Origin of the sequence: Janthinobacterium sp. BJB301 (genome assembly GCF_002735685.1) — a bacterium.
GTDB lineage: Bacteria > Pseudomonadota > Gammaproteobacteria > Burkholderiales > Burkholderiaceae_D > Janthinobacterium > Janthinobacterium lividum.
This window is the reverse complement of record NZ_PDZJ01000001.1, coordinates 2,002,829-2,060,222: the sequence shown is the minus strand read 5'-3', so window position 1 is coordinate 2,060,222 and position 57,394 is coordinate 2,002,829. Positions and strand designations below refer to the sequence as shown.

The 57,394-nt window shown below is 64.4% G+C and carries 48 protein-coding genes and 1 riboswitch (2 of these 49 cut by a window edge); of the genes, 32 read left to right on the top strand and 16 right to left on the bottom strand.

What is annotated here, in order from left to right; all coding sequences use genetic code 11:
• The 4 genes from CSQ91_RS09025 to CSQ91_RS09010 all read right to left on the bottom strand — a co-directional run.
• Nucleotides 1–1,899 carry the 5' portion of a S53 family peptidase gene (locus tag CSQ91_RS09025; RefSeq protein ID WP_099388628.1) on the bottom strand. The gene continues 720 nt to the left of window position 1, outside the view, so 1,899 of the gene's 2,619 nt are visible here — the first part of the coding sequence; it begins with the start codon at nucleotides 1,897–1,899; its stop codon lies beyond the left edge, outside the window.
• An 83-nt stretch (nucleotides 1,900–1,982) separates the two neighbouring features.
• Nucleotides 1,983–2,069: riboswitch (cyclic di-GMP riboswitch) on the bottom strand.
• A 275-nt stretch (nucleotides 2,070–2,344) separates the two neighbouring features.
• Complete coding sequence (fos, locus tag CSQ91_RS09020; protein ID WP_099388034.1) at nucleotides 2,345–2,758, bottom strand: fosfomycin resistance glutathione transferase; 414 nt, start codon at nucleotides 2,756–2,758, stop codon at nucleotides 2,345–2,347.
• 229 nt (nucleotides 2,759–2,987) lie between these two features.
• Entirely contained in the window at nucleotides 2,988–4,688 is a 1,701-nt protein-coding gene (recJ, locus tag CSQ91_RS09015; RefSeq protein WP_092605370.1) for a single-stranded-DNA-specific exonuclease RecJ, read from the bottom strand.
• Entirely contained in the window at nucleotides 4,685–5,737 is a 1,053-nt protein-coding gene (locus tag CSQ91_RS09010) for a hypothetical protein (protein ID WP_099388627.1), read from the bottom strand. Before CSQ91_RS09010 ends, recJ begins: the two co-directional genes overlap by 4 nt.
• Before the next feature lie 392 nt (nucleotides 5,738–6,129).
• Here CSQ91_RS09010 and CSQ91_RS09005 point away from each other — a divergent pair, with 392 nt between their 5' ends.
• The 12 genes from CSQ91_RS09005 (at nucleotide 6,130) to CSQ91_RS08955 (ending at nucleotide 21,425) form a co-directional block, all read left to right on the top strand.
• Nucleotides 6,130–9,642, top strand: a complete 3,513-nt coding sequence (locus CSQ91_RS09005; protein WP_180278379.1) for an SdrD B-like domain-containing protein — start codon at nucleotides 6,130–6,132, stop codon at nucleotides 9,640–9,642.
• Nucleotides 9,643–9,754: 112 nt separating this feature from the next.
• Nucleotides 9,755–10,420, top strand: coding sequence for a PEP-CTERM sorting domain-containing protein (locus tag CSQ91_RS09000; RefSeq protein ID WP_099388032.1), 666 nt, complete (start codon nucleotides 9,755–9,757; stop codon nucleotides 10,418–10,420).
• Between the two features lie 201 nt (nucleotides 10,421–10,621).
• The gene (locus tag CSQ91_RS08995) at nucleotides 10,622–12,787 is read left to right on the top strand and encodes a type I secretion system permease/ATPase (protein ID WP_257217268.1); all 2,166 of its coding nucleotides are present in this window, start codon (nucleotides 10,622–10,624) and stop codon (nucleotides 12,785–12,787) included.
• Nucleotides 12,784–14,097 (top strand): HlyD family type I secretion periplasmic adaptor subunit, encoded by a 1,314-nt coding sequence (locus tag CSQ91_RS08990; protein WP_099388030.1) that lies wholly within the window; start codon nucleotides 12,784–12,786, stop codon nucleotides 14,095–14,097. The genes CSQ91_RS08995 and CSQ91_RS08990 overlap by 4 nt, the downstream gene beginning before the upstream one ends.
• On the top strand, nucleotides 14,097–15,389 hold the full coding sequence (locus CSQ91_RS08985) for a TolC family protein (protein ID WP_257217267.1): 1,293 nt from the start codon (nucleotides 14,097–14,099) through the stop codon (nucleotides 15,387–15,389). Before CSQ91_RS08990 ends, CSQ91_RS08985 begins: the two co-directional genes overlap by 1 nt.
• A gap of 94 nt (nucleotides 15,390–15,483) precedes the next feature.
• The gene (locus CSQ91_RS08980) at nucleotides 15,484–16,761 is read left to right on the top strand and encodes a lipoprotein-releasing ABC transporter permease subunit (protein ID WP_034788543.1); all 1,278 of its coding nucleotides are present in this window, start codon (nucleotides 15,484–15,486) and stop codon (nucleotides 16,759–16,761) included.
• 32 nt (nucleotides 16,762–16,793) lie between these two features.
• Entirely contained in the window at nucleotides 16,794–18,059 is a 1,266-nt protein-coding gene (locus CSQ91_RS08975; protein WP_034788539.1) for a lipoprotein-releasing ABC transporter permease subunit, read from the top strand.
• A 16-nt stretch (nucleotides 18,060–18,075) separates the two neighbouring features.
• Nucleotides 18,076–18,801, top strand: a complete 726-nt coding sequence (lolD, locus tag CSQ91_RS08970; protein WP_034788536.1) for a lipoprotein-releasing ABC transporter ATP-binding protein LolD — start codon at nucleotides 18,076–18,078, stop codon at nucleotides 18,799–18,801.
• Between the two features lie 12 nt (nucleotides 18,802–18,813).
• On the top strand, nucleotides 18,814–19,611 hold the full coding sequence (locus tag CSQ91_RS08965; RefSeq protein WP_099388626.1) for a TatD family hydrolase: 798 nt from the start codon (nucleotides 18,814–18,816) through the stop codon (nucleotides 19,609–19,611).
• Nucleotides 19,612–19,615: 4 nt separating this feature from the next.
• Nucleotides 19,616–20,857, top strand: coding sequence for a PQQ-dependent sugar dehydrogenase (locus CSQ91_RS08960; protein WP_099388029.1), 1,242 nt, complete (start codon nucleotides 19,616–19,618; stop codon nucleotides 20,855–20,857).
• Between the two features lie 10 nt (nucleotides 20,858–20,867).
• Complete coding sequence (locus CSQ91_RS28890) at nucleotides 20,868–21,038, top strand: hypothetical protein (protein ID WP_180278378.1); 171 nt, start codon at nucleotides 20,868–20,870, stop codon at nucleotides 21,036–21,038.
• Between the two features lie 6 nt (nucleotides 21,039–21,044).
• Entirely contained in the window at nucleotides 21,045–21,425 is a 381-nt protein-coding gene (locus CSQ91_RS08955; protein WP_099388028.1) for a T6SS effector amidase Tae4 family protein, read from the top strand.
• Nucleotides 21,426–21,428: 3 nt separating this feature from the next.
• Here the strand turns inward: CSQ91_RS08955 and CSQ91_RS08950 are convergent, their stop codons facing one another.
• The gene (locus tag CSQ91_RS08950; protein ID WP_099388027.1) at nucleotides 21,429–23,414 is read right to left on the bottom strand and encodes a helicase-related protein; all 1,986 of its coding nucleotides are present in this window, start codon (nucleotides 23,412–23,414) and stop codon (nucleotides 21,429–21,431) included.
• Between the two features lie 1,205 nt (nucleotides 23,415–24,619).
• Nucleotides 24,620–25,453, bottom strand: coding sequence for a class I SAM-dependent methyltransferase (locus CSQ91_RS08945; RefSeq protein ID WP_099388026.1), 834 nt, complete (start codon nucleotides 25,451–25,453; stop codon nucleotides 24,620–24,622).
• 184 nt (nucleotides 25,454–25,637) lie between these two features.
• On the opposite strand from CSQ91_RS08945, the gene CSQ91_RS08940 reads away from it, so the two are divergent.
• On the top strand, nucleotides 25,638–28,073 hold the full coding sequence (locus CSQ91_RS08940) for a DNA internalization-related competence protein ComEC/Rec2 (protein ID WP_099388025.1): 2,436 nt from the start codon (nucleotides 25,638–25,640) through the stop codon (nucleotides 28,071–28,073).
• A gap of 44 nt (nucleotides 28,074–28,117) precedes the next feature.
• On the top strand, nucleotides 28,118–28,639 hold the full coding sequence (locus CSQ91_RS08935; RefSeq protein WP_099388024.1) for an N-acetyltransferase: 522 nt from the start codon (nucleotides 28,118–28,120) through the stop codon (nucleotides 28,637–28,639).
• Nucleotides 28,640–28,642: 3 nt separating this feature from the next.
• Here CSQ91_RS08935 and CSQ91_RS08930 read toward each other — a convergent pair whose 3' ends face one another.
• Nucleotides 28,643–29,566, bottom strand: a complete 924-nt coding sequence (locus tag CSQ91_RS08930) for a LysR family transcriptional regulator (RefSeq protein WP_099388023.1) — start codon at nucleotides 29,564–29,566, stop codon at nucleotides 28,643–28,645.
• Nucleotides 29,567–29,717: 151 nt separating this feature from the next.
• Here CSQ91_RS08930 and CSQ91_RS08925 point away from each other — a divergent pair, with 151 nt between their 5' ends.
• From CSQ91_RS08925 to CSQ91_RS08905, 5 genes are all read left to right on the top strand, one after another.
• A complete protein-coding gene (locus CSQ91_RS08925; RefSeq protein WP_034784407.1) occupies nucleotides 29,718–30,479 on the top strand; it encodes a sulfite exporter TauE/SafE family protein in 762 nt (253 codons plus the stop codon).
• A gap of 21 nt (nucleotides 30,480–30,500) precedes the next feature.
• Complete coding sequence (locus CSQ91_RS08920) at nucleotides 30,501–31,196, top strand: HAD family hydrolase (RefSeq protein WP_099388022.1); 696 nt, start codon at nucleotides 30,501–30,503, stop codon at nucleotides 31,194–31,196.
• A gap of 58 nt (nucleotides 31,197–31,254) precedes the next feature.
• Complete coding sequence (locus tag CSQ91_RS08915; protein ID WP_034784409.1) at nucleotides 31,255–32,055, top strand: alpha/beta fold hydrolase; 801 nt, start codon at nucleotides 31,255–31,257, stop codon at nucleotides 32,053–32,055.
• 133 nt (nucleotides 32,056–32,188) lie between these two features.
• On the top strand, nucleotides 32,189–32,758 hold the full coding sequence (dcd, locus tag CSQ91_RS08910; RefSeq protein WP_034755486.1) for a dCTP deaminase: 570 nt from the start codon (nucleotides 32,189–32,191) through the stop codon (nucleotides 32,756–32,758).
• A gap of 112 nt (nucleotides 32,759–32,870) precedes the next feature.
• Entirely contained in the window at nucleotides 32,871–33,212 is a 342-nt protein-coding gene (locus CSQ91_RS08905) for a FlxA-like family protein (RefSeq protein WP_070280766.1), read from the top strand.
• 42 nt (nucleotides 33,213–33,254) lie between these two features.
• Here the strand turns inward: CSQ91_RS08905 and CSQ91_RS08900 are convergent, their stop codons facing one another.
• The gene (locus CSQ91_RS08900) at nucleotides 33,255–34,754 is read right to left on the bottom strand and encodes a sensor histidine kinase (RefSeq protein ID WP_099388021.1); all 1,500 of its coding nucleotides are present in this window, start codon (nucleotides 34,752–34,754) and stop codon (nucleotides 33,255–33,257) included.
• 2 nt (nucleotides 34,755–34,756) lie between these two features.
• On the bottom strand, nucleotides 34,757–35,446 hold the full coding sequence (locus CSQ91_RS08895; RefSeq protein ID WP_034784412.1) for a response regulator transcription factor: 690 nt from the start codon (nucleotides 35,444–35,446) through the stop codon (nucleotides 34,757–34,759).
• 192 nt (nucleotides 35,447–35,638) lie between these two features.
• On the opposite strand from CSQ91_RS08895, the gene CSQ91_RS08890 reads away from it, so the two are divergent.
• Nucleotides 35,639–36,133: a Spy/CpxP family protein refolding chaperone gene (locus CSQ91_RS08890; RefSeq protein WP_099388020.1), complete on the top strand. Its 495-nt coding sequence runs from the start codon at nucleotides 35,639–35,641 to the stop codon at nucleotides 36,131–36,133.
• A gap of 154 nt (nucleotides 36,134–36,287) precedes the next feature.
• Nucleotides 36,288–37,142, top strand: a complete 855-nt coding sequence (locus tag CSQ91_RS08885) for a dioxygenase family protein (protein WP_099388019.1) — start codon at nucleotides 36,288–36,290, stop codon at nucleotides 37,140–37,142.
• On the opposite strand, the gene CSQ91_RS08880 is transcribed toward CSQ91_RS08885, so the two are convergent.
• From CSQ91_RS08880 to CSQ91_RS28885, 3 genes are all read right to left on the bottom strand, one after another.
• Entirely contained in the window at nucleotides 37,139–38,578 is a 1,440-nt protein-coding gene (locus tag CSQ91_RS08880; RefSeq protein ID WP_099388018.1) for a DUF1501 domain-containing protein, read from the bottom strand. The two genes, CSQ91_RS08885 and CSQ91_RS08880, sit on opposite strands and share 4 nt — an antisense overlap.
• A 10-nt stretch (nucleotides 38,579–38,588) precedes the next feature.
• Complete coding sequence (locus CSQ91_RS08875) at nucleotides 38,589–40,400, bottom strand: DUF1800 domain-containing protein (RefSeq protein ID WP_099388017.1); 1,812 nt, start codon at nucleotides 40,398–40,400, stop codon at nucleotides 38,589–38,591.
• 189 nt (nucleotides 40,401–40,589) lie between these two features.
• Nucleotides 40,590–40,769: a hypothetical protein gene (locus tag CSQ91_RS28885; protein WP_180278377.1), complete on the bottom strand. Its 180-nt coding sequence runs from the start codon at nucleotides 40,767–40,769 to the stop codon at nucleotides 40,590–40,592.
• 55 nt (nucleotides 40,770–40,824) lie between these two features.
• Here CSQ91_RS28885 and CSQ91_RS08865 point away from each other — a divergent pair, with 55 nt between their 5' ends.
• From CSQ91_RS08865 to CSQ91_RS08830, 8 genes are all read left to right on the top strand, one after another.
• Nucleotides 40,825–41,391, top strand: a complete 567-nt coding sequence (locus CSQ91_RS08865; RefSeq protein ID WP_099393913.1) for a hypothetical protein — start codon at nucleotides 40,825–40,827, stop codon at nucleotides 41,389–41,391.
• A gap of 62 nt (nucleotides 41,392–41,453) precedes the next feature.
• Nucleotides 41,454–42,182, top strand: a complete 729-nt coding sequence (locus tag CSQ91_RS08860) for a hypothetical protein (protein WP_052140300.1) — start codon at nucleotides 41,454–41,456, stop codon at nucleotides 42,180–42,182.
• Nucleotides 42,183–42,186: 4 nt separating this feature from the next.
• Entirely contained in the window at nucleotides 42,187–43,542 is a 1,356-nt protein-coding gene (locus tag CSQ91_RS08855) for a hypothetical protein (protein WP_099388015.1), read from the top strand.
• Between the two features lie 10 nt (nucleotides 43,543–43,552).
• Complete coding sequence (locus tag CSQ91_RS08850; RefSeq protein ID WP_099388014.1) at nucleotides 43,553–45,727, top strand: 8-amino-7-oxononanoate synthase; 2,175 nt, start codon at nucleotides 43,553–43,555, stop codon at nucleotides 45,725–45,727.
• A 20-nt stretch (nucleotides 45,728–45,747) separates the two neighbouring features.
• Entirely contained in the window at nucleotides 45,748–46,794 is a 1,047-nt protein-coding gene (locus CSQ91_RS08845) for an aminotransferase class I/II-fold pyridoxal phosphate-dependent enzyme (protein ID WP_099388013.1), read from the top strand.
• Entirely contained in the window at nucleotides 46,778–47,599 is an 822-nt protein-coding gene (locus CSQ91_RS08840; protein WP_143450986.1) for a GIY-YIG nuclease family protein, read from the top strand. The genes CSQ91_RS08845 and CSQ91_RS08840 overlap by 17 nt, the downstream gene beginning before the upstream one ends.
• Nucleotides 47,600–47,633: 34 nt before the next feature.
• Nucleotides 47,634–48,284 carry a hypothetical protein gene (locus CSQ91_RS08835; RefSeq protein WP_052140303.1) on the top strand — a complete coding sequence of 217 codons (651 nt, stop codon included), beginning with the start codon at nucleotides 47,634–47,636 and terminating at the stop codon, nucleotides 48,282–48,284.
• A 9-nt stretch (nucleotides 48,285–48,293) separates the two neighbouring features.
• Nucleotides 48,294–49,022 (top strand): amidohydrolase family protein, encoded by a 729-nt coding sequence (locus CSQ91_RS08830; protein WP_099388011.1) that lies wholly within the window; start codon nucleotides 48,294–48,296, stop codon nucleotides 49,020–49,022.
• 6 nt (nucleotides 49,023–49,028) lie between these two features.
• Here the strand turns inward: CSQ91_RS08830 and CSQ91_RS08825 are convergent, their stop codons facing one another.
• From CSQ91_RS08825 to CSQ91_RS08810, 4 genes are all read right to left on the bottom strand, one after another.
• A complete protein-coding gene (locus tag CSQ91_RS08825) occupies nucleotides 49,029–50,405 on the bottom strand; it encodes a sigma-54-dependent transcriptional regulator (protein WP_099388010.1) in 1,377 nt (458 codons plus the stop codon).
• A gap of 291 nt (nucleotides 50,406–50,696) precedes the next feature.
• Nucleotides 50,697–52,955: an arginine/lysine/ornithine decarboxylase gene (locus CSQ91_RS08820; RefSeq protein ID WP_034784421.1), complete on the bottom strand. Its 2,259-nt coding sequence runs from the start codon at nucleotides 52,953–52,955 to the stop codon at nucleotides 50,697–50,699.
• Between the two features lie 238 nt (nucleotides 52,956–53,193).
• Complete coding sequence (locus CSQ91_RS08815; protein WP_099388009.1) at nucleotides 53,194–53,679, bottom strand: dihydrofolate reductase; 486 nt, start codon at nucleotides 53,677–53,679, stop codon at nucleotides 53,194–53,196.
• Nucleotides 53,676–54,446, bottom strand: coding sequence for an alpha/beta fold hydrolase (locus CSQ91_RS08810; RefSeq protein ID WP_099388625.1), 771 nt, complete (start codon nucleotides 54,444–54,446; stop codon nucleotides 53,676–53,678). The genes CSQ91_RS08815 and CSQ91_RS08810 overlap by 4 nt, the downstream gene beginning before the upstream one ends.
• A gap of 222 nt (nucleotides 54,447–54,668) precedes the next feature.
• Between CSQ91_RS08810 and CSQ91_RS08805 the strand changes: the two genes are divergently transcribed.
• From CSQ91_RS08805 to CSQ91_RS08795, 3 genes are all read left to right on the top strand, one after another.
• Nucleotides 54,669–55,244: a TerD family protein gene (locus tag CSQ91_RS08805; RefSeq protein WP_034784423.1), complete on the top strand. Its 576-nt coding sequence runs from the start codon at nucleotides 54,669–54,671 to the stop codon at nucleotides 55,242–55,244.
• A 243-nt stretch (nucleotides 55,245–55,487) separates the two neighbouring features.
• Nucleotides 55,488–56,741: a TerD family protein gene (locus CSQ91_RS08800; RefSeq protein WP_099388008.1), complete on the top strand. Its 1,254-nt coding sequence runs from the start codon at nucleotides 55,488–55,490 to the stop codon at nucleotides 56,739–56,741.
• A 9-nt stretch (nucleotides 56,742–56,750) separates the two neighbouring features.
• Nucleotides 56,751–57,394, top strand: the 5' end (the start) of a protein-coding gene (locus CSQ91_RS08795) for a VWA domain-containing protein (RefSeq protein ID WP_099388007.1). 700 nt of this gene lie beyond the right edge of the window; 644 of the gene's 1,344 nt are visible here — the first part of the coding sequence; its start codon is at nucleotides 56,751–56,753; the stop codon falls past the right edge of the window.

Sequence of the window (57,394 nt, the reverse complement as noted above, 5' to 3'; positions counted from 1 at the left end):
CGCCAGGGCCGTGCCAACCTTGCCCGTGATGGCGCCGGCGCCCACGACGGGCGGCGCGACGGGGGTAATGACGATGGTGTACACGCCCTGGCCACTGAGGCCGCTGACTGTATCCTTGGCCACCATGGTCACGGCATACGTGCCCGCGACGGGGGCGGCCCAGCTGACCACGCCCGTGGCGGCGATGCTCATGCCGGCCGGCGCGCCCAGCATGGTGTAGCTGAGTGGATTCGAAGCGCTGGCCGAGACGGTGAACGACAGCGGCTTGCCGGCCGCGCCGCTGATGCTGGCCGGCGCCACCACGGGCGCGGCCGGTGCGGTCTGCGTGCCCGACAGGCCGGCCAGCAGGCTTTTCACGTTCGGCGTGCCCAGGCCGCCCAGCGGGTCATAGCCGACCCTGGCCGTGCACACGCTGCACGTGCCGTTGCTGCCGCGCGTGATGTCGGCAAAGCTGCTGGCAAAGGTGCCGGGCACGCTGGCGATCTGGCCGTACAAGATGCTGTGCGGCAAGCCGAGCGCCGTCTTCGCCTGCAGCGCGCGGCTGGCGTTGGCGATGGCGACCAGGCCGGCCCATTGCGGCGTGGACAGGCTGGTGCCGCCGATGCTGAGCCAGCTGGCGGTGCTGCTGCCGGGTGTTATCACGGCCGTGTACTGGCCCGTGGCGGGGTCGGCATTGAAGGCCACGTCGGCCACGTTGCGGCGCAGCAAGTTGGTCAGGCCGGGCACGCTGGCCGTCTGGTAGGTGGGCAGTGCCGTATAGGCGCTGATGCCGCCGCCCGTGCCGGACCAGGCCGTTTCGCTGCGCACGCCGCTGCCGCTGTAGCTGAGCGTGGTGCCGCCCACGGCCAGCACGTTGGACGACACGGAAGGCCAGGACACGCCGCTGCCCGAATCGCCCGTGGCGGCCAGGTAGCTCATGTTCTTGCCCGTGAAGGCGCTGTCGACGGAAGCTGTCCAGTTGCCTTCGGCGGCGCCAAAGCTCATCGACACGACGCCAGGCCCCATCAGGTTGGCCAGGCGCACGGCGCCCAGCAGGCTGTTGATGGAAGCGTCGGGCGCCTCGATCAGCACGATGCGCGCCAGCGGCGCCGTGGCATGCGCCCACTGCACGTCGAGCGCGATTTCCATGGCCCAGCCCGAGTTATAGGCGGGCGCAGTGGCCGTCATGGTGCTCGATGGCGTGTTGTAGACAACAGAAAATTCACAGCCGCTGGCCGGGGCGGGCGGCAGGGGCAGGGTGGCATTCGTGGCGATAGCCTTGGTGGTGCAGCCGGGCAAGCCGAATTTCTGGTTGAAGATGGCCAGTTCGGCCGCCGCGTTCGGGTTGTGCATGGCGTCGACGATGTAGATCGTCTGTCCCGCGCCCAGTTGGGCCGCCTGGGCTGGCGTCAGCGCCGTGCCGGCCGCCGGCAGGGCGGGCAAGTCGTAGGCGGCGCGGATTTGCGCGGGAGAATAGGTCGCCACCACGCTGCTGCCGGCCATGGGTGCGGCGATGTCGCTGGCGCCGCCGTCCAGCAAGGGGGCGATATCCTGTGCCGCCTGTTCCGATGCGGCGATTTTTTGCGCCGTCAGGCGGCGCGTGGTCATTTCCCGCATGGCGCCGGGCACGTTTTGCAAGTGCGGCCGCCAGTGGGCCGAGCCGCTGCTGTTGGCGCTGTCGCGCCCGTCAGGCGCATCGAGCAGGGCCGGGGCCGCATGGAACATCGGTTGCACCACCAGCGCGCCGACGGCGGGAGGGATGACGGGCACCTCGACAGTGAACTGTGTCGCGGCCGTGGCGATGGCGGCAGGCGGTGTCGATGTTTCCTGGCCGGGACCGCAAGCGGCCAGCAGGAGGGCGGCTGTGGCGCCCAGCAGCAGGCGCCCGTGACGGTGATGCGGGGGAATGTTTTTTTTCATGGCGAAACTCTCCGAGTTGGGCGAGGGCCACATCTCGACAATGCTTCCAGGCAGGCGCCGCGCGCTGACGGTCCCGGCCCTGCATTGGCAGCCCCGCTGCCGTGGCGCTTGCGCGCGGTAGGCCGGTGGCTTTGCGTCCCCGCCTTTCGACGGGTTTGCCCTCAAAACTGATCATGCATCATTGGGAATTTCCTGATGCGTCATCAATTTTAGTGAATTTGCCAAATAAATGTTAACTATTTTCAATCAATATTTTTATTTATGCAATAAAATGTGGCAAATTTGCCTAGGGATGGATGGAACCTTGTCAGCTTGATTAAGTCTTAAAAGCAAGGTTATCAGAGCTGTATCGAGGCGTGACAGTGTTTTTTCATAGCAACGGCGCTTGCATTTTTTGTTTTATAATGAATTTAACGAATTTACTGAATATGCGATCTTGCCGCTCTCAATCCTCGAACACCATGCCCTGATACGGCGCTGCGCGGCAGGCCGCCAGCCGCTGCGCAAGGTTGCCAGCATGGGCTTCCAGCCGGTGGCCGTCCGGGTCGAGAAAATACAGGGATTCGCCGGCGCTGCGGTTTTGCTGCCATTCGGGCACGCCGGCGGCGCGCAGGCGGGCGGCAAACGGAGCGAAGTCGGTGGGCTCGATGGAAAACGCATAGTGCGTATAGGCCGGGCTGGCCAGCGCGGCCGTGTCCTGTCCATCCAGCGACAGGCACAGCCACAAATCCCCGGCCGACAGATACGCGCCCCTGTCCCAGCGCGCATGCAGGCGCAGGCCCAAGGTGTCGCGGTAAAAGACGATGCTGCGCGCCAGGTCGTGCACGGACAGGGTGAGGTGGTTCAGGCCGGTCAACATGGGGCTGCTTTCAGGTGGAGTGGAGGCCGGTTCCAGCTTCCGCAGTGGTTTGATGCGACATTGCTCCAGGTAAGCATGAGACACGGCAATAAGGCCGCAAACCTCACGGCACCTGACCAAACCGTAGCGAGCGGCAGTGATTTGTGGCCGAGAAGCGCAACCGTACTTCCAGTACGGTGAGCATCGCCGGCCGCAAAGCGCGACGCGCAGTAGGTTTGGGCCGGTGCCATCAGACAGGCTCGGCGTGCTCCACCATAAGTTGTACTTTGGTCGTGCCATTGTATTCATTCGCATCGAGCCTGAACGCGACCCGCGTGCGTTCGCCCAGTGCGTCCGTATGCCCGAACCAGATGGCATCAAAACGCACGCCGTTCTTTTCCAGCAGCAGTTTCAAATGGCGCTCTTTCAAGATGCGCTGGCTGACGACGCGGAATTCATCGCAAAAGACGGGCGGGGCGAAGCCCTGGCCCCACACCTGGCCATCCATCAGCTCGATGAAGGCTGTCGTGTAGTAGGCGTCTTCCAGCGGGCCGTCCGTTTCCACAACCCGCTCCAGCTGTTGCTGGCTGAGCCAGGCCTGGCCGACGGCTTCGAAAGCCTGGGAAAAGGCGTCGAAGGCGTCGGCGCGGATAGTGAGTCCAGCCGCCATGGCGTGGCCGCCGAACTTGTCGATCAGGCTGGGCGCCCGTTTCGACACGAGGTCGAGCGCGTCGCGCAAGTGGAAGCCGGGGATCGAGCGGCCCGAACCCTTGATCCAGCCGTCCGCACCGGGCGCAAACGTGATCGTCGGGCGGTAGAATTTTTCCTTCAGGCGCGAGGCGACGATGCCGATCACGCCCTGGTGCCAGGATTCGTCGAAGACGCTGATGGTGCTGCTGTTGGCCGGTTCGAAAGCATCGAGGTGCAGCAGGGCCGTATCCTGCATTTCCGCCTCGATTTCACGGCGTTTCAGGTTGATGTCGTTGAGTTGCTGGGCCAGCGCCCAGGCGCGGCCTTCGTCGTCCGTGACCAGGCATTCGATGCCCAGGGACATGTCCTGCAGGCGGCCGGCCGCATTCAGGCGCGGTCCCAGGGCAAAACCGAGGTCGAACGGCGTGGCGCTGCGCGCTTCGCGGCCCGCCACGCGAAAGAGCGCCGCCACGCCCGCGTGCATATTGCCTTTGCGCATGCGTTTGAGACCTTGCGCGACGAGGATGCGGTTGTTCGTATCGAGGCGCACCACGTCGGCCACCGTGCCCAGCGCCACCAGGTCGAGCAGGTTGTCGAGCTTGGGTTGCGTTTGCGCATCGAAGATGCCGCGCCGGCGCATTTCCGCGCGCAGGGCCAGCAAGACGTAGAACACGACGCCCACGCCCGCCAGGTGTTTCGACGGAAAACCGCAGGCGGGCTGGTTCGGGTTGACGATGACGGCCGCGTCGGGCAGGGTGTCGGCCGGCAGATGGTGGTCGGTGACGACCACCTGGATGCCGCGCCGGTTGGCCTCGGCCACGCCGTCGATGCTGGCGATGCCGTTATCGACGGTGATGATGATGTCGGGCGACTTTTCGCGGGCGGTGAGCTCGACGATTTCCGGCGTCAGGCCATAGCCGTACTCAAAACGGTTGGGCACGATGAAATCGACGTCGGCGCCCATGGCGCGCAAGCCGCGGATGGCCACGGCGCAGGCGGTGGCGCCGTCGCAATCGTAATCGGCCACGATGACCATGCGTTTCTTGGCAGCAATTGCGTCGGCCAGGAAGACGCCGGCCGCGCCGATGTGCAGCAAGCCGGACGGCGGTATCAAGTCCTTTGCCTCAATCGACAGTTCTTTTGCGTCGGACAGGCCGCGCGACGCGTACAAGCGGGCCAGCACGGGGTGGATGCCGCCCTGGCGCAGCAATTCGGATTCGCGGTAGGGGCAGGGACGGGTGGCGATGCGGGTACGGGTCATGATGCTTTCAACTTGTTCAGGGTAATCGCGCGCCAGAATTTGCGCTGCGCATGCTTGCTGGTGGTGCAGGCTAGCCAGGCGTCGCGGTGGCTCAGCACTAGGCGCAGCTGGCCCAGGCGGCCATCCTTGAGGGCCGCCAGCAGGGGCACGAACCAGTCCGCTTCCAGCGCTTGCAACTGCTGCAGCCACATGCCCCATTCCTGCGCCTGCGCCGCTTCGGTCAATCCCCCCAGCACGACAATCGCATCCTGTTGGCTTGCCAGCACACTGTTTGGACTGGCATCGCGCTGCGCCGGTTCCGCCAGCGCGGCCAGCCAGCCCGGCGCGTCCTTCGTATGCAGGCTGGCCGCGCAGCGCGCAGGTGCAGGTGCAGCCAGGCTGCCGCCCCAGATCCAGAACGAGTTGATGGCTTTCAAGCCCCGTTCTTCGCGCGTCGCGTTGACCGGATGTTCATGCCACAGCATCTGCACTTCATTCTGCAGGCGCCGCGCCGCACGCGCATGCTCGCCTTCCGGCATCCACACGGACAGGTCTTGCGTGGTGGCGGCATCCGGCGTGGCGCACTGCAAATCGTTCCAGCCATCGGCGCGCATGAACCAGGTGCCCGCGTCGCCATAGGACAGAGGCTGGCCGATTTCGTCGAAATACGGACGCGCCGTGTCGAACAAGGTGCGGCCATCGGCCTCGCTCAGCTTGAGCTGGCGCAAGTCTTCCAGGCTGATATGGCTGCGGGCGATGGCCAGGTGGGCCGGATGCAGCAGGAAGTAGCGCGCGCCCGGTTCCGGCACGAGGCCGTAGCCGCGCATGGCCTGGGCCGCAAAGGCCGCTTGCGCCGCTTCGCCATTGGGCGCGGGCGACAGGGCCAAGGCATGCGCCAGCCACGCTTCGTGCGGCAGCAGGCGGTTGGCATTGTCAAAGGTTTCTAAATTGCAATCGGAGGTGCGTGACAGCAGCGCCGCCAGCGCGGGCGCCTGCAAGACCTTGAGCAGGTCGGCAGCCAGTTCGGCATTGGGCAAGGCGAAGGGCAAGACGAGGGTAAGTTGATTCATCCCGAGATTGTAGGCGATTGTGGTGCGGGCCGAGAAGGCGTATGTATTTTCAGGCCCGCGCCGGCAGCGGCGGCGGCGCTGGAAATGCACAAAAATTATAAAAATTTTATTAGCATTGATGGAAATCAATTTGCTTTTGAAAATATATTGGATATAATTGCGACAACTTAAATATCAGAAATACAATCACCCCCTGCTGCGTGGTTGCGTCGTCTGGCTCCTGTGTCCCTCGAAACTGTATACAAGATCTGCCGGCTTCATTTTTTAAACAAGTTCTTTCTTGGAAGCCCACCTATGTATACATTCGCCGCTTTGCGCGGCCAGGCTGATTACGCCCTGGCCCCCCGTATTTCCGCTCCTGCCGCCGCCGTGGCATGCCGTCAGGAGGCCGCATGACTACGTACAACCTGTCGACCACGGTCCACGTCTGCGAAGACATCAACAAGAATTTCGATATCCGCGACCTGCTGATCCAGGCCGGCTACTCGGTGCAAGGCGAACTGAATATTAAGAATTTTACGGTTTTGTTGCCGGACGATACGGAATCGACGGAGAACACGCCGCTGTTCGGCATGCTCGACGCGGACACCGTGTACGTGCGCCCCGGCGACTGGGCCGCCAACTACAACGGCAGCTTCTCGACCATCCAGGTAACGATCGACAAGGGCAATGGCGACATCGTCCAGCTGAGCCTGCAAGTCATCATCGATCCCGTCAATGACGCGCCCGATGCGGCCGACAAGACCTTCACCCTGGTCGACGGCGCCAGCGTCGTGCTGAGCGAAAGCGATTTCGGCTTCCACGACGACGTCGAGAACAACGGTTTCAAGTCCGTCGTCATCACCAATACCACCACGGCGGGCCAGGTCTTGCTGAACGGCGTGGCCGTCGCGGTGGGCACGGAAATTTCCATCGACGATATCCGCGCGGGCCACCTGGTCTTCGTGCCGAGCCAGACCGTCGCCGGCGACTTCGACCTCGGTTTCAAGGTACGCGATGATGGCGGCACGGAAGGCTGCAATGCGCAAGACCTGAGCCTGGCGCCCCATTACCTGACCTTCAAGGTGCCGATGGCCCACCTGGGCGATTTCGTGTGGGAAGACAAGAATGCCAACGGCGTGCAGGATGCGGGCGAGGCGGGCATCGCCAATGTTGTCGTGCAACTCAAGGATACGGCCGGCAATGTGGTGGCCTCCACCACGACGGACGCGACCGGCGGCTACCACTTCGACGTCAATCCGGGAACCTATTCGGTGACCGTGGTGGCGCCCGCCGGCTATGTGCCGACGGCAGCGAACCAGGGCGGCGATACGGGCAAGGACAGCAATATCGATGCCAGCGGCAAGATGGCGCCCGTCACCCTGGCGCCGGGCGAGACCAACCTGACCCTCGATGCGGGCCTGTACCGCACGGCCGAGCTGGGCGACCGGGTCTGGTTCGATATCAACAAGAATGGCGTGCAGGATGCGGGTGAAGCGGGCGCCGCAGGTGTGAAAGTAACCTTGCTCGATGCGTCGGGCAACGCCGTCGGCAGCCCGCTCGTCACGGATGCGAATGGCAACTATTTGTTCACGAATCTGAAGCCGGGCGCCTACAGCGTGCAGTTCGACAAAACCACCTTGCCAGCCGGCTACGCTTTTACGGGCCAGGACCAGGGCGGCGACGACCAGCGCGATTCCGATGCCAGCGCCATCGATGGCAAAACGGCGCAAGTGCTGCTTGCTTCCGGTGACAGCAACCATAGCCTGGATGCGGGCATCGTTGCGCTGCCGGCGTCCCTGGGCGACCGCGTCTGGCATGATGCCAACTTGAACGGCGTGCAGGATGCGGGCGAAGCCGGCATCGGCGGCGTCACGGTGCAGCTGAAAAACGCGGCCGGCAGCGTGATCGGCTCGACCTTGACGGACGCCACCGGCTATTACAACTTCAATGTCGATCCGGGTACGTATTCGATCGCCGTCGTCGCGCCGCCAGGCTATTTGACCACGGTCAAGGATGCGGGCGGCAATGATGCGCTCGACAGCGACATCAATGCCGCAGGCCAGAGCGGCCTGGTGACGGTCGCCGCCGGCCAGAACTACAAGGACCTGGATGCGGGCTTGTACAAAACGGCTGCCATTGGCGACCGCGTGTGGTTTGACGCCAACGGCAACGGCACGCAGGATGCGGGCGAAGCGGGTGTCGGCGGCGTGAAAGTCAATCTGTACAACGCCTCGGGTGCCGTGGTGGCCAGCGCCACCACGGATGCCAGCGGCAACTACCTGTTCAGCAATCTGGTCCCCGGCAATTACTATCTGGGCTTCGTGCCACCGGCCGGCTATACCTTCACCAAGGCGGATGTGGGCGGCTACGCCACCGATTCGGATGTCAATCCGGCCACCGGCCTCACGACTACCTGGATCGCGCTGAAATCGGGCGACGTCCAGCTGGAGTGGGATGCCGGCCTGGTCAAATGCGCGCCTGTCACCGGCAGCATCGGCGACCGCGTGTGGGAAGACAATAACTACAACGGCGTGCAGGATGCGGGCGAACTGGGCGTGGCGGGCGTGAAGGTCAACCTGCTCAATGCCAGTAACCAGATCATCGCCACGACAACGACGAATGCCAGTGGCAATTATCTGTTCGATAAGCTGGTCGCCGGCGGCTACAAGGTGGAAGTCGTCCGTCCATCGGGTTTCTATTACACCAAGGCCAATGTGGGCAGCGACACGGCCGATTCCGACGTCGATACGAGCACGGGGCGTTCCGGCCTGATCAACCTGGCCGCCGGCCAGAACGACATGAGCTGGGATGCGGGCATTTACCGCAAGGCCAGCCTGGGCGACAAGGTATGGCGCGACGCCGACCATGATGGCGTGCAGGACTACAACGAGGCAGGCATCGCCAACATCAAGGTGCAGTTGTACTCCGGCAGCGGCGCTTTGCTGGCTACCACCTACACGAATGCCAGCGGCAACTATCTGTTCAGCAACCTCGATCCGGGCAGCTATTCGCTCAAATTCGACAAGAGCAATGTGATGCATGCCGGTTACGCCATGAACAGCTGGCGCTGGGGCGCCAAGAACGTGGGCAGCAATGACAACATCGATTCGGACGTCAACAGCAACGGCACGACGGCCAACGTGGTCTACACGGATATCCTGAAGCTGGCGTCGGGCCAGAACGACATGAGCTGGGATGCGGCCATCACGCCCATCGTCATCGACCTCAACGGTGACGGCGTGCACACGATCGCCCGCGCCGACTTCCACGGCAGCTTCGACTTGCTGGGCACGGGCAGCGCCATCCAGACGGGCTGGGTCTCGGCCCAGGACGGCTTGCTGGCCATCGACAGCAATGGCAATGGCAAGATCGACAATATCTCGGAACTGTTCGGCGGCAACGAGAAGGGCACGGGCTTTGCCAAGCTGTCCAGCTATGACTCGAACGGCGACGGCGTGGTCGATGCGCACGATGACAAGTTTGCCGAATTGCGCATCTGGCGCGACGCCAACAGCAATGGCGTGACGGACGATGGCGAGCTGATGTCGCTGCACGACGCCGGCGTGGCCAGCCTGACGGTGAGCTACACGGAACTGCCGTTCCTCGACGCCAACAGTAATCTGCACCTCGAGCGCAGCAGCGCCACCCTGGCCGACGGCAAGACGGTCGACATGACTGACGTGTATTTCAACGTCGACGCCAAGGATGCGGCCAAGGCCGGCATCACCTTGCCGAGCATGGCCGACCTGCTGCGCGACGACAGCACGCTCGACGTGGTGCTGGGCCAGGACGGCACGGTCAACACGGTCGCTGCCGCCCCGGCGGCTCCGGCCGCCGAAGCCCAGGCCCAGTGCGAGATGGCCGAAGCCTTGCGCCGCGCCATGGCCCATGCGAATGCCCAGCCCCAGGAAATGGCTGCCTGATGTCCCTTGCCGGGCCGTAATCCTGCCCGGCAATGCCGTACCGGCGCACCCGTCACGGGGCGCCGGCGCTTTCCACACTTACATCTTACATAACAGAAATAGGGAAACCACCATGAAACAATCCATGCACCTGCTCGTTCGCGGCGCCATCGCCGCAGCTACGTTCGCCCTCGCCAGCGGCAGCGCCCTGGCCGCCTCCAATCTGCAAGTCGTCGATTCGCACAGCGTCAGCCTGTTTACGGCTGCCGGCGGCGCCTTCGGCTCGGGTAACGCCATCTCGCCGACCTTGTGGGAAGTCAAATACGACAGCAACACTTTCCTGGCGTTTTGCCTCGATCCCCATGTCGCAGTGAGCAATAGTTCGAACAGCTACAGCAGCGGCGCCTTTGCCGCCAGCGATTCCGTCAAGCGCCTGTATGAAGGGTATTACGCCTCGTCCATCGCGAATGTGTCGACCAGCGCCAACAGCGCCGCCGCCTTCCAGCTGGCCCTGTGGGAATTGAATAACGACAACACGAACCTGCTGACGGGCGACCTGCGCTTCAAAAACCTGAGCAATGCCGTCGTCAGCCAGGCCAACACCATGCTGGGCGTGGCCACGGGCAATGGCGCCATCCAGAACCTGTACAGCTACACGAGCTTGACGAGCGTCAACCCGGCTTCGCAAACCTTGCTCAGCGTGTCGCCGGTGCCGGAAGCGCAAACCTGGGCCATGCTGGTCGCAGGCCTGGGCCTGCTGGGCTTCATGGCGCGCCGTCGCAAGGCTGGCGCAGTATAAATCGGCAGCAGTGGTATTGACTTGGTAGTTTCTGCTGCGGTGCGTCCGTCAAGACGCACCGCAGTTTTTATTTTTTCACAACATCATTCTGAATAGCTGTTATTACTATGGCACAATGTTTCTGCAAACCACCACTGCGCGACCTTGACAATAGTTCCTCACTGTTCATTGCAACTGTCTGAGATCGGATTTGAGCTCATCATGACGCCACCTTCTGCCGCGCACGCCGCCGTCGACGCTTCCCCATCCACCGCCTGCGCTGACACGCTTGCCGACGCCATCGTCTTCCTGGCCTGCCTTCTTGGCACCGGCGTGCAAGCCGAGCGTCTGCGCGCCAGCGTGACCGCGCATGGCGACCCGGCCGCCGCCGATTTTCTCGACCAGGCGCTCAGCCATGCCAGCCTGGCCGGCACCGCGCTGCCCATGGACAAGCCGCGCCGTCCGACGGAAATGCCGGCCTTGCTGCTCAATGGGGAAGGGCAGGCGCTGGTGGTGCTGAGCATTGCCGATGGTAAATATGAATGTCACGTGCCCGGCATCGCCGGCACCTCCTGGCTCGATGCGGCCGCGCTGGCCCTGGAAGTGCCTGCCGGGCGCTGGGTGGCCGTGCGGCCCGTGATGTTCTTCGACCAGCGCAGCTTGCTCTACAGCATCCCCGTGGCGGGACGCTGGTTCTGGGATGTCTTCAACCGCAACCGCTGGGTATTTCGCTGGGCCCTGCTGGGCACGCTGGTGCTGAACGTCATCGGCGCGCTGGTGCCATTCTATGCGATGGCCGTGTATGACCGCGTGATCCCGAACAATGCCACGTCCAGCCTGTGGGTGCTGACCATTGCCGTGGTGGTGCTGACGGGCTTCGAACTGGCTCTGCGCCTGCTGCGCGGCGAACTGGTGGAAACGGCGTCGCGCCGCATGGACGTGGCGCTGTCGTCGAACATCTTCGCCCAGTGTCTGCGCCTGCGCGCGGCCAGCCGTCCCGCTTCCGGGGGGACTTTGGCCAATACCGTGCGCGATTTCGAATCCGTGCGCGAATTCTTTGCCTCGACCACCCTGACGACCCTGGGCGATTTGCCGTTCCTGCTGCTGTTCCTGCTGGTAATCGCCTTTGTCGGCGGCTGGCTGGTGCTCGTGCCGCTGGCCGTCATTCCGATCCTGCTGCTGGTGGCCTTTGCCTCGCGCGCCGCCCTGGCGCGCCACGTGGCCGCCTCGATGCAGGAAAGCGCGCAGCGCACGGCACACCTGTTTGAAACCATGAATGGCCTCGACACCATCAAGGCGCTGGGCGCCGAAGCGTGGAGCCGGCGCAAATGGGAAAGCCTGACGGTGGCCATCGCCGCCAACAGCGTCGAGACGCGCGAAATCGTCAGTCGCGTCAACTACATCAACACGGCCGTGCTGGCCCTGTCCGGCGTGGCCGTGGTGGCCACGGGCGCCTTGCTGATGGGCGAACACCTGCTGACCCTGGGCCAGATCATCGCCGTGAGCATGCTGACGGGACGCGCCCTGGCGCCCGTGAGCCAGATCGCGGGTCTGATCATCCGCTGGGAACAGACCAAGCTGTCCTATCACGCGCTGAACAAGATCATGGAAGCGCCGACCGATGACGACGTGGCCAGCCTGCAGGCGCCCCCGCTGTCCGGGCGCATCGAGTTCCGCGACGTGGGCTTTGCCTACCCGAATTCGCCGCCGCTGCTGGATAAACTGAACCTGCACATCCGTCCCGGCGAACGGGTCGGCGTGATCGGCAAGCTCGGTTCCGGCAAGAGCACCCTGCTGCGTTTGCTGCTGAACCAGTATGGTCCGCAAAGCGGCAGCGTACTGTTCGACGACCTGTCCAGCACCCAGCTGGAGCCTTTGAGCCTGCGCCGCCAGATCGGCTACGTGCCGCAGGACGTGACCCTGTTCCACGGCACCCTGCGCGAAAACATCGAACTGGGACGCAGCCAGCCCGACGATGCGGCCCTGCTCGATGCCATCCGACTGGCCTGCCTCGACGACATCATCACCCAGCTGCCCAACGGCGTGGCGACGGAAGTGGGCGAACGGGGCGAACGCCTGTCCGGCGGCCAGCGCCAAGCCGTGGCCATGGCCCGCGCCTTGCTCGTGAAACCGCCCATGCTGCTGCTCGATGAGCCGAGCAGCATGTTCGACCCGGCCACCGAGCAGCGCCTGATCGCCCGCCTGCGTACATTAAAGGATACGACCATCGTGCTCGTCACGCACCGCATGGCCATGCTGGCGCTGGTGGACCGCCTGATCGTCTTCGACAAGGGGCGCATCGTGGCCGACGGCCCGCGCGATGAGGTCATGCGCGTGCTCAATAGCCAGGCAGCCAAGCCTGCGGTGGAACAGGGAGCCACGGCATGAGCGCCCTGAACGCCCGTCCGCTGCCGGCGGCCCACCCGGACCCGGAACGCGAACCGCAGCGCATCGTCATGGGCATGCTGGCGCTGATCGCCGTATTGCTGGTGCTGGTGCTGGCCTGGGCCACCTTCGCCCAGCTCGACGTGTCCGTGAATGGACGCGGCGCCATCACGCCGCCGTCGCACCTGCAGGAAGTGCAAAGCCTGGAAGGGGGCATCGTGCGCGAAATGCTGGTGAAACCGGGCCAGCGCGTGCGCCGCGGCGACTTGCTGCTGCGCCTGGACACGGCCCAGTACGAGGCCAACCTGGGCGCCAGCGTGCAGAATCGCCTGGCCGCGCTGGCGGGCAGGGCGCGCCTCGATGCGCTGCTGTCCGGTGGTACTCCCCGGTTTGCGCCGGAATGGCAGAAAGAGGCGCCCGAGCTGATCGCCAAGGAAACGCAGTTGTGGCGCGATGGCCAGCGCGAGTTTGCGTCGGCCACGGCGGCCGCGCGCGAAGGCGTGACGCGGCGGCGCGGCGAGCTGGCCGAGGCGCACAGCCGCATCGCGCAACTCGATACGGGCTTGAAGATCGCGCTGGAAAGCCTGTCGATCGAGGAACGCCTGTTCAAGGAGGGCGCCGGTTCGCGCGGCGACTACCTGAATGCGCAGCAGCGCGTGCAGCAGCAGCGCACGGAACTCGACAGCCTGCGCGCTTCCGTGCCGCGCCTGGCGGCCACCCTGGCCGAGGCGCAGGCGCAGGCCGGCGAAGTGGAAGCGCGCATGCGCGGCCAGTGGGGCGCCCAGCGCAGCGAATATGAAACCAAGGCGGGAGCCCTGGCCAGCACCGTGAAAGGCCAGCAGGACCAGGTGAGCCGGCGCGATGTGACGGCGCCCGTCGACGGTGTCGTCAACCGCGTGCTGGTGGCGACGGTCGGCGGCGTGGCGCAGCCGGGCAAACCTATCCTGGAAATCGTGCCCGCCGATTCGGAAATGCTGATTTCCGTGCGCGTGAAACCGTCGGACATCGGTTTTATCCACGTGGGGCAGCGCGCTTCGGCCAATGTGCTGGCGTATGACGCCACCACCTATGGACGCATGCAGGCGCAGGTGGTGCGCGTGGGCGCCGATGCGATTCCCGATGAACGCAACGAGCCGTATTTCGAGGTGCAGCTGAGTACCGACCGCAGCCAGTTGACGGCGCACGGCAAGGTGCTGCCGATTACGCCTGGCATGCCCGTCGACGTGGGCATCCTGACGGGGCGCCGCTCGGTGCTGCAATATGTGTTCAAGCCCGTGCTGCGCGGCTTGCAGTCTTCCCTGCAGGAGCGGTGATGCGTGCTTTTTTACTTTGCATGGCATTCGCCTGCGCAAACGCGGTGGCCCAACCGGCACCGCCGGCCACTTTCCAGGCGCAGTCCACGCGCGGCTTGCCCGCCTTGCTGGCGCGCGCCGTGCCGCGCGACCCGCAGGTGATCGCGGCGCAGGCGGCGCTGGCCACCACCGAAGCGCGCTACAAGCAGGCCCGCTCGCGCCTGTTCCCGACTGCGGCGCTGCAGGCGACGCGGGGGCGCAGCAATGACCTCGATGGCGCGCTGGACGTGGAACGGCGCACGCACCAGGTGGAAGCGAGCGTGCGCTGGAATGTGTACAGCGGCGGCGCCGACCGCGCCGAACTCGATGCGGCCGAGCGCGAAATGGCGGGCGCCGCCTTCGACGTGGAGCGGGCACGCGCGGAAAGCGCGGAAAAACTGGCCGAAGCGTATTTCGACATGCAGCGCCTGGAGCGCAGCCTGATGCAATCGCAGGAACGCCTGCGCGACGTGACGCAGCTGGTGCGGCAGGTGACGCGCCAGGCGGAACTGGGCAAATCGTCGGAAGTGGACCGCGAACTGGCGCAAAGTTCGCAGCTGGACGCGGAACTGGTGCACGACGGCTTGCTGACGGACCAGCAGGCGGCGCGCATCAAGCTCGAGGCGCTGGCCTTCGAGCCGGTGGCGCAGTTTGCCGATTTCGCCTTTGCGCCGCTGCCGGCGCAAGCCCTGGAAAACGCCGATACGCAGCAGGCGCAGTTGCGCGCCGCGCGCGAGCGGGCGGCGGCGGCCCAGCTGCGCGTGCGCGGCGTGGCGGCCACCCTGGCGCCGAAAGTGGATCTGAACGTCAGCCATCTGCTCAATAACAAGACCACGCCGCCGCCCTCGACCATCCAGCAGCGGGGCTGGTCGGTGGGCGTGAGCTGGGAATTCCCGCTCGGCGGCGGCAGCCTGGCGCAGCGCGACGAGAGCATCAGCCGCGCCCAGGCGGCCGATGCGGACGTGGCGCGCGCCGAGCAGGGCACGCGCGCCGACCTGGCCAGCATGTTGCCGCGCATCGCCAATGCGCAGCGCACCCTGGCCCTGCTCGACGAGCAGGAAAGGAAGTTGGCCTTCGTCGTGCGCGGCGGCACCGTCCAGTACGAGGCGGGACGGCGCAACCTGCAGCAGGTCATCCAGACGCGCGACAGCTATTTCACGGTGCAGCAGCGGCGCATCGACCAGCTGCACCGTCTGACCTTGGCGCAGATGCGCCAATATGCGCTGGCGGGGCAGCTGCTGGCCGTGTTCGGCCTGGCGCAGGAGGAAAAATAGGGCCGGCGTGCGCTGTTTCACGCAGACTTGATGCATGAAATGCCCATTGTGTGGCACACTGCGCGCTCGCATATCATCGTTGTCGCGGGAGCGCATGAGCATCATCAAACAATTTCCCTTCGAGTGGCAGGTCGGCGTGCGCTATACGCGCGCCGGGAAACGCAGTGGCCGCAACAGCTTCATTTCCTTCATCTCCCTCATTTCCGTGGCCGGCATCGGCCTGGGCGTGGCCGCCCTGATCGTCGTCCTGTCCGTCATGAACGGCTTCCAGAAGGAAGTCACTGACCGCCTGATGTCGGTGCTGGCCCATGTCGAGGTGTTCGATACCAGCGGCTCCATGCCGAACTGGCAGGCGCAGGAGCGCGCCGCCTACGCCAACCCGCAAGTGAAAGCCGTGTCGCCGTTCGTGGAAACCCAGGGCATGCTGCTGAACGACGAAACCATGCGCCCGTCCGTCGTGCGCGGCGTGCTGCCGCAGCAGGAAGCCACCGTCTCCAGCGTGGCCTCCCAGATGAAGCAGGGCAGTTTCAAGGATCTCACGCCAGGTTCCTATAACATCGTGCTGGGCATCGACCTGGCCAAGGCCCTCGACGTGAAAGTGGGGCAGAACGTCACGCTGATGCTGGAACGCGAGCCGAGGGCGGGCGACCCGGCCAATGGCATCGTCATGCCGCGCATGCGCGCGCTCAAAGTCGCCGGCATCTTCGAGGCCGGTCACAATGAACTCGATGGCAGCCTGGCCTTCGTGAACATGCAGGACGCCGAGCAGCTGCTGCAGCTCGATGGCCCGTCCGGCCTGCGCTTGCGCCTGCACGACATGAACCAGGCGCCGCAGGTGGCGCGCGAATTGAAAGCCTCGATGCCGGGCCAGCTGTGGATGCGCGACTGGTCGCGCGCCAGTGCCAGCTGGTATGCGCTGGTGCAAAGCCAGAAGAACATGATGTTCATCATCCTCAGCATGATCATCGCCGTGGCCGCGTTCAACCTCGTCTCGACCCTGGTGATGTCGGTCACCGACAAGCAGGCCGACATCGCCATTCTGCGCACCCTGGGCGCCTCGCCATTCTCCATCATGAAGATCTTCATGATCCAGGGCGCGCTGGTGGGCTTGCTGGGGAGTGCTTTGGGCGTGATCGGCGGCGTCGTGCTGGCGCTGAACGTGGGCGTCATCGTGCCCTTCATCGAAGGCATCTTCGGCCTGCACTTCATTTCCAAGGAAATCTACCAGATCAGCGCCGTGCCGTCCGACGTGCATTGGCTGGACGTGGCGCAGATCGGCCTGATCGCCTTTGGCCTGGCGCTGGTGGCGACCATCTACCCGAGCTGGCGCGCCGCGCGGGTCAAGCCGGCCGAGGCATTGCGCTACGAATAACACATCAAGAAACGATAAAGACCGCCTGAACAATGAGTATTTTCAAGAATCTGCCCTTCGAATGGCTGGTCGGCCTGCGCTACACGCGGGCCGGCAAGCGCAGTGGCCGTAACAGTTTTATCTCCTTCATCTCCCTCATTTCCATGGCAGGCATCGGCCTGGGCGTGGCGGCGCTGATCGTCGTGCTGTCCGTGATGAACGGTTTCCAGAAGGAAGTGACGGACCGCATGCTGTCCGTGCTGGCCCACGTGGAAGTGTTCGATAATAGCGGCAGCATGCCGGACTGGCGCGCGGAAGCGGCGCAAGCTTTTAAAAACCCGGCCGTGAAGGGCGCCGCGCCGTTCGTGGAAACGCAGGGCATGCTGCTGCGCGACGATGCGCTGCGTCCCGCCATCGTGCGTGGCGTGCTGCCCGAGGAAGAGCCGAACGTTTCCGACGTGGCCGGCCAGACGCGCATGGGCAGCTTCAAGGCCCTGCAGCCTGGCACCTTCAATATCGTGCTGGGCATCGAGCTGGCGCGCGCCCTGCGCGTCAACCTCGGCGAAAAAGTGACGCTGATGCTGGCGCAAGGCCAGGTCACGCCGGCCGGCGTGCTGCCGCGCATGCGCAGCTTTACCGTCAGCGGCATCTTCCAGGCGGGCCACAATGAATTCGACGCCGGTCTGGCCTTCATCAATATCGAAGACGGCCAGCGCTTGCTGCGTCTCGATGGCCCGTCCGGCCTGCGTTTGCGCCTGGCCGACATGAACCAGGCGCCGCAAGTGGCGGCGGAACTGAAAAAAACCATGCCGGGCGACCTGTGGCTGCGCGACTGGTCCAAGCTCAATGCCAACTGGTTCGCTGCCGTGCAGACGGAAAAGCGCATGATGTTCATCATCCTGACCCTGATCATCGCGGTGGCCGCCTTCAACCTGGTCTCGACCCTGGTGATGACGGTGACGGACAAGCAGGCCGATATCGCGATTCTGCGCACCCTGGGCGCTTCTCCCCGTTCCATCATGAAGATCTTCATGATCCAGGGCGCGCTGGTGGGCATCCTGGGCACGATTCTGGGCGTGGGCGGCGGCGTGCTGGTGGCCATGAACATCGACGTCATCGTGCCCTTCATCGAGCATCTGCTGGGGGTGCAGTTCCTCTCCAAGGACATCTATTTCATCAGCACCGTGCCGTCCGACCTGCGCTGGCCCGACGTCACCAAGATCGGCGTGCTGGCCGTGATCCTCGCCTTTTTGGCGACCCTGTACCCAAGCTGGTGGGCTGCCCGCGTCAAACCTGCGGAAGCCCTGCGCTATGAATAAACCACTGACTACGACCATGACCGATCTGAACAAACCTGCCTCCAATGGCGCTTCCGCCGATTCTGCCGTGCTTTCCTGCCGCGGCCTGGGCAAGACTTTTACGCAGGGCAGCTACAAGGTGCAGGTGCTGGCCGGCATCGACATCGACGTCCACCGCGGCGAGCGGGTCGCCATCGTCGGCGCCTCGGGTTCCGGCAAATCGACCCTGCTGCACCTGCTGGGCGGCCTCGATACGCCCACCAGCGGCAAGGTGACCCTGCTGGGCAAGGACTTCGCTAACCTCAGCGAAAAGGCACGCGGCGACTTGCGCAACGCCTCGCTGGGTTTCGTCTACCAGTTCCACCACCTGCTGCCCGAGTTTTCCGCGCTGGACAACGTCGCCATGCCTTTGATGATACGGCGTATGAAGCGCGCGCCGGCCACCGAGCTGGCGCAGCAGATCCTCACGCGCGTGAACCTGGCCAAGCGCGTCACGCACACGCCGGGCGAGTTGTCGGGCGGCGAGCGCCAGCGCGTGGCCCTGGCCCGCGCCCTCGTCACGCAGCCGGCCTGCGTGCTGGCCGATGAACCGACGGGCAACCTCGATCACGCCACTGCCGAACAGATTTTCGACCTGATGCTGGAACTGTCGCGCACCCTGGGCACGGCCTTCGTCATCGTCACGCACGATATCGAACTGGCCAAGCGCTGCGACCGCGTGCTGCGCCTGACGGACGAAGGGCTGCAGCCGTACCAATATTAAGGAGCCGCCATGCTGTGGATCGACACGCACTGCCACCTCGACGCGCATGAATTCGGCAGCGAATCGCTGCAGGTGGCGGCGCGCGCGCAGCAGCAGGACGTGGCGATGATCGTCATTCCCGCCGTCGAACGGGCCAATTTCGCCATCGTGCGCGACCTGGCGGCTGCGGCGCCCAACGCCTGCTATGCGCTGGGCATCCACCCGATCTACATGCCGCACGCCACGGAAGACGATTTGGTCGCCCTGCGCGAGGCCGTGGCCCTGGCGATGAACGACCCGCGCTTTGTCGCCATCGGCGAAATCGGCCTCGATTTCTTCATCCCCATGCTGTGCGAGCCGGCCATGCGCGTCAAGCAGGAGCATTTTTTGCGCGAGCAGCTGAAGATCGCCCGCGACTTCGATTTGCCCGTGCTGGCCCACGTGCGCCGCTCGCAGGACATCGTCCTCAAGCATGCGCGCCAGATCCGCCCGAACGGCGGCATCGCGCATGCGTTCAACGGCAGCTTCCAGCAGGCGCAGGGCTATATCGACCTTGGTTTCAAGCTCGGTTTCGGCGGCGCCATGACGTTTACCCGCGCGCTGCAGATACGCCGCATGGCCGCCGACTTGCCTTTGGCGTCCATCGTGCTGGAGACGGATGCACCCGACATTTCCCCCAGCTGGATCCACCCGGGCCGCAACAGCCCCGAAGAATTGCCGCGCATTGGCGCCGTGCTGGCCAAGCTGCGCGGCCTGGCATTGGCCGACGTGGCCGTTGCCACCAGCGCCAATGCGCGCGCCGTGATGCCCCGATTACCCCTGATGGAATGAGACCATGAACAAGAAAATGCTCGCGGGCGCCCTGGCAGCCTGTATGTCCACCGTGTTGGCGCCCGCCATGGCGGCGACGGCCAGCGCCCAGTGCGACGGTATGCCGCGCCTCGACGTCACCACGCCGGCCGGCTTTTGCGTGGCCGTGCTGGCCGACGGCCTGAAATTCCCCCGTGGCGTGCTGCCGCTGACGAATGGCGACATCCTCGTCACGGATATGACGGGATGGGCGCCGAAGCAGGGTAAATTGTGGCTGTTGCAGCCCAAGGCGGCCGGTGGCGGCTACGAGCGCAAGCTGCTGCTCGACAAGCTCGATCGGCCGAACGGCATCGTGCAGGGGCCGGACGGCATGGTCTACGTGGGCGAGGTGGGGCGCATCTTCCGCTTCGACCTGCGCGACACCACGCGCACCCTCACCGACGTGATCGGCGGCAAGGCCAAGACGCCGCGCCTGCCGGGCCTCGGTTTGCACCTGCTGACGAACATGCGCTTCAGCCCCAAGGGCGACCTGTATGTGAACGTGGGTTCCAGCACCGACCATTGCGAGAATGATGGCAAGGCGCCCGATCCGGCCAAGGCTTGTCCTTCGGCGGAAGGCCTGGAAGCGCTGGGCGCCATCCGCGAATACACGATGGCCTGGCCAGCCGGCACGGTGACGAGCTGGCGCACGCATGCGCGCGGCTTGCGCAATTCGATGGCGCTGGCTTTTCACCCTGCGACGGGCGAGCTGTGGCAGGCGGAAAACTCGCGCGACGCCATCCAGGCCGCCATGCCGCAACTGAAAAGCGACGAGAACCTGCCGCACGAAGAACTGAATTTGATCAAGGCAGACCGGCACTACGGCTGGCCGTACTGCTACGACGACAATGTGGCCAGTCCCGAATATCCGAAGACGGCTTGCGACGCCCAATATGCGGCGCCGGAGCGTTTGCTGCCCGGCCATGCCGCCCCGCTGGGCATGACTTTTTACACGGCCAGCCGCTTCCCTGCGTTGTACAGGAATAGCCTGATCATCGGCTACCACGGCTACCGCAGCAACGGCCACCGCCTGGTGGCCCTGCTGCCCGACAAGGCGGGTGCGCCTATGGGCAAGTCCGTCGACTTGATCAGCAACTGGGAGCGCAAGGGCAAACAGGGCAGGGGCGCGCCCGTCGACGTGAAGCAGGGCCAGGATGGCGATATCTATATGGCCGACGACCATAATGGGCTGGTGCTGAAACTGCATTACGAGGTGGCCAAGCCGTAATGCAGATCGCTTGACTTCGCTCAGTGCGGGGCTGCGGCATCCTCCTACAATCTGCCTGATGTTCCCTGGCGACCAGGGTCAACGGGAGGTCGGCGTGAAACCTGCATTCATCAATCTGCGTGAAAATTACTCGAGCGTGGCGGCCGTCGACCAGGCAGCCCTGTTCCGCGAAATCGGCTGAGAAGACTTGATCGGCAAGGACAGCTTTGCCAACACCTGCGCCATCCGCGTCAGCCTGGCCCTGATCAAGGCCGGCGTCCAGGTCAGAGGCCGCATGGCCATCCGCAAGGGGCCGTTCAGGGGCGCGCTGATCGAACCGGGACAGGCCAAGCTGGCGCACATGCTGGCCAGCCCCTCGATGTTCGGCGCGCCCGAAAAATTCAGCCGGGATGCCGCCATGGCCGGCATCGGCCAGCGCCAGGGGCTGGTCGCCTTCTTCCGCATTCCCGGCTACCTGGGCGGCGCGGGCGGCCATATCGACATCCTGCTGCCGTCCATCGGCGTGAAGGTGTGCGGCACCGAATGCTACTGGGATTGTGGCGAGGTCTGGTTCTGGCCGCTCGGTTGAGGCTTATTTGAACTTCTTCGACCGTCCGCGCGAAGCCGCATTGTGCGCGCGCAGGATGGAGTCGACCCGTTCCGACGCATCGCGCGACAGGTTTTGCGCGACGGCGATATCGGGGAAGAATTCGGGCAGGCGGTAGCTGAGCCAGGCATACGCGGAATAGTAGCGGCAGGTGTCTTCCACCTGCTGCAGATTCTGCGTGCCGCCGCCGTACGCGTGCTGGCGCAAGGTGCTCGTTTTTCCCTGCGACAGATTCTTCGCCCAGTGCTCCCACGCCGTTTGCAGGGACGGCACCTTGCTCGATATCGGCACCAGCGACAGGGTGAACTTGTCGGCCACGGACAGGGGCAGGGTGTCGAGCCAGACGGCCCGTTCCTTCTGGTCTTCCGTGATGCGGGGGAAGAAAAAGCCGTCCGGCACGTCGATATTGTGGATGAAGCGGCGCAGCAGTTTTGACAGCGACAGTTCGCCCGTCACCGATGAAATGCGGTGCAGATGTTCGAGCGAGGGCGCCACGGCAAAGCCGCTGGTGTTCAGCGGATGCAGCTTTTCCTTCAGCAGGGCGCGCATCACTTCATGCGTTTCGTTGTCGTAGCCCGCCACCAGGCCCTCTTCATGCACGCCGTAGCGGCCCGCGCGTCCGGCGATCTGGCGCGCCAGCGCGGCTGAAATCTCTTCCTCTTCGCGGCCATTGTATTTGACGCAGGTGGTCATGACGATGCGCGCGATCGGCATGTTCAAGCCCATCGCCAGCGCGTCCGTACCGACGACGATATCGGCCGTGCCGTCGCGGAAGCGCTGCGCCTGCGCGCGCCGCACTTCCGGCGACAGGTTGCCGTACACAGTCGCCACCGACAGCCCCGTTTCCGTGATCATGTCGCGCCACATCAGCACTTCGCGGCGCGAAAAGGCGATGACGGCGTCGCCGCGGCGCAGGTTGCGCACCTTGCGCACGGCCGTCGGCTCCATCGACAGGGGCGCCATGCGTTTGAGTACGTGCACTTCCAGCGGGCAGTCCAGGCGCTCGGCCAGCGCCTCGATGGCGCGCCGCGCTTCGGGTGCCCCCACCAGGTAGACCGTGTGGGCGGGCGCGCCGCAGACGGCGGCCGTCCACGCGGCGCCCCGGTCCGGGTCGGCCAGCATCTGGATTTCATCGATGACGGCCACTTCCACGACGGTTTTCGTGTCCAGCATTTCCACCGTGCTGGCCACGTGCGTGGCGCCGTCGACGACCCTGCGCTCCTCGCCCGTGATCAGGCTCACGGCCAGCGGTTTGCCATGCGGCGCGGCTTCCTGCAGGCGTTCGTAGTTTTCCAGGGCCAGCAGGCGCAATGGTGCCAGATAGATGCCGCTCTTTGCCTTCACCAGCGCTTCCATGGCGCGGTGCGTCTTGCCGGAATTGGTGGGCCCAAGCAGGGCGATGAAGCGGCGCGGCAGGCGGCGCGCCATCTCGAACGAGGCCGGATACTCGGCCAGGTTGATGCTCTGGCGCGTGCGCGCCGCGTGCTGTTCTTCCTGCTGGCGCTCGATGGCGTGATTGAAACGCTGGCGGATGCGGTCGAACACCATGCCGGCCGGTTCCGACGTCTGCATGTCGGCCAGGGTATGCAGGAAAACCATCGGGTCCGTGTCGACGTCTTCGCTCAGGCCCGCGATATCGGCGACGAAATCGATCACATGCTGGCGCAGTTCCTCGAAGACGGCCGCGCTGGCACGTTCGCGCACCAGTGCCAGCTTGGTCTCGCGGTCCATCTTGCGCCACTTGGCCGGCCGCGCCAGCACGCCCTGGCTTGGTACCAGCGCATACGGCACCACCAGATGGCCCGCCTTGACCACGCCGGAAAAGCGCACGAAGACGCGGCCTTCCATCTTGACGAGGCGGATATGCTCGGCCAGTTCCCCCAGTTCCGCGACCAGGGTGGCATCGTTATTGTCTTCGCTGCTGTCGGAAATGTCGGTGGAAGTATCGGGAGGAAGTGCGGAGGAAGTCATGTCGTGCCTGGGTGTTGAAGTAAGCGAGGCCGATTATACCGTGTGCAGGACAAAGACTTTGCCCCGTGCGCGGTGCGGCTGTTGCGGGGGGCGTTGATCTTGAAAGCGATGATTCCCTGGGCCGGATGAGCAACTGGCAGGCATTGAGAGCCGCGCTTCCATTCTGGCGAATCACCTTGCTAGAGCGTGGAATGGGAATGCGTTATCTGGTGCTTTTCGCTTATCATATTTTTCCCTGTTCTATTTTATTTATCTGGAAATTTTAAGCATATATTTTTATTAAGTTTTTTTTGATTTTTTGAAATTGATTGTGAAAATTTGATTGCCGCAGCATCGATAATAACAAAGAGTAAGTTTCTATTGGTATCCACGATGATAATATTCGCATCATGTGCAGATTGTTTTTCTGGATGCGAGGTCGCACGTATTTTCTTGCGCGCATCCGGCAATGGCTAATTATCGCCACGCTCCCATGGCGCCGGCAGCATCCGGCACGACCGAATGCGCCTTCCCACGCTGTGGAGTTGAAATTAAGCACGGCGGGACCGTTTCCGTATTGCGCCTGTATTTTTCATTGCACGAGAAATTATCCGCTGGTGCGGAATGAATTGAATTATCTTGACAATTAATAATGGTGAGCTGATCATGGCCTCAGATCTCGCGAGAGGATTTTTGGCATGTTTTCACAATAGCTGAAATTGGCGGCGAGGTACGGCATTATTCTGGCTGCCGGCCTGGCTATCGCCTGGAGCGCGTCGCGTTTATATAAACGGCTATGATTTGACGGCACTCCAGGATCCGCTGGTGGCCGCAGGAATTTTTACTTCGCGCTGGCGCATAGCCAGCTTGCGATGACACCAGACATACCTGTGTATGTGGCCCTGCGCCGGTGGATGGCGCGCGCAGGGATTCATCAGCCATCCGACTTAAGGAGAGCACTATGAATAAAAAGCTTGCTGCATTTCTTTTCGCGACAGGTCTCGGTTTGGCTGTGACTGCGACGCCAGCCTTCGCAAGCTGCTATCACTACTGCGCTGTCGAATGGAAGGCTTGCATCGCTGGCGGTACCGCTCAAGCCGAGTGCAACGCCGAGCGGTCCGCTTGCCAGCAAGCCTGCAATTGACCGGAGAAGCACCGCGCGCTGCGGCAGCCACCATCGTAGCCTGTTGCCGCTGACGCTGGCAAGCCATGGCATCGATGGCAGTTCAGGCTGCCCGTGCGCGCACGGCGCGCAGCCCCCAGCCGGTGGCGATCAATCCGTCATCGGCTTGCAGCGGCGCTACGGCATCCAGGAACGCCTCGCGCAGGCGCTGCCTGGCGTCGTCGTCCAGGCGGTCGATATCGTAGGTGTCCAGCAGGGCCGTCCACAGTTCGCCCGGCGTGGGCGTCCATGGGACGTCGATGTCGTCGACTTCAACGTCTGCGAAACCGGCATCGAGCAGTTCCCGCCAGCCGGCTTCGGAGCCCGTGCGGCGATCGCCGAAGCGCAGCGGCGGCAGCTCGGTGCTGGCGATCGGCTTGAACACGCGCATGAAAACGTCGTTCACTTCGCCCAGCAAGAACGTCCGGCCGACGATGGCCGCGAACTGGCCGCCGGGGCGCAGCACGCGGCGGATTTCACGCATGACTTGTTCGATGTCGTCCATCAGCATCAGCGCCATGTGCGAGACGAGATAATCGACGCTGGCCGATGGCAGGTCCAGCGCCTGGCCCCGGCCTTGCAGCAGATGCACGGACGGGGGCAGGGCGGCGCGCGCGGCGGCCAGTTCAGCCTGGCTCATGTCGACGCCGAGCAGTTGCAGTCGAGGCTGCTGCCTGGCTGCCAGCAAGCCCAGCAGATGGCCGTCGCCGCAGGCCAGGTCGAGCACGCTCAATGGCGTGTCCACGGCCGGTACCAGGCTGGTCAGCACATCGTAGGACGAGGCCCAGCTGCCGGCGGGGGAACTGGCCGGCAGGTGGCCAAACGCGGTGCTGGTCACGCCGACTTGCCTTTGATGAAAGTCCTGTAAATAGGTTTCGGCCGCTGTCAGTAGGGTCATGCAAGGTCCGCAAAGTCGTGGCGCCTTCGCGCCGGATGGCCATCTTAGCATGCGGAAAGTTCCGCCAGCGGTGGTGCCGGATGGCGTGACTGAACTTTCTTATTCAAGGCTCCATTGCGCCAGATCAGACGGTAAAGAGTAGAAAGGGGGCACAGTTGCTGAGCCCTTTTCGCAGCGAGCTCCCATGCGCACCCTGATACTCGGCTTTGCCGCTGGCGCCGCCTGGTTGCAGACGCAGGCAAGCTTGCCGCCGTACGGGGGCGTGCTGCTGTGGGTGACCGCTGGCGTGTCGCTGCTGGCGGCACTGCTGCTGTGCCGCCATGCGCGCTGGCATTCCTGGTGGCGTTCCACTGTTGCGCTTGCCGCTGGCGTGGGACTGGGCTTTTACTGGGCCGCCTGGCTGGCCCAGGCCGCCATGGCGCCGCAACTTGCGCTGGCTGATGAAGGCCAGGACATCGTTGTCACGGGTACGGTAGCCAGCCTGCCGTACCGCTTCGAGCAGGGCGTGCGCTTCAATTTTGCCGTGGAGAAGGCTGTTGGGGCGAAGGTGCCGCCCCTGATCGCCCTGTCCTGGTACGCAGGTTTTCGTGATGAAGTGACGAACGAGGTGGGCGACGTGCAGCCTGGCGAACGCTGGCGCCTGACGGTGCGCTTGCAGCGTCCGCACGGCAATGCTAACCCGATGGGTTTTGACTACGAGGCGTGGCTGTTGGAACAGGGCGTGCGCGCCACGGGCTATGTGCGGCCGCAGCCGCGCGCCGATACGCCGAATGTGCGCCTGGCCGCCTTCGTGCCCGGCTTCGGCAACGTGGTGGAGGCCAGCCGCGCGGCATTGCGCGCGCGCATCGTGCGCAGCCTGGAAGGAAAGCAGTATGCGGGCGTGATCGTGGCGCTGGTGGTGGGCGACCAGCGCGCGATTCCCCAGTCGGACTGGCAAGTGTTCAACCGCACTGGCGTGAGCCATCTGATTTCGATATCCGGTCTGCACATTACCATGATCGCGGGACTCTTTGCGCTTGGTGCCGGCACGCTGTGGCGGCGCTCGTTTTTTACCGGCTGGCAGTTGCCACTGCGGCTGCCGGCGCAAAAGGTGGCGGCGCTGGCCGGCGCGCTGGCGGCATTTTTGTATGTGCTGCTGGCCGGCTTTGGCGTGCCCGCGCAGCGCACCTTGTATATGTTGCTGGTGGTGGCGCTGGCCCTGTGGCTGGGACGCATCACCAGCATCGTCCATATCCTGTGCCTGGCGCTGGGTGTGGTCGTGCTGCTCGATCCGTGGGCCGTGCTGTGGCCCGGTTTCTGGCTGTCGTTCGGCGCCGTCGCCACCATGTTGTACGCGACGGCAGGGCGCACCACGGCGTCCATGCCGCCGCAGGCCGGACGCTGGCGCCGTTTGCGTGCTGCCGTGGCGCTGGGCGCGCACACGCAGTATGTGGTGACGGTGGGGCTGGTGCCGTTGACGATGCTGCTGTTCTCGCAAGTGTCGCTCGTGTCGCCTGTCGCCAATGCGCTGGCCATTCCCGTTATCAGCCTGCTCGTCACACCCTTGTCGCTGGCTGGCAGTCTGCTGCCAGCGCCCCTGTCTGATGGATTGCTGCTGCTGGCGCACGCCATCGTGCAGATGCTGGCGCAGGTGCTCGAATGGCTGGGCGCGCGCCGCTTTGCCGTGTGGACGGCGCCCGCGCCGCCAATGTGGAGTTTTTGCTGGGCATTGTTTGGCACGGCCTGGCTGCTGGCGCCACGCGGCTGGCCGCACCGCTGGGCGGGCATGCTGGGCTGGCTGCCGCTGCTGACGGCCTTGCCGTCCAGTCCGCCACCGGGTGGCATGTGGGTGACGGCCTTTGACGTGGGGCAGGGCATGGCCGTGCTGGTGGAAACGCACGGCCACCGCCTGCTGTATGACACGGGGCCCGCCTACAGCCTCGATTCCGATGGCGCCAGCCGGGTCATCGTGCCTTATCTGCGCGCACGCGGCATAGCCAAGCTGGACGGCGTGATCATTTCCCACAGTGACCTCGATCACGCAGGCGGCGCCATGTCTCTGTTGGAGAACGTGCAAGTGGGCTGGCTGGCCTCGTCGCTGTTCGATGGCCATCCCGCCGTCGAGGCGCGGAGGGAGTTGCACAAACCCTATCTGCACTGCATGGCGGGCCAGGGCTGGACGTGGGAAGGCGTGCACTTCGCCATGCTGCACCCGCTGCCCGCCAGCCACACGGACATCAGCTTGACGCCGAACGCCCGCAGTTGCACCGTGAAAATCACGGCAGGCAAGCACTCGATCCTGCTTGCTGGCGACATCGAAGCGGCGCAAGAGGCGCAATTGCTGGCGCGCTCGGCGGAGGGCGACCTGGCCGCCGACGTAGTGCTGGCGCCCCATCATGGCAGCGGCACCTCGTCGACGCCGGCGTTCCTGAACGCCGTCCATCCGACCCTGGCGATTTTCCAGGTGGGACACAGGAACCGTTATAAGCATCCGAAGGCGCAGGTGTATGCGCGCTATGGGGGCATGGGGATTGCGCGGCTGCGCACGGATGTGGAAGGAGCGGTGGTGCTGGCGTTTGGCGATGGTATCGGCGTGACCTTGTATCGGGCAAGCCGACCGCGTTACTGGCATGGGCGCTAGCGCTTTCATGCTACGCTCCCGAAACATCGTCCCAGGAGTCTAGATTGCGCCATTCCAGCTACCCTTATCTTGTCAGCACGGCCCAGGCCGCCGACATCGACTCCATCACAGCCTTGCTGCAAGCCAATTCCCCCTCGCAGGGCGGCAGCCTGACGGGCGAGTTTTCACGCGACAAGGTGGCCAGCATGGCGGATGGCGCGTCACCCGTCATCGTGGCGCGGCGCGCAGCGGACGGATCTGTCGTTGGCGTGTTGTTCAGCGCGGCGCCAGCCGCTGCGCAGGCGCCCGTGGTATTGGCCATGCTGGCCGCGTATGCGGACAGTGGCAACGCCTATGTGTACGGCCCCGTCTGCATTGCGGATTCGGAGCGGGGGCAGGGTTTGCTGGCGCTGCTGTACTCTGCCATGCGCGAGCAGCATGCGGGCAAGGAAGCGGTGCTGTTCATCCGGCGCGACAATCCAGGCTCGCTGCGCGCGCATGAACGGCTGGGCATGTATGAGGTGGCCGCTTTTGACTTCGATGGCGCGCAGTTCGCCGTGTATAGCGATGCTATCGCCAGGAAATAGTCCTTAAATTACACGTTCATCCGGTATTTCCAGCCCCCGCTGCCGCACATACTCCAGAAACAGCCGCGCCCCCTTGGCCATGCGCGAGGTGCCATACACGGCGTGGATGCTGGGGTCCAGCTCCTTCGACGACGTGAGACGGTAGGCCGTGCAGACCCGCCGCAAGGTGCCAGCTGCCACGGCCGGTTCCGCCAGCCAGCTGGCCAGACGCACGATGCCTGCGCCTTCCAGTGCCGCCTGGAAGGTGGCGATGCCGGAGGTGAAGCGGAAACGCGGTTGCACCTGGTAGCGCACGTTGCGCTCGCTGGAAACGAAATGCCAGTCGCGCAGGATGCGGGGGGCCGAGTGCATGATGATGTCGTGGCCGGCCAGTTCCTCCGGTTCCCCGGGCGCGCCCATGCGCTCGATATAACCGGGCGAGGCATACATGTAGCGGCGGTAATTCCACAGGGGGTAGCCGATCAGCTCGCTCGACTGGGGAAAGGCGCCGCGGATGGCAAAGTCCAGCTTTTCCTGGATGGGGTCGATCGATTTGTCCGAGAAATGGATGTCCACCGACACGTTCGGGTAGTCGCGCGAAAATTGCGCCACCACTTTCGGCAAGAATCCCAGCGACAGGATTTCCGGTGCCGAGAGGCGCACCCAGCCTTGCGGCGAGTTGCTCAATTCCGCCAATTGGTCTTCCGCCTCGGCCTGCGTTTCCAGCAAGTGCTTGGCCGACGCGTAATACGTTTCGCCGGCCGTCGTCAGGGTGAACTGCTTTTGCGTGCGCAGGATCAGCTCGGCGCCGATGGCGTCTTCGAGGAACTGGATGGCGCGCGTGACGGCCGACGGCGAGCGTCCCAGCATGCGCGCCGCGTGGATGAAGCTGCGCTTTTCCACGACGGTGCAAAAGGCGCGGATCTCCCACATCAGTTTCATCGACATCGCGCGGCTCCTGGCAAAAGAGGCCAGTAGACCGCATAGGGCGCATTCCGTCAAGCGTTACGCCTGATTGCGTTTTCCGCAATATGAAGTTGCATCCGGAAAAATCCACGGCGCCTATACTGCCGCTGTCGCCCATTCCTTACTGCCTATCATGCTGACCATCTCGCTGCTGTGTTTATTTGCCTTCTTTGCCGGCCTGATCGATGCCGCCGTGGGCGGGGGCGGGCTGATCCAGTTGCCGGCCCTGTTCAACCTGATGCCGAACATGGCCTCGACCTCCTTGCTGGGCACGAACAAGCTGGCGTCCGCCTGCGGCACCACGTTTGCCGCCCGCTCGTTTGTCGGCAAGGTGCACATTCCCTGGCTGCTGGTGCTGCCGGCCGTGGCCAGCGCTTTCGTTATGTCCTTCATCGGCGCGGCCGCCGTGTCCTACGTGCCGCAACAGGTGGTGCGCCCCATGGTGCTGGTATTGATCATCATCATGGCCATCTACACCTTCATCAAGAAGGATTTCGGCACGACGCGCGAAGCGCGCCCCATCGGATCGCGCGAACGTATTCTCGCCATCGTCATCGGCGGCGCCATCGGCTTTTATGACGGCCTGTTCGGGCCGGGCACGGGCAGCTTCCTGATTTTCCTGTTCATCCGCGTCTTCGGCTTCGATTTCATCCTCGCCTCGGCCTGCTCGAAACTGGTGAATATCGCCACCAACGTGGCCGCGCTGGCCTTCTTCATCCCTGCCGGCCACGTGGTGTACGCCGTGGCCGCACCGATGGCTGTGTGCAATATCCTGGGCGCGCTGACGGGCACTTGGATCGCCGTGCGCCGCGGCGCCGCCTTCGTGCGCATCCTCTTCCTCGTGTTGCTGGTGTTGCTGATCGTCAAGTTGTCCTACGACATCTTCTTCAAGTAAGCTTTTGAACGACAACAAGCCATGAAAACCATCCAGGGCGTGCTGTGGGATAACGATGGCGTGCTGGTCAACACCGAGCAGCTGTTTTACGAAAGCAACCGCGACTTGCTCCTGCCCTATGGCATAGACCTGACGCCGAAGCAATTCTTTGACTGGTTCCTGGACAATAACTACGGCGCCTGGCATGTGCTGCTGGGGCAGGGCCACGCCATCGAGCTGGTCGAACGCCTGCGGGCCGAGCGCATCGTGCTGTTTGCGCAACGCTTGCGCCAGGCGCGCCAGCTGGCCATGCCCGGCATCGGGCCAGTGCTGGCGGCGCTGCGCCCGCATGTGGCCATGGGCGTCGTCACCAGCGCGTATGCGCAGCACTTTGACATCAGCCATGCTGCCACGGGCTTACTCGGCCACTTCGACTTCGTGCTGACGCGGGAAATGTATGGCGAAAGCAAGCCGGCGCCCGACGGCTACCAGTTGGGTTTGCAGTGCCTGGGCCTGGCCGCCGCCGACTGCGTGGCGGTCGAAGATTCGCCGCGCGGCTTGCGCGCCGCCAACGCGGCCGGACTGGAATGCATCGTTGTGCGCAATTCCATGAACCGTCACTACGCGTTTGACGACGCTTTTTGCGTCGTGGATTCAAACGCCGAGCTGGGCGAAGTGCTGGCGGCGTTCGTGCCCGGCATGGCCCATGCGCCCCGGCAATTAGAGTCCTTCCTCTGATACGTGTTGCCGGCATGCCATTACAATTGTTTATCGCATTCACCGGCACCGACCCACGATGACCCTCCCGCAACTGCACTTTGCCCACGCCAACAGTTATCCTGCCGGCACCTACCGCAAGCTGTTCGGCTTGCTGGGCCAGCACTACACCGTGCAGGCGCTCGACATGCATGCGCACGACCCCGCTTACCCCGTCAGCACGGGCTGGCCCGAGCTTGTGCGCGAGTATATCGATGAGCTGGAGCGCCGCTACAGCGCGCCCGTGATTCTCGTCGGCCATTCGCTGGGCGGCATGCTCAGCGTGATGGTGGCCAAGCAGCGGCCCGACCTGGTGCGCTGCGTGGTCTTGCTCGATTCGCCCGTGGTGGCGGGCTGGCGCGCCTTGCTGGTGCGGCTGGCGCGCAACACGGCGCTGGGCGAGCGGTTCTCGCCGTCACGTTTTTCCGCCCGGCGGCGCAAGCTGTGGCCGGATGCGCAAGCCGCGTATGAACACTTCGCGGCCAAGGACATGTTCGCCATCTGGGCGCCGCATGTGTTGCGCGACTACATCGACAGCGGCCTGGTTCCCCACCCGGAAGGGGTGCAGCTGCGCTTTACGCGCGAAGTGGAAACGCAGGTCTACCGCAGCCTGCCGCACCACATCGGCGGTCTCGTCAAGGACGGTTTTCCTGTTCCCATCGGTTTTATTGGCGGCACGGAATCGGTGGAATGCCGGCAAGCGGGCTTGAAGGCCACGCGCAAGCTGGTCGGCAAGTTTTTCCGCCAAGTGCCGGGCGGGCATCTGTTTCCCATGGAAAACCCGGAACTGACGGCGCAAGTGGTGCGCGAGATGATCACGGCATTGCTGGCGAAGCAATAGAATATCGCCAAGGATTTTCAGGGGATGGGGGCCAACAACGGCGGATTTTCGCGTAAAATCCTGCCATCCGGGCCGCGCCTGCAGCAAGCGTGCGGCCCCAGCCATTCCGATATTCTAGAAAGATACCCCTGCGATGACGATTAAAAGCGATAAATGGATACGCCGCATGGCGGAAACAACGGGCATGATCGAGCCGTTCGAACCGGGCCAGGTCAAGGAACGCGACGGCAACCGCATCGTCTCTTATGGCACGTCCAGCTATGGCTATGACATCCGCTGCGCCGACGAGTTCAAGTTATTTACCAACATCAACACGACCATCGTCGACCCCAAGGATTTCGACGCAAATAACTTCGTCGACGTGTCGGGCAAGGGCTATTGCATCATTCCGCCGAATTCGTTCGCGCTGGCCCGTACGGTTGAGTATTTCCGCATTCCCCGCAATGTGCTGACGATTTGCCTGGGCAAGAGCACCTATGCGCGCTGCGGCATCATCGTCAACGTCACCCCGTTCGAACCGGAATGGGAAGGCTATGTGACGCTGGAGTTTTCCAACACGACACCGTTGCCGGCGAAAATCTATGCCAACGAAGGCGTGGCGCAAGTGCTGTTCTTCGAGTCCGATGAAGTGTGCGAAACGTCGTACAAGGACCGCGGCGGCAAGTACCAGGGCCAGGTTGGCGTGACATTGCCGAAGACCTGATCGCCGTGCAGGGAGGGGCGCCAGCCGTCTTTACCTGCCTTTACACCTGCCGCCCTACATCCGCCCTCCATGCTTGCCGTTAACCTTGGTATTGAAACACTGAGGAGGCAGTATGGTAGCGGCAATCGGTTCAGGCGGCGCGGTCAGCGCAGCCAGTAGCGCCAGTGCGGGCAGCAGTTCGCAGATCGCGGCGCTGCAAAAGCAGATCACGGCGGCGCAAAAGCAGTTGACGGAGTCGCAGAAGGGCGAGCAGACGGAGGCGTCGCAAAAGCTGCAGCAGCAGCTGGCGCAGCAAATCCAGGCCTTGCAGGCGCAAATTGCCCAGTTACAGGCGGCCGCCGCACAGAAGGCGGCGCAGCAGGATGCTCAACCGGCCAGCAGCGCCGATACGGCGACGAGCCCGGCCAAATCGACCTCGTCCACCTTGGGCAGCATCATCGATACGCAGGCGTAACAGCATTCTCCGCGCATAAAAGACGCCAGGCTCGCCTACAGGTCAGCCTGGCGTTTTGACGGGCAGCAGCATTTCCACGCACAGGCCGCCACCGCTGCGCAAGCTGGCCCCGATGCTGCCACCATGGGCGTTGATGACGTGCCGGGCGATGGCCAGGCCCAGGCCGTGGCCATCCGTGCTGTGCTGGGTATTGCTGGCGCGGAAGAACGGTTCAAAAATGCGGGCCAGGTCGGCGCTGGCCACGCCGGGCCCCCGGTCCAGCACGGCGATGCGCAGCCACTCCTGCTTGCCATCATGCAGGCGCGACAGCTCCACGTCCACCGTGCCGCCATCGGGGCTATGCTTGACGGCATTGCGCACCACGTTTTCCACGGCGCGCGCCAGCAGTTCGGGCTGGCCCGTGACGCTGGCGTCGGCCATGGCCGCGTCGACCGCCAGGTCGATGCCCATCAGGCGCGCCCTGGCTTCATAGCGGGCGTCGTCCACGATGTCGTGCACGAGGTCGGCGATGCCGACATCTTCGCTGTGCGCGTGCCCGGCACCCGCTTGCGCGGCGCCCGCTTCGAGCCGTGACAGGGTCAGCAGTTCACCGATCAGTTTATCCATGCGTTCGCTTTCGCGTTCGATGCGCTGCATCGAGGCGGCCATCTTTTCCGGCTGCTGGTTCGCCAGGCCGATGGCGGCCTGCAGGCGCGCCAGCGGCGAGCGCAACTCGTGCGAGACGTCATGCAGCAAACGCGTCTGGCTATCCATGAGGCTGCGCAAACGGCCCGTCATGCGGTCGAAATCGCGTCCCAGGTCCGTCAATTCATCGCCGCGCTTGCCGCTGGCGTGAAAGCGCGGCGCCAGGTTGCCGTGCGAGGCGGCCTCGAACGCTTGCCGCAAGTCGCGGATGGGGCGCGCAAAATACCAGGCCAGCAAAAAAGCGAACAGCAGGCTGGCGGCGATGGCGGCGGCCAGGGGAATGAAGGTGCGGTAGGGGCTGTCCATGCGCGGCGGCATGCCGCGGCCGAATTCGCCGCGTGGCGGCGGGGCGCCCGCTTCGTTGGGCCGTGGACCGGGTCCCATGGCGCGCGGACCGCTCATGGCGACGGCGATGAGCGTGTCGCGCGCGGCGCCCGCCTCGGCATTGCGGAAACGTTCGGACGAGGGCAGGAACAGCAGGTAGCGCTGGCCGTCGCTGCCGGCCGCTTCGCGCACGACGGGATGGGCATGGCCCTGTTTCAGCATGGCGCGCGCCTTGGCCAGCATGGCGGGATGCACGGCGCGGCCCATCAATTCTTGCCCTTTGGCATCGACGGCAAACACGCGCATGCGTTCGAGCTTGCCCAGGAATTGCCGCAATGCCTGACTGCCGCCCGCTTCCAGGGTGGCGCTGGCGGCCTCGATGATCATTTGCGCGGGCGGGCTGGTATCGATGTCGAGGGCCCGCTCCTGCTGCGCGGCCCGGTTTTTTAGCCAGAAGGTACCGCCGATGCCGATGGTGGCCGTCACTTGCGCCAGCATGATGCACAGAAAAAACTTCCAGAACAGGCGGCCCACGCTTACTCCTTGATCAGCTGATAGCCGAGACGGTACACGGTTTGCAGGCAGGAGCGGCCGTCGGCCAGGCTGCCGAGTTTGCGGCGCAGGCTGCTCAAGTGCACGTCGATATTGCGGTCGAAGCGGGCCATGGGCCGGCCCAGGCCCAGTTCCGACAATTGATTCTTGCTGACGGGCTTGCCGGCATGGCGCACCAGCACTTCCAGCAGGTTGAATTCCGTGCTCGTCAGCTCCAGGTGCATGCCGGCCCAGGCTGCGCGCCGCTGTTCGGGCCACATCGTCAACTGGCCCACGGTCAGCGGCGCCAGGCCCGACGTATCGGGCGGCGCAGCTTGCGCACGGCGCAGGATGGCACGGATGCGCGCCGTCAGCTCGCGCGGCGTGCACGGTTTGGTCACGTAATCGTCGGCGCCCAGCTCCAGCCCCACGATGCGGTCCGTATCGTCGCCGCGCGCCGTCAGCATCAGGATGGGCAGGTTGCTGCCGGCGCGGATGCGGCGCAGGGTTTCCAGGCCATTCATGCGTGGCATCATGACGTCGAGGATGGCGATGGCATACAGGCCCGTCAGCGCTTCGGCCGCACCGCTTTCGCCGTCATGCACGGCGCGGGCGTCAAAACCCTCCTGCGTCAGGTATTCCTGGAACATGCCGACCAGTTCCACGTCGTCATCAATTAACAAAACCTTGCTCATGCCTGTGCTTTTTCGGGTGAATATCGCCCGATGATAGCAGTCAAAGGGGGCTGTTCACGGTGGTTTTACCCGCTTTTACATACGTCTGCTTACATTCCGCCCCTTTCCTTTACACGCTTTTACGCGGCCCTAACGTTGCTTTACACGCCAGGCGCCGACAATCAGGGCTGACCGCCACGAAAGGAAAGTCCGATGAAATACCTGAGTATTGCCGTATCCCTGTTGCTGCTGTCCGCCTGCAGCATGCCGCTGCTGGCACTGGCCCAGCAAGAATCTACACCGGACGGCCCGCCAGCGCGCACCGTGGAAGGACCGCCGCCCGGTTTTGGCCATGGCCCGGGCACGCCAGGCCTGCCGCCGTTCCTGCACGGCATCGATTTGAGCGAAGCGCAGCAGGACAAGGTCTTCGCCGCCACCTATGCCCAGGCGCCCTTGCTGCGGGAACAGGAAAAGATCGCCTTCAAGGCCCATGCGCAGCTGCGCGCGCTGGCCGCATCCAGCGCCTACGACGATGCCAAGGCCAGCGCGCTGGCGAATACGGCGGCGCAAGCCATGGCAAAGATCAGTTTGCAGCAGGCGCGGCTGGAGCAGCAATTGCTGGCCGTGCTGACGCCGGAACAGCGCCAGCAGGCGCAGCAGTGGCACGACAGCCGCCAAGTTCCGCGCGGCCCCCGGCGCCTCCCGTAAACGGCACGCGCGATCACAGGGAGAGCCAGCATGCGCATCCATGCCTTGCGTCCGGGCAGCAGCTTGCAGGCGCTCTCGCGACATGCGACACAGGCGCTGTTCCTGTGCGCCAGCCTGAGCCCCGCCTTGGCGGGCTTGCCTTGATGGAGTATGTATGGAATTACATGATCACGGCCTGGCATCCGACCTCGAAATGATGCAGCAACAGGCAACTGAGCGGCGGCAAGTGTTGCGCTGGCTGCTGGCCGGCGCCGCCACCTTGCCTTTGATGAGCTGCGGCGGCGGGTCGGACGCCAGCAGCACGGGAAGCAGCGGCGCTGCCGCTGGCAGCGCCGGCACCGTCACGATACCGACCACGGGCGCCTGCACGGTGATTCCCGAAGAAACGGGCGGGCCGTATCCGGCCGATGGCACGAACACGAATGGCGGCAGCATCATCAACGTGCTGAACCAGTCGGGCGTCGTGCGCAGCGATATCCGCGCCAGTTTCAATGGCGCAACGGGCGTGGCGGCGGGCGTGCCATTGACCATCAATTTGCAGCTGCTCAACGCCAGCGGCAATTGCGCCAGCCTGGCCGGCTACGCCGTCTATCTGTGGCATTGCGACCGCGAAGGCTTGTATTCGCTGTATTCGAGCGGCGTGACGGCGCAGAATTACTTACGCGGCGTGCAGGAAACGGACAGCGCCGGCAACCTCAGCTTCACGACCATCTTTCCCGGCTGCTACGCGGGACGCATGCCGCACGTGCATTTCGAGGTCTATCCCAGCCTGGCCAAGGCGGCCTCTGCCGCGAACCGCATCAAGACGTCGCAGTTTACTTTTCCGATGGCAACGTTGAGCGAGGCTTACACGGCCAGCGGCTACACGGCCAGCGTGCGCAACCTGTCGCAGATCAGCTATGCCACCGACAATGTCTTCAGCGACGGCACCAGCTTGCAGATGGCCACGGTGACGGGCAATGCCACGCAGGGCTATGTCGTCACCCTGATTGTCGCCGTGAACGGTTAAGTTGTCGTCATGAAACCCAGGTCGCGCCGGCTGAAGTTGCCGATGTTCGGGAACACCCCGGCCAGCTGGCTGTCGGCCACGCCGAACCACTTGGCCAGGGTGGCGCCGTACTGGTCGACGGAGGTGGTCGGCAGCAGGGCGCCGGAACCGACGTCCAGCTCATGGCCCAGGCCCGTGACGGGGAAGGCGCCGTAGATGTCGCGGCCCTTCACGGCGCCGCCCACGACAAAGTGGTGCGCGCCCCAGCCGTGATCCGTGCCGTCGCCGTTGCTGCTGAAGGTGCGACCGAAGTCCGACGCTGTAAACGTCGTCACCTGGCGCCGCAGGTCCGCGCCCTGCAGGGCCGCCAGGGTCGTGTCGAAGTACGCCAGCGCATGGGCCAGGCGGGCCATCAGGTCGGCATGCAGCACTTTTTGCCGGTCATGCGTGTCGAAGCTGCCCAGGGTTACATAAAACACTTGCCGTTTCGCTCCCAGGGCGCCGCGTCCGCCGATGATGCGCGCCACCGTCTGCAATTGCACGGCCAGCGGATTGACGCTGGAAGCGCCTGTGTTCGGATTGATGTAGGGCGGGGGATTGGGCACGCCGCCCGCGCCGGCTGCCAGCATGGCGCCGCTGAGGATGCTCTGGCTGGAAATGGCGCGCTGCACGACGGCCACGTGTTCCTGTTCGATCAGGTCGCTTCCCGCATCGTTGATGATGGCTTGCAATGCGCCCGCACCGCCCGTGCTGCCAAACGGGTTACCGCTCAGGCCGCGGATGGGCACGGCGCCCGCCTGGCCCACCTGGAACTGGCGCACCTGGCGTCCGCTGAGGAAGACGGTGTTGCCCGCAGCGGAAATGGCCGTGAACATGGCATTCGTATTGAGCGAGCCGGCCACGTCGGCCACCCGCCCGCCCCAGCCCACGCTGGCTCCTTCCGGCGAGCCCGATTGCCACGTCGATTGCTGGTCGTTGTGCGAGAACAGCTTGGGTGGCAAGGCCACGCTGCCCGCCTTGTACTGCGCCAGGGTGGCCGGCTGGATCAGGGTGCCTACATTGGCCACGATGGCGGCGCGGCCATTGTCGAACAGGTTTTTCAAGGGCGCCAGCTGGGGATGGAGGGCGAAGGCGCGGCCCGTTTGCGCGGTGGCGGGCACGATGGGCAGCACGCCACCCGTCTCGCCCACGCCGGGCAGATGGATGGAGTCGGCGCCACCCGTGTTGCGCAGGCGCGTGTATTCAGTCCATGACGTGGGATCGGTGGCCAGCACCGTGTTGAAGGCGTCGTTGCCGCCTGTCATGAACAGGCAGACCATGGCCTTGTAGTCGTCGGCCGATTGCGCGGCGGCGTTGCCCATGGCGGCCAGGTTCATGGCGAAGGGGGCGGCCGTGGTACCGGCCAGGCTCAGCATGGAACCGAGGAAGCGGCGGCGGGAAAAGGGGAAATTTTGCATGTGATCGCTCTTACTTTTGTACCAGGTAGGCCGGCGAGGCCATGGTCAGGAAAATGGCCAGCTTGACGCGGTTGGCCTGGGCAGTGGCTACCTGCGCGGCATTGCTGGCCGTGGCCGCGGGGATGCTGACCCCATTGACGGCGGTCAGGATTTGCCCGCGCAGCCTGGCGGGCATGCTGCCATGCATCAGGAGCAGGTCGATGCGGTCGAGCAGGACGCCCGTGTCGCTGGCCAGCGCCAGTTCACGTGTGTAATCGGGCTTGACTTCACGGCCATCGCCCACACCGCTATTGATGGCTTCCTGCATGAAGTTCAGATAACCCGTCACCGATGGTTCCGCCGTGATTTGCAGTTCCGGCGCCACCAGGCCAGCGCCGGCCAGGGCGGAATTGGGCGGCGTATAGGCGGGGCGGAAAAAACTGAACACGGACGGCGGATTCAAGGGGTTCTGGCCCAGACCGCTCAGTGGGTCGTCCAGATAATAGATGTGGTAGCGTCCGCTGGTCGCTTTTGCATCGAAGGCGCGCATCCAGCCGGCAAGGCGCAGCAGTGGCTCGCGCAGCTTGCCTGTACGCAAAGTGGTGCCGCTTGCGGCCAGCGCTTCCGGATCGAGCAGCACGGCGCGGATGACGGCTTGCATATCGCCGCGCACGCCGCTGCCATTGTTGGCAAATGCGGCGGCCACGCGGCCCACATAGGCGGCACTGGGATTACTGCTGACCAGGCGCTGGATCAGTTGGCGGGCAAAGAACGGTCCCGCATTGGGATGATTGAACAGGGTGTCGAGCGCCAGTTTCAGGTCGGCTTGCCCGCTGCTGGCGCCGGAGATGCTCTGGCCCAGGAAACGCTTGTCGCCGCTGGAATGGAAGGCCGCGTAGTTCTGCATCGGCTTCCAGTCGCGGTCGGGATCGGCCGTGCCGCCATAGAAGCGCGTGGCGCTCTGGTCCGGACCGGCCCAGCTCCAGCCCGTAAAGACGCGCGCCAGACCAGCCACGTCGTCGCGCGTATAGGTGTCGATAGGCTTGCCACCGGACAGTTTCAGGCTGCCATCGGGATTCAGTTGGTACAGGCCGATGGTAAACAGCTGCATCACCTCGCGGGCGAAGTTTTCATCGGGCGTGCGCGTGGCTGATTCCTTCTGGTTGCGCAGGTGGGACAGGTACAGCCCCATCATCGGATGCAGGGCCACGCCTTCCAGCAGGTCGCGGAAGTTGCCAAAAGCATGCTGGCCCAGCATGTCGTAGTAGCTGGCCACGCCACGTACCTGCGGCTGCACGGACTCGTTTTGCATGGAAATGACGAAGATTTCGGACAGGGCAAAGGCCATGCGTTGGCGCAATTGGTCCTCGCCGCGGACGCCTTGTTGCCAGAACGTTTCATAGAACGTCCTTAAACTGATGCGTTCCCCGCCGGCAGCCTGCGCCGCCAGCATGCTGTCGATATATTTGCGGTGCAGGGTTTGCGGCTTGGAGAACTGCGCGCGGAACCACGCAGCGCTGTCGCTGGCGGCCAGCGCATCGATGGCCGCCATGTTGGGGCCGAACGTGGCGCGGCCCAGGAAGCGCGACGCTTCCTGGCGCGTGAAGGTGGTGGCCGCCTGGCCGGCCGGAGGCGTGGTCAGCGGCGGAGGGGGGATGGTATCGCCTGGCGTGGTGCCGGGGGCTGCCGGATCGCCGGGGGCGGTGGTCCCTGGAGGAACCACCGAGATGTCCGGGTTCTGGATGGCGCCGGTGTTGCTGTCGCCGCCACCGCCACCGCCGCAGGCGGCAAGCAGGCTGAGCAATGTGATGGCCAGCAAACGGCGCAAAGTTGGGTCTGTCATTTAGTTTCTCTCGGGCAATCAAATTTTAGCCCATTAATTGTAGGCCCTAGCTACCACAATCCTGTTTTCAATTAACTATTTACGTGTTGGCCACGTTTTCATTTGCCTGACGTTGGCGTGGTGTTGATGCTGTTTTCGGCGCTGTAGGGCGAACTTTATTCTTTGAAAATGAAAAATATTTTTTGCCGATTAGGCGCACTGTGGCGGATAGGCGACGTAATCATTCCCGCCAATTAAGCTTGTTTGAAAGCTCATCTTGGCAACGAAACCCGCTTCGCCGGAAACCATGGTTTTTACGTCATCGGCGAAATGCCGTTCGCCACCCGCTCCGTTTTTTCCCCGCGTCCTTTCCCTGCGCATGGCTGGCATGGCCCTTGCGTCAGGGAGGCATGGGTCACCCGCCCGCCTTTCACCGGAGCCTGCCATGACCAGCCGTCTGCTCGCCTATCGTCCCGAAATGGAATTGCCTGAAGCGCCGGGCTTGCTGCCCCTGCAGCAGGAAGACGAGCTGGCACTGGCGGCGCAGTTGCTGGAACTGCAGGCGCCGGCCCAGTTCGACGCTTTCCTGGCGCGCCAATTGGGCGCCACTGCGGCGGGCCGGCAAGTGCGCGGTACGCCGCTGGAAGGACCGCTACACCAGCTGCTGGGCAAGGTGGTGGCGCCCCTGTTGCCGTTGCATGGTGGTTCGCCGCAGGCGCTCAAGCGGCGCGCTGCCGGCATCTTCGGCATGGAACTGGAAGGTTTGAGCCCGGAAGACAAGGAATTCGAACTGGCGCGCCAGGTCGTGCATCTGATCGATGCCGTCAATACGGAACTGGCGCAGGACGGCGCCACTGGCGCGCGCGCTCCCAGGGCGCGGGTGGAAACGGCCCTGCTGCAAGTGGCACGCAGCGTGGCGCCAGGCTTGCTCAGGCAGGCGGCGCAAACGCCAGGACGGGACGCTGGCCGCTGGCGCCGCGAGGGCGGGCACATCGTCGTGCTCGATTGTTAGCCGGACGGCCGTCTGTCCGGCAAGGTAGTCCCAACCGAGGTTATAACTTTGAGGAGCTCATCATGCATGACTTGGATCGTACGACCCTGGAATACGGACAGGAGATGTCCGGTTTTGAAGCGGAGCAGTTCGAGTTTGGCCAGGGCGAGTGGAGCGGCGAGGGCGGCGCGAACGCCATGTTTTCCGAGACCGAGGAGATGGAACTGGCGAATGAATTGTTGTCGGTCAGCAATGAAGCCGAACTCGAGCAGTTTCTCGGCAATTTCCTGCGCAAGGCTGCTTCCGTCGCGGGCGGCATCATCAAGTCGCCCGTGGGGCAAGCCATCGGCGGCGTGCTCAAGGGCGTGGCGAAGAAGGCCATTCCCCTGGCCGGCGGCGCCATCGGTGGCTATTTCGGCGGCCCGCTGGGGGCCAAGATAGGCAGCGGCCTGGCCTCGGCCGCTGGCGGCGCACTGGGGCTGGAAGCGGAAGCGTCGTCGAACGAGGACCGCGAATTCGAGGGCGCCAAGCAGTTCGTGCGCCTGGCCGCCGATACCGTCAACCGCGCCGCGCAAGCGCGCGGTGCGGGCGATCCGCGCGCCATCGCCCAGTCAGCGGTCAGCGCGGCGGCGCGCCAGTTCGCGCCAGGCTTGCTGGGACGCCCCGGCAGCCAGGTCTCCACGCAGAACGGCAGCGGCGCTGGTGCGGGTGGCAGCATGGCGCAGGGCGGTGCGCGCAGCGGCGCCGGCATGCGTCCGTCCAGCGGCCGCTGGGCGCGCCAGGGTCACAAAATCGTCCTGTACGGGGTCTGACATCATGGCCATCGGCGCTTATGCTACCTGGATGCTGGAGCAGGAGGCGCGCTCGCTGCTGACGCGGCTGGCGCGGCTGGAGCCGTTCGCGCTGATCGAACCGACGGTGCTGGCGGCGGCCCTGATGCCCAGCGCCCAGTCGGCCATCGAAAGCCAGCTGGTACAGGGCCGGCGCGCATTGCGGCGCATGGTGGCCCAGTTCCAGTGGTGGCTGCGGCGCGAGCACGCCGATGGCGCCAGCATGGCCACGGCCGCCGAGGCGCAGCGCCGTTTTACCTTCCTGCGCCTGAAGTTCAATGCCGCGCTGACCCAGTTCGACCTGTTCAACGAAGTCATCACCCAGCGCAGCGAGCACAAGACGGGCGTGTGGCTGGCCGGCCTGGACATCGTTGCCGCCGACGCGCTGGCGCTGCCCGGCAATGTGTACCAGGCGCCGCCCGTGATCTGCTACCTGGACCGGGGGCCGGGCGCGGCCATCCGCCGTGCGCGCACGCGCCTGCCCGGCGGCGGCGACAATCCCGTCGCCATCATCCGCCTGCCGCGCGAACGCATGATCGGCAGCAGCATCGCCTCGTCGCTGGTGCACGAAATAGGCCACCAGGGGGCTGCGCTACTGGACCTGGTGGCGTCCTTGCGGCCCGTGCTGCAAGCGATGCAGCATGGCGGCAGCGGCTTTGTTCACGTGTGGCAATTGTGGGAGCGGTGGATTTCCGAGATCGTGGCCGATTTCTGGTCGCTGGCGCGGGTCGGCGTGGCCGCCACCCTGGGCCTGATCGGCGTGGTCAGCCTGCCGCGCGTGTTTGTCTTCCGCCTCAATATCGACGATCCCCATCCAGTGCCATGGCTGCGGGTGCGCCTGAGCTGCGCCATGGGACGGGCCTTGTATCCGCATCCGCAGTGGGACCGCCTGGAGCAGCTGTGGCTGTCGTACTACCCGCTGGCCGGCCTGCCGCCGGCCCGGCAGCGGCTGCTGGAACAGTTGCAGGCCAGCATGGCTGCCCTGGTGGGCTTGCTGGTGCAGCACAGGCCGCCGGCCTTGCGCGGCGGCTCGCTGGTCGAAGCCATGGCCGTGCACACGCGCCAGCCGGCCATGCTGGCGCAGCTGTTTCGCAGCTGGAGCCTGGCGCCGGGGCAGATGTACCGGGCGACGCCGACCCTGGTGTTCGCCGTGCTGGGCCAGGCGCGCGCCAGCGGTGCCTTGAGCCCGGAAGACGAAAGCGAGCTGCTGGGGCGTTTGCTGACCCATTGGGCCCTGCGCAGCACCCTGGACACGTCGGAGCTGTGCGCGGATGTCGTGCGGCATGGCCGCCAGCCCGGCAGGCCGCTGCCGCCCCTGGCAACGCGTTTGATTATCCATTGAGGAGAATGACATGAGCAGCAAGATGAGCAGCAATATGGGTGGCAAGATGAGCCGCAGGAGCGGGGCGGCGGGCCAGGCGGGGCCGAAACACCACGGCGGCAGCATCGCTGTCACCGTGCACGAGCAGGACAGCGGGGCCATGGTCGTCAATGCCGCCATCAGCCTGTACCGGGGAGCCGAGGCGGATTGCCATGATTTCAATGCCGCCACCTGGGTAGCCGATCCCGCCATGCTGGTGGGCGTGCGCTGGACGGATGGTCATGGCAGTACCGTGTTTGCCGACCTGGCCACGGGCAGCTACGTGGGGGTGTATGGCAATTTCCCCGCCACGGCGCCGCAGTGCGTGACGGTGCAGTCCGGCTGCAGCGCCGTGCTGTGTTTCAAGCCGCAGCTCAATCCGCAGGTGGGGCTGGTTTTTGAAACGGCGGACTGCCATCCCAGCGACTGCAATTTTGGCAGGGTGGGTGACCGTGCCGTGGCCACCGTCTCGTTTGACGGCGATCAAAGCGCCGACGGGCGCGACCAGGTGCAGGTGCTGGCCGCCGCCCCGTGGGTACCCATGCGTGGTGCGCCGAATGCCTTTTCCACCCCCGTGCGGCGCGCCGGCATGCACCGTTTCATGGGACAGATGATGCTGTCGCAGCGTCCCGAGCTGCGCAATGCCTTGCCCGTGCCGGAAGGGCTGAGCCCGAACGCCATGCTGGCCGTGGACGCGGAATACGAGGCGGAGGAGCGCCAGCCTCAGCCCATCTCGGGCAATGTGGGCGTGTCGCTGACGCGCACGGAAACGGAGCCGACGGAAGACTTGCCGCTGTGGACCCTGATACGCAACAGCACTGAAGCGATGTCGTTTACGAATTACCTGCATTTCATGGACAGCCTGTTTTGCGGCGACCTGGCCAATGTGCGCGGCTTCGAGCAGGAGCGCTTCGTCAAAAAGGCCGACATGTTCCAGCAGCTCAAGCAGCGCCGCGCGCTGCCGTTCTCGGATGCCGATTCCTACCGCGTGCTGAAAGTGGCGACGGAGGCGTTCGTGATGGTCAATTGCGGCGTGCTGAACCAGCCGCTGGCCTTCAATCCCGCGGAAGACAAGGCCTACCTGGACCGGCGCGACATCCCCCAGGGACGGGACCTGGAAACCGTGCTGCGCAACGATTACCTGGAAAACATCGATGGTTTCCAGACCTTGCCCTACCTGGCCGTGATCCGCCGCAAGCTGCCCGACATCCCCATCAGCATCCCGCGCGGCCAGGAAGGCGAAGTGGACCTGTGCTTTGGCATCATCCAGGAAAAGCTGGCCAATCCCTGCCTGCTGGAACTGATCTGGTCGTACTGGCACGAAGAGGGCATGCTGGTACAAACCATGAATGCCATCGCGCAACGCTTCCAGAATCTGCGCGCGCCGGGCAAGCAACTCGATCCCCTGTCGAACACGGAAATCGACATGTTGCGTCCGCTGAATAATTTACTCTGGGGATACACGCAGGATGAACAGCATCGGCTGACCGTGATGCGCCGGAACTATGAGTATGACCATCACTACGGTGTGCGCCTGGATGGCAAGGCAGTGCAGCACTTCCGGCCAGCCGATAGCCGCTCCAAATTCCTGGAAGCGTTCCACCACTTGCTGCGCCTGCTCACTTCGTTCTACAAGCAGGATGACGACACCACCGTGAAGGCGGACGCCTTCCCCGTGCTCAACGCGCTCAAGGAAATTCATTTGATCCTGTCGCAGGGCGCGCACAACCAGTTCGGCGATTTGCCATCGACGGCGCGCATCGAAATGCTGATGCAGCAATGGATGCTGGCGCGCCCCGAATTCCGTGAATTTTTGCCTACGCGCGTGATGGTGGCGTATCCGGAACCGTGGATGGACAGGGTCGATGCCATGAAGAAATTGCAAGGCTGGACGGATACGAGCGTAATGCACTTCCGCAACCTCGCCATCTTCGGCGAGCAATTGCTGCTGTCCGTGCGCTATGGCAACTGGAGCGACATCTATGAACCGACGCAGGCATTCAACTGGGCGCGCTTCTGGCGCCCGCAAGTGCAGGGCTACATCCACGGCTACCGCGCCGCCACCGGGGTCGACCTGTCCGTCGACAGCAGCGACCCGGCGATCGAATCGACGATGCCCTCGGTGTTGCTGCGCCAGCGCCTGAGCCAGCAGCTGCGCAGTGTCTAGGGCGGGGGCGGGGCGGGTGCATGCTCGACTTTACCAGCGCCCTCTACCTGGGCATGCGCCATCCGGCGGCCGCGCTGGCGCCGTGGAGCAGCTTGAGCCTGGGCAAGCCGGCCGCGTTGCAGGAGCCGCCCGGCGCGCAGGCCCTGGCAGCAAGCCTGGCTGCGCTGCAAGGCTGCGAGGCGGCCTGCGTGCTGCCGTCGACCTTGCACTTGTTCTGGGACCTGTTCGGCATGCTGGCTGGCGAGCGCCTGGTGATCCTCGTCGATGGCGGCAGCTACGCCATCGCGCGCTGGGGCGCCGAGCGGGCGCAGGCGCTGGGTTTGCCCTTGCGCTTGTTTCCCAGCGGCGAGATGGCGGCGTTGCGGCAGCTGGCGGCGGCGTGGGGCAGGCAAGGGCGGCGCCCCCTGATCCTGGCCGATGGCTATGTGCCGGGCAGCGAACAGGTCTTGCCGCTGGCCGGCTATGCGGCCCTCGCATGCCAGGGAGGCGGTTACCTGCTGCTGGACGATACGCAGGTGCTGGGCGTGGCGGGCACGGCCGGTGGCGGCTCGGTGCGGCTGCATGGCTTGCCGGGCGGCTACGACAAGGGCGGCGGCCACGTGATCGTCGGCGCCTCGCTGGCCAAGGGATTTGGCGTGCCGCTGGCCGTGTTGGCCGGCAGCCGCAAGCTGCTGCGGCGCTTCGCGGCGCACAGCCAGACGCGCGTGCATGCCAGCCCGCCTTCGGCAGCCGTGCTGGCGGCGGCGCGGCGCGCGCTGGCGCTCAATGCCCGCCATGGCGACGCCCTGCGCGCCAGGCTGGCGGACAGGGTGGCGCAATGGCGGACAGGGATGGCGGCGGCCGGCATTGCCTGCCGCGGTGGCAGCTTCCCCGTGCAGCGTTTGCCCGGCCGCGCCCATTTGCGGCAAGCCTTGCGCGCGGCGGGCGTGCTGGCGCTGGCGCAAGCGGGAGACGGTCCCGGCGCGCTGACTTTCTTGCTGCGGGCCGACCAGACGCCGCGGCAACTGGAGCAGGCGATGGGCTTGCTTGAACATCACATCAGGAGGCGATATGAACGAAGCGTTTGAAATACTGCCCTTTGCGGGTCAGCCAGGGGCGGCCGGCGAACAGGAATGGTCGCAAGAGTGGTCGCAGGAGTGGCAAGGGGAGGAAGAGGGGGAATGGGAGGAGGAGCGCATGCGTCCTGGCGGCGGGCGAGGCGGCCTGCGTGCAAGGCCGCCGCTGCGAGGCGCGCGCCGTCCCGCGCCGCCGCGCTACCAGGGGCAGGGCCGCCGTCTGCCCCGCTTTGCTCCCCGGCCCATGCCCTATCTGCCGCCGCGCTACCGGGGCTGGGGCGGCTATGCGCCCATCTACCCTACCATTTATCCGGCGGCTTATCCTGTGGCGGAACCGGCCTTTGGCGACCAGCAGGGGCCGGACCAGGGAGTGGATACGGACCAGGATCAGGGGCAGGACGACGACCAGCAGCAGAGCGAAGTCCCGCCAACGCTGGCCGGCACCATGGGCCGGGTGCCGGAAGCGGCCGCCCTGCGCTACCAGGCGCTGGGGACGCTCGCCGATGCCTTGCGCGACGCGAATGGCCGGGGGCCGGGCCTGTACGTCATCGAGTTCGATGCGGGCGGAAGGCGCCGTGCCTACAGCGGCCAGACGGACGATCTGCACCGGCGTTTGCTGCAGCACCGGCTGTGCGGCCAGATGTTGGCCGTCGACGTGAGCGCGCACCAGGTGTATGTGGCGCCCCTGTCTTCGGCGGCGCAGCGGCGCCGGATCGAACAGCGCATCCACGACGACATGTTTGCCAACCAGCGCGGCGTGCTGACGAACCAGCGGCGCGAACTGGAACTGGCCGTACTGGGTGAAATGTGGGGCTGACGACAGCGCTTTGACGACTGCGAAGGAGAACATCATGCACCAACTCGAATGCGAATGCGCGCAATGCCGGCAGCGGGCCGGCGCTGCGTTTGAAGTACTGGAGTTCGGCCAGGACTGGTCCGGCAAGGGCCGCGCGCCGGCCGTCTTCAGCGAAGAGGAAGAACTGCAGCTGGCCATGGAATTGCTGGAAGTGTCCAGCGAAGCGGAGCTGGAACAGTTTCTCGGCAATGTCTTCAAGAGCGTGTGGAAGGGAGTCAAGAAGGTGGGCTCGACCATTGCCAAGGTGGCCAAGCCCTTGGGTGGCGCCTTGAAGGCCGTGGCCAAGACGGCCTTGCCCTTTGTCGGCGGCGCGCTGGGCTCGATGATCCCGATACCGGGCGTGGGCACGGCGCTCGGCTCGGCCCTGGGGCGCGCCGCCAGCAACGCGCTTGAACTGGAAATGGAGGCCGAGGCGCCGGCCGACCGCGAACTGGAGCTGGCGCGCCGCTTCGTGCGCATCGCGGGGCAGGCGGCGCGCCTGGCTGCCGACGGCGACGGCAGCGCGCGCGCCGTGGAAAGCGCGCTGACGCGGGCCCTGCATCAGCAACTGCCGCATTTTCGTTCGGCCGCGCCGCAGAGCGAGGAGGAGAGCGGGCGCTGGCGCCGGCGCGGCAACCGCATCGTCGTCATGGGCGACTGGCAATAGCGCGACAAGATGATCATCGATTGCCACTGCCATGCGGGACCGGGCGACGGCTTGAGCGGGCCGTGGGACAGCGATGCGCCGCTGCAAGCCTACCTGCGCCGCGCGCAGGCGGCCAGCATCGCCCGCAGCGTGCTGTTCGCCACCTTCCACTCCGATTACGCCAGCGCCAACCATGGCGTGGCGCGCCTGGTGTCGTCCGATCCGCAGCGTTTCTACGGCTTTGCCTTCGTGCATGCGCAGCGCGACCGGGGCCGCATCATGGACCTGGTGCGCACGGCCGTCGAGCGGTACGGCTTTGTCGGCGTCAAGGCGCACCGGTTGGACGCGCGCATCAGCGGCGAAGTGTGCGAGGCGGCCCGTTTCTTCGGCTTGCCCGTGCTGTACGACCCGGCCGGCGAGGTGGCCGTGGCCGAGCTGCTGGCGCAGCAGTATCCCGACGTCGATTTCATCCTGCCCCACCTGGGCAGCTTTGGCGACGACTGGGCCGCGCAGCTGGCGCTGATCGACCATCTGGTGCGCCACCGCAACATCCATACGGACAGCTCGGGCGTGCGGCGTTTCGACTTGCTGCAGCAGGCCGTGCGCCGCGCGGGACCGCACAAGGTCTTGTTCGGTTCAGATGGTCCCTGGCTGCATCCGGGGCTGGAATTGCACAAGATTCAGTTGCTGGACTTGCCGCCGCAGGATATGGCGCTGATCACGGGTGGCAATTTTTTGCGGCTGGCGGGGCTAGCGTGACGCGGCTTACCGTGCGGCTGGCGTGACCGGCGCTGCCGCGACAGTGGTGGTGGTGGCCGCCTTGCGGCGTAGCTGCAGGGCGCGGTCGGTCACCCCAAGGCGGGCGGCGGCGCGCTGGTTGTTGCCGCGCTCATCGGCCAGCACGAGGCGGATGGCCATGTCGGTGGCGCAGCGTGTGATGTGCGACAGCGTGCAGCCCTGGGCCAGGGCCCGCCGCACGGCCGCTTCGAAGTGCTGGTCGGGCCAGTGCGGCGCCAGCAGCCGTTCTTCCGGGGGCAGGGCGCCGATGGTGATGGGGCCGGGGCCGCAATGGCGGTGCCAGATGTGCGTGACGGTCTGGCGCAGTTCGCGCACATTGCCCGGATAGTCGCGCAGCAGCAGGTATTCGCGCACGGCGGCGTCCAGCGGGGGCGGCGGCCGCTGGGCCAGTTCAGCGAGGAAATGGCGGGCCAGCGGCAGGATGTCGTCCTGACGTTCGCGCAAGGGCGGTATCTGGCAGCGCCAGCCGGCGATGCGGTAATACAGGTCGGCGCGGAAGGCGCCGCGCGCCACCTCGCCTTCCAGTTCGCGGTTGGTGGCGCAGACGAGCCTGAATTGCGTCGGCTGCCAGGTATTGCCGCCCACGCGCTTGTATTTGCGCTCCTGGATGGCGCGCAGCAGCTGCGCCTGCAGGAGCAGCGGCAGTTCGCCCACCTCATCGAGGAAGAGCACGCCGCCGTCGGCGAGGGCAAAAGCGCCGTCGCGCGCAGCCGCCGCGCCCGTAAACGCGCCCCGTTCATGGCCGAACAGTTCGCTGCCGGCCAGTTCCGGCGACAGGGTGGTGCAGTCGAGGATGGTGAAGTCGCCTCTGCAGTTGCCGAGGCGGTGGATCAGTTGCGCCAGTAAATCCTTGCCCGTGCCCGTCTCGCCCGTGATCAGCATCGACGCCTGGCTGAAGGCGGCCATTTCCACTACCTGGTGCAGCAAGGCGGTCCAGGCCGCGCTGTCGCCCACCAGATGCTGGCGCACGGCGCCGGACGCCAGCATCTGCGCCACGGCTTGCCAGCGCTGCAGGCGCGCCAGCACCTGGCCCGCATCGACGGCGCCGCCAGGCCACAGCAGCACATCGAGCGCGCCTGCCGCCATCAGGGCCCGCTGTTGCGCGCAGCTGGGAGGGCGGCCGCAGGTGGCAATGGCCAGCACGCGGGCATGGCCGCACAGCGCCGGCAGCGCTTGCAGCAGGGCCTTATCGGTCTCGGCAAACAGCACGATGCCCGCGCCGTCTTCCTCGCCATCGTGCCGCCGGGCTACAGTTACCTGAGCCTGCTTCAAGGCCGTCATCAGCAAGGCGCCACTGCCAGCCGCCGCCTGCTGCATGATTTCCAGCCACACCTTGAGCGTCATAAGCCAGCCATCACAAGGGCACGAGTCGCCCATCTTAGGAGCCCGATACCCGAGCCGTTTGATCTGGCGCAAGCGTGCGCGCTGGCCTGAAATGAAAAACGCCACCTGAAAGGTGGCGTGAATGAATGGCGTTCAACAAACGTCAGAATTAACCGTTTTTAACGAACGTCAAGACGGTTCATCCAATCGTAGCGAGCGGCAGTGATTTGTGGCCGAGAAGCGCAACCGTACTCCAGTACGGTGAGCATCGCCGGCCGCAAAGCGCGCCAAGCGAGATTGGATGTGCCGTCATTAATCATCCAGTTTGACGCAATCGACGAAGTAGCCGCGTTTGCCATCGACTTCGCGTTTCACGAGGCCATGCACATCCGTCTCGAAGCCGGGGAAGCGCTCGTTGAAGTCGCGTGCGAAGCGCAGGTAGTCGACGATGGTCTTGTTGAAGCGTTCGCCCGGGATCAAGAGCGGAATACCCGGCGGGTACGGCGTCAGCAGGATGGACGTGATGCGGCCTTCCAGTTCGTCGATGGCCACGCGCTCGATTTCGCGGTGCGCCATCTTGGCGAAGGCATCCGACGGCTTCATGGCCGGGATCATGTCCGACAGATACATTTCCGTCGTCAAACGGGCCACGTCGTAAGCCTTGTAGAAATCATGGATCTGCTGGCACAGGTCGCGCAAGCCCATTTTTTCGTAGCGTGGGTTGGCCGCCGCAAATTCCGGCAGGATGCGCCACATCGGCTGGTTCTTGTCGTAGTCGTCCTTGAACTGCTGCAACGCGGTCAGCAGGGTATTCCAGCGGCCCTTGGTGATACCGATGGTAAACATGATGAAGAACGAGTACAGGCCGCATTTTTCAATGATGACGCCGTGCTCGGCCAGGTATTTGGTGACGATGGATGCGGGGATGCCCGTGTCGCCGAACTGGCCATCCAGCGACAGGCCCGGGTTGACGATGGTTGCCTTGATCGGGTCGAGCATGTTGAAGCCGGGAGCCAGGTCGCCGAAGCCGTGCCAGTCATCCTCGGCGCGTATCATCCAGTCTTCCTGCTGGCCCATGCCTTCGTCGTTGAAGCTGGCCGGACCCCACACCTGGAACCACCAGTCCTGGCCCCACTCCTGGTCGATCTTCTTCATGGCGCGGCGGAAATCGAGCGCTTCCATGATCGATTCTTCCACCAGTGCCGTGCCGCCCGGCGCTTCCATCATGGCCGCGGCCACGTCGCACGAAGCGATGATGGAATACTGCGGCGACGTCGAGGTGTGCATCAGGTAAGCCTCGTTGAAGGCATCCTGGTCCAGCTTGACCGTGTCCGATTCGCGCACGAGGATTTGCGAGGCCTGCGACAGGCCGGCCAGCAATTTGTGCGTGGACTGGGTCGAGAAGATCATCGATTCCTTGGCGCGCGGACGGTCCTTGCCGATGGCGTGCATATTCTTGTAGAAATCGTGGAAGGTGGCGTGCGGCAGCCACGCTTCATCGAAGTGCAGGGTGTCGATCTTGCCGTCCAGCATTTCGCGCAGGGTTTCCACGTTGTAGATCACGCCATCGTAGGTCGATTGCGTGATGGTCAGGATGCGCGGCTTCTTGTTCTTCGCTTCGCGCGCGAACGGATTGGCCTCGATCTTGCGGGCAATGCTTTCCGGCGTGAACTCATGCAGCGGGATAGGGCCGATGATGCCCAGGTGGTTACGCGTCGGCATCAGGAATACGGGAATCGCGCCGCACATAATGATCGAGTGCAAGATCGACTTGTGGCAGTTGCGGTCGACGACGACGATGTCGCCCGGCGCCACGGTCGAGTGCCACACCATCTTGTTCGAGGTCGAGGTACCGTTGGTGACGAAATAGCAATGGTCGGCATTGAAGATGCGCGCGGCATTGCGTTCGGACGCGGCGACAGGGCCCGTATGGTCGAGCAGCTGGCCCAGTTCCTCGACGGCGTTGCAGACGTCGGCGCGCAGCATGTTTTCACCGAAGAACTGGTGGAACATCTGGCCGATCGGCGACTTCAGGAACGCCACGCCGCCCGAGTGGCCGGGGCAGTGCCATGAGTAGGAACCGTCGTTGGCGTAGTGCACCAGTGCGCGGAAGAATGGCGGCGACAGGCCGTCCAGGTAGGATTTCGCTTCGCGGATGATGTGGCGCGCGACGAATTCCGGCGTATCTTCGAACATGTGGATAAAACCATGCAGTTCGCGCAGGATATCGTTGGGGATATGGCGCGAGGTGCGCGTTTCGCCGTACAGATAAATAGGGATATCGGCGTTCTTGTAGCGGATTTCCTCGACGAAGGCGCGCAGCGATTTCAAGGCGTGATCGGTTTCCTCGATGGAACCGGCGCCGAATTCTTCATCGTCGATCGACAGCACGAAGGCTGACGCGCGCGATTGTTGCTGGGCAAATTGCGACAAATCGCCGTAGCTGGTCACGCCCAGCACTTCCATGCCTTCTTTTTCCATTGCGGCGGCAAGGGCGCGAATGCCCAGGCCGGACGTATTTTCAGAACGGAAATCCTCGTCAATGATGACGATAGGGAAACGAAATTTCATGCATGTCTCCAAAAAAGCAAGCCGCCCCTGACATATGTGAAGGGGCGGACTAGGGCGCGACGGTCAGGCGGTAGTGCAACCCGGCAGCCGCAGAAAAAAAATAAGAACGGGATTCTCGCAGAAATGCGGCGTCTGCGGGAAAAAAATATCGTAGCAAAGCGTCACAAGCGTGCGCTAGCGTGACGCATGGGTGTGACAGGGGTATTACAGCAACATTCTGCTAGTCAATATAACCTTATCAGGCTTTGCGTTGCAGCGTGACAAAGGCGTAAGGCAGGCCGGATTTCTCCGAAATATGCGCTTCGCGCGCGGTTTCTTGCCACACGGCATGATCAACGGCGGGGAAAAAGGCATCGCAGTCAAACGTCTGGCCGATTTCCGTGATGATCAAACGCTGTGCCAGTGCCAGCGACTGCTGGTAGATTTCCGCGCCGCCGATGACATAGCCTTCGGCGCCGTCCAGCAGCGCGATGGCCGCTTCCAGCGACGACACCGCTTCCACGCCCTCATGGCGCCAGTCCGGATTGCGCGTGATGACGATGTTGCGGCGGTTCGGCAGCGGACGGCCGATGGAATCGAAGGTCTTGCGGCCCATGAGGATGGGATGGCCCGTCGTCAGACGCTTGAAATGCGCGAGGTCTTCCGGCAGTTTCCACGGCAGGGTGTTGTCGATGCCGATGCCGCCTTGCTGGTCGGTGGCGACGATGATGGTCAGTAAGCTCATTGGTTCTGTGAAAAAGGTGGGGGCGAGGCCCGATGCCCGCCATTATCGTTGAAATTGCCGGCGGTCTCCAGATGCGCACGCATGGCGTCGGCCAGCGCGCCTGGTGCTTCCAGCGGAATCATGTGACCGGTGTTGTCTTTCAGCAGGTGCAGGGTGGCTTGCGGCAGGCGGGCCGCCATGGCGCGCAGGTCGTCGGGATCGACGAGCTTGTCCTCTTCGGCACCCACGATCAGCACGGGAAAACCGAGTTCCGGCAAGCGCGCCATCAGGTCGGGGCGGGCGATGGTGGTGATGAATTGCGCCAGCAGCACGTCCTTGCCCAGGTCCAGCCCCATCTGCCGGATCAGGCCCGTGATGCCGGTGTCTTCCAAGTGCGACGGGTGCAGCAGTTCGCGCAGGCGCTGGCGCGTGATGCCCGCATAGGCATTGCGCTCGAGCATGGCGACGATGCGCTGGCGCGCTTCAACCTCCGCCGGGAGCAAACCTTTGGCGGAATTGGCGATCAAAGTGAGGGACTGGACGCGTTGCGGGTGCGCCAGCGCGTGTTCGAGCGCCAGGTAGGCGCCCAGCGAAAAGCCTACCAGATGGGCTTGAGGAGCGCTGTGGCTGGCGATCATCTGCTGCATCTGCGGGCGCGTGCGCGCCTGGTGCAGGGGCACGTGCTGCAGATCAAAGGCGTCGCCCAGGGCAGGCGCCAGGCGCGACCACAGGCGCTCGTCGCACAGGGTGCCGGGAATACAGTCGAGTCGTATCTTGGTATTGTTCAAGGACAAGCCTGGGGTCAGGATGGTAAAAATTTTTGTCGAGCGGCATTATCCGTCATTTTGCGCATTGGGGCAGCGGCACGGTCTTTTCCGCATGGCATTATTTTCAATAGTGCGCGGCTGGCAAGCAGTAACTTTATGGTAGGCTCATGGCTCATCAAGCCGGTAAGCTGGCGACGTGACCTGAAACACCGAATGCAACCCCCACATTAAAGAGGAATTACCATGGCGATCAGTTTGCAAAAAGGCGGCAATGTCAACCTGAGCAAGGAAGCTCCTGGCTTGAAGAAAATCGTGATTGGCCTGGGCTGGGACCCGCGCGCCACCGATGGCGCCGCATTTGATCTGGACGGCAGCGCCTTCCTGCTGAAAACGGATGGCAAGGCCCGCTCCGATGCCGATTTCATTTTCTATAACAACCTGAAGTCGGCTGACGGCTCCATCGTCCACGCGGGCGACAACACCACGGGCGGCGGCGATGGCGATGACGAGAAAGTTGCCGTCGACCTGGCCAACGTGCCTGCCGATATCGACAAGATTGCCGTGGCCGTCACCATCCACGACGCGGAAAACCGCAAGCAGAACTTCGGCATGGTCGGCAAGGCCTACATCCGCTGCCTGAATGGCGACAATGGCGCGGAAATCGCCCGCTACGACCTGTCGGAAGACGGCTCGACGGAAGCGGCCATGATCTTCGGCGAAATCTACCGCGCCGGCAGCGAATGGAAATTCAAGGCCATCGGCCAGGGTTTCAAAGGCGGCCTGGGCCCACTTGCACGTTCCTTTGGCATCAACGCTTAAGAGCTCCGGAAAACGGCCCATGGCCGCGTTGCGTCACCTCGCCGTACTATTCGTACTGTCTTCGGTGACGCGCCTTGCCCTGAACCGTTGTCCGAAGCTCTTTTAGCTTTGTATAGAACCCAGAACGTCAGTCCATGGCGGCGTTGCTCCGCCATGGACTGACTGTACATTCGTACTGTCTTCGGACGACGGGCCTTGCCTTGAGCCCTTGTCCGAAGCTCCCACACCTGAATAAATAATCGCATGGAAAACCTGATCAAGGGGCAGCGCCTGGCGCTGTCCGGCCTCGTCACGGGCAATGTCGTGCAACTGGGCCTCGCCAGCGCCGGCGTGCCGCTGGACTTTGCCTGTTTCGGCCTCGATGCCAACGGCAAGCTGTCCGACGACCGCTACATGACTTTCTTCAACCAGCCGCGCACGCCGTGCGGTGGCGTGGAAACCGTGGCGCCGTCCGGCGATGCGGCCGGTTTCAGCTACCAGCTGGAGCGTTTGCCATCCTCCATCGAGCGCCTGGTCGTCACGGCCGCCATCGATGGCGCGGCCACCATGGCGCAGCTGGGCAGCGGCTACCTGCGCTTGCTCGACGGCGGGCGCGAGCTGGCCCGCTACACCTATGCAGGATCTGATTTTGCGCAGGAAAAAGCCGTCATGCTGGGCGAGTTCTACCGCAAGGACGGCGGCTGGCGTTTCATGGCCGTGGGCCAGGGTTTCAATGGCGGGCTGGACGCGCTGGTCGCGCATTTCGGCGGCGAAGTGGCGCAGGCGGTAGCGGAAACGGTGCCATCACCCAAGATTTCCCTGTCGAAAATCTCGCTGACCAAGGCAGGCCAGACGCACAAGGTGTCGCTGGAAAAGGGCGCCGGCGCGCCGGGCAAACTTACCGTCAAGGCTACCTGGGTCGATAACGGCGATGGCGACGACGACAACGACGACCTTGATTTGCGGGTCGGCATCCTCTTGCCGAATGGCCAGATGCGCTTCATCCAGGCTCCCGATACGCCCGGCAACTTTGGCGCCATGCCCTTCGTGCGCCACCTGGGCGACGTGGCGGGCGCATCGGGCAAGGAGCCCGCCACGGAAACCGTGGAAGTCAATCCCGCCTTGGCGCAGCATTACGGCGGCACGGTAGGGCTTGTCTTCAGCGTGTATTCGGCGCTGGCCAATGGCGCCGTTTCCGTCGCTTCCATGCGGCCGAAGATGGTCATGCAATATGGCCAGCAGATCGTCGAGTGCGCGTTCGATTTCCGCCTTTCCAAGGCGGCCGACGACGATTCCGTCTACACCTATGTGATCGGTATGGCGCGCATCACACCCGACAGCATCATTCTGGAGCCGTCAGGCAAGACGTCGGAGCCGGGCAGCGAAGCGACGCCGTGGCTGAGCTGGCAGGGCGAGAACCTGCAGCTGGCCTTCAATGGTCCCGTCGTCTTCAAGGGCGAGGACAAGGAAGACGAAGATGATTTCAATGCGGACAATCCGCGCCGCTACATCGCCTAGGAGACACTGATGGAAACCTTGTCCAAAGGACAGCGCTTGCCGCTGGCCAATCTCGTTCCCGACGGCGTGCTGCAGGTGGGCGTGGCCGCACAGGGGCTGGCGCTCGACGTGGCCTGTTTCGGCCTCGATGCCAACGGCAAACTGTCCGACGAGCGCTACATGACCTTTTTCAACCAGCCGCGCACGCCATGCGGCGGCGTGGAAGCGCGTTCGGGCAGCGCTGGCGACATGACCGAATTTGCCCTGCAACTGGCGCGCTTGCCGGCCAGCATAGACCGCCTTGTCGTGACGGCATCCATCGATGGCAGCGGCGTGATGTCGCAGCTGCAATCTGGCCACGTGCGCCTGCTGGCGGGCGGACGCGAGCTGGCCCGCTTTGCCTTCGCGGGCAGTGATTTCGCGCAAGAAAAAGCCGTCATGCTGGCCGAACTGTACCGCAAGGATGGCGGCTGGCGCTGCATGGCCGTGGGGCAAGGTTTCAATGGGGGGCTCGACTCCCTGGTGCGCCACTTCGGCGGCGAAGTCGACCAGGCCGCGCCTGCCGCTCTTGCTAGCCCTGCGGCGGCGTCTGCCGTCATGCAGGCGAAGATCAACCTGGAAAAGCGCGTGGAACGCGAAGCGCCGCAGCTGGTCAGCCTGGTCAAGCAGGCGGG

What these genes read in the sequence shown, in the direction of transcription:
- fos (WP_099388034.1), bottom strand. Translation starts at nt 2,758, where the DNA reads ATGTTGACCGGCCTGAACCACCTCACCCTGTCCGTGCACGACCTGGCG.
- recJ (WP_092605370.1), bottom strand. Translation starts at nt 4,688, where the DNA reads ATGACCCGTACCCGCATCGCCACCCGTCCCTGCCCCTACCGCGAATCC.
- CSQ91_RS09010 (WP_099388627.1), bottom strand. Translation starts at nt 5,737, where the DNA reads ATGAATCAACTTACCCTCGTCTTGCCCTTCGCCTTGCCCAATGCCGAA.
- CSQ91_RS09005 (WP_180278379.1), top strand. Translation starts at nt 6,130, where the DNA reads ATGACTACGTACAACCTGTCGACCACGGTCCACGTCTGCGAAGACATC.
- CSQ91_RS09000 (WP_099388032.1), top strand. Translation starts at nt 9,755, where the DNA reads ATGAAACAATCCATGCACCTGCTCGTTCGCGGCGCCATCGCCGCAGCT.
- CSQ91_RS08995 (WP_257217268.1), top strand. Translation starts at nt 10,622, where the DNA reads ATGACGCCACCTTCTGCCGCGCACGCCGCCGTCGACGCTTCCCCATCC.
- CSQ91_RS08990 (WP_099388030.1), top strand. Translation starts at nt 12,784, where the DNA reads ATGAGCGCCCTGAACGCCCGTCCGCTGCCGGCGGCCCACCCGGACCCG.
- CSQ91_RS08985 (WP_257217267.1), top strand. Translation starts at nt 14,097, where the DNA reads ATGCGTGCTTTTTTACTTTGCATGGCATTCGCCTGCGCAAACGCGGTG.
- CSQ91_RS08980 (WP_034788543.1), top strand. Translation starts at nt 15,484, where the DNA reads ATGAGCATCATCAAACAATTTCCCTTCGAGTGGCAGGTCGGCGTGCGC.
- CSQ91_RS08975 (WP_034788539.1), top strand. Translation starts at nt 16,794, where the DNA reads ATGAGTATTTTCAAGAATCTGCCCTTCGAATGGCTGGTCGGCCTGCGC.
- lolD (WP_034788536.1), top strand. Translation starts at nt 18,076, where the DNA reads ATGACCGATCTGAACAAACCTGCCTCCAATGGCGCTTCCGCCGATTCT.
- CSQ91_RS08960 (WP_099388029.1), top strand. Translation starts at nt 19,616, where the DNA reads ATGAACAAGAAAATGCTCGCGGGCGCCCTGGCAGCCTGTATGTCCACC.
- CSQ91_RS08950 (WP_099388027.1), bottom strand. Translation starts at nt 23,414, where the DNA reads ATGACTTCCTCCGCACTTCCTCCCGATACTTCCACCGACATTTCCGAC.
- CSQ91_RS08945 (WP_099388026.1), bottom strand. Translation starts at nt 25,453, where the DNA reads ATGACCCTACTGACAGCGGCCGAAACCTATTTACAGGACTTTCATCAA.
- CSQ91_RS08940 (WP_099388025.1), top strand. Translation starts at nt 25,638, where the DNA reads ATGCGCACCCTGATACTCGGCTTTGCCGCTGGCGCCGCCTGGTTGCAG.
- CSQ91_RS08930 (WP_099388023.1), bottom strand. Translation starts at nt 29,566, where the DNA reads ATGTCGATGAAACTGATGTGGGAGATCCGCGCCTTTTGCACCGTCGTG.
- CSQ91_RS08925 (WP_034784407.1), top strand. Translation starts at nt 29,718, where the DNA reads ATGCTGACCATCTCGCTGCTGTGTTTATTTGCCTTCTTTGCCGGCCTG.
- CSQ91_RS08920 (WP_099388022.1), top strand. Translation starts at nt 30,501, where the DNA reads ATGAAAACCATCCAGGGCGTGCTGTGGGATAACGATGGCGTGCTGGTC.
- CSQ91_RS08915 (WP_034784409.1), top strand. Translation starts at nt 31,255, where the DNA reads ATGACCCTCCCGCAACTGCACTTTGCCCACGCCAACAGTTATCCTGCC.
- dcd (WP_034755486.1), top strand. Translation starts at nt 32,189, where the DNA reads ATGACGATTAAAAGCGATAAATGGATACGCCGCATGGCGGAAACAACG.
- CSQ91_RS08905 (WP_070280766.1), top strand. Translation starts at nt 32,871, where the DNA reads ATGGTAGCGGCAATCGGTTCAGGCGGCGCGGTCAGCGCAGCCAGTAGC.
- CSQ91_RS08895 (WP_034784412.1), bottom strand. Translation starts at nt 35,446, where the DNA reads ATGAGCAAGGTTTTGTTAATTGATGACGACGTGGAACTGGTCGGCATG.
- CSQ91_RS08890 (WP_099388020.1), top strand. Translation starts at nt 35,639, where the DNA reads ATGAAATACCTGAGTATTGCCGTATCCCTGTTGCTGCTGTCCGCCTGC.
- CSQ91_RS08885 (WP_099388019.1), top strand. Translation starts at nt 36,288, where the DNA reads ATGGAATTACATGATCACGGCCTGGCATCCGACCTCGAAATGATGCAG.
- CSQ91_RS08880 (WP_099388018.1), bottom strand. Translation starts at nt 38,578, where the DNA reads ATGCAAAATTTCCCCTTTTCCCGCCGCCGCTTCCTCGGTTCCATGCTG.
- CSQ91_RS08875 (WP_099388017.1), bottom strand. Translation starts at nt 40,400, where the DNA reads ATGACAGACCCAACTTTGCGCCGTTTGCTGGCCATCACATTGCTCAGC.
- CSQ91_RS28885 (WP_180278377.1), bottom strand. Translation starts at nt 40,769, where the DNA reads ATGCCAGCCATGCGCAGGGAAAGGACGCGGGGAAAAAACGGAGCGGGT.
- CSQ91_RS08865 (WP_099393913.1), top strand. Translation starts at nt 40,825, where the DNA reads ATGACCAGCCGTCTGCTCGCCTATCGTCCCGAAATGGAATTGCCTGAA.
- CSQ91_RS08860 (WP_052140300.1), top strand. Translation starts at nt 41,454, where the DNA reads ATGCATGACTTGGATCGTACGACCCTGGAATACGGACAGGAGATGTCC.
- CSQ91_RS08855 (WP_099388015.1), top strand. Translation starts at nt 42,187, where the DNA reads ATGGCCATCGGCGCTTATGCTACCTGGATGCTGGAGCAGGAGGCGCGC.
- CSQ91_RS08850 (WP_099388014.1), top strand. Translation starts at nt 43,553, where the DNA reads ATGAGCAGCAAGATGAGCAGCAATATGGGTGGCAAGATGAGCCGCAGG.
- CSQ91_RS08845 (WP_099388013.1), top strand. Translation starts at nt 45,748, where the DNA reads ATGCTCGACTTTACCAGCGCCCTCTACCTGGGCATGCGCCATCCGGCG.
- CSQ91_RS08840 (WP_143450986.1), top strand. Translation starts at nt 46,778, where the DNA reads ATGAACGAAGCGTTTGAAATACTGCCCTTTGCGGGTCAGCCAGGGGCG.
- CSQ91_RS08835 (WP_052140303.1), top strand. Translation starts at nt 47,634, where the DNA reads ATGCACCAACTCGAATGCGAATGCGCGCAATGCCGGCAGCGGGCCGGC.
- CSQ91_RS08830 (WP_099388011.1), top strand. Translation starts at nt 48,294, where the DNA reads ATGATCATCGATTGCCACTGCCATGCGGGACCGGGCGACGGCTTGAGC.
- CSQ91_RS08825 (WP_099388010.1), bottom strand. Translation starts at nt 50,405, where the DNA reads ATGACGCTCAAGGTGTGGCTGGAAATCATGCAGCAGGCGGCGGCTGGC.
- CSQ91_RS08820 (WP_034784421.1), bottom strand. Translation starts at nt 52,955, where the DNA reads ATGAAATTTCGTTTCCCTATCGTCATCATTGACGAGGATTTCCGTTCT.
- CSQ91_RS08815 (WP_099388009.1), bottom strand. Translation starts at nt 53,679, where the DNA reads ATGAGCTTACTGACCATCATCGTCGCCACCGACCAGCAAGGCGGCATC.
- CSQ91_RS08805 (WP_034784423.1), top strand. Translation starts at nt 54,669, where the DNA reads ATGGCGATCAGTTTGCAAAAAGGCGGCAATGTCAACCTGAGCAAGGAA.
- CSQ91_RS08800 (WP_099388008.1), top strand. Translation starts at nt 55,488, where the DNA reads ATGGAAAACCTGATCAAGGGGCAGCGCCTGGCGCTGTCCGGCCTCGTC.